Here is a 43,159-nt window from a genome sequence, read left to right as displayed (position 1 = left end):
GTAAGTAAATGATAGACTTAGCAGGTGTGGTTTGTTTAATTAAAATAAAAACTCTTTTTTAATATTTTGAATACAATTTGCCAAAAAAACACTTGGGAGTAAAAAACAAATGGTGCCCGAGGTCGGACTCGAACCGACACAAGGTTGCCCTTACCAGATTTTGAGCCTAATGCGTTTTGTTATCATTTTTTATCAAAGTATTGAAAAATAGGCGTTTTATTGTTTAAGTTTATCTTAAAAATAGTATTATTTTATACCATTTTGAGAAAAAAACCGCTACCAAAACCGCTACCACTAAAATCCATTTGAGATACCATTTTTAGTATATTTTTAATTTTATATTATGTAAAAAATAATAAAATTTTCTGCGTAAATTAAAAGCAAAAAAGGAATATCTTGAAAAATCTAGTAAAAATAAGAGAATATAAGGGTATATATTTTATAGACAAAGATAAGAAATTAGAGGATATAAAAGAAATTAGCTTAGTAGAATTACAAAGAAGATTAACTATCCCATACGAATTAGCTATAAGATATTATGAAGGAAAAAAATCAAGTTATGAGATATTTCCTATTTTAAATAATACCCAGACTCTTAAAAAGAATTGTGAGTTAATTGCCTTACAAAGAATTAATGGAAAATTTGCAAAGAAATTTAAAATTAAAGAACCTAAACTAAATGAAGTGTTTGAAGAATGGATTAGTATGCGAAAAAATACTATTTCTAAAAAACATTATGAGGTAACCATATTTTCATATAATGCACATATAAAAGATATTATAGGAAACATCAAAATAAAACAAGTCAAATTAAAAGATATGCAAAATATTGTCAATAAAATGATTGATCAAGGCAAATCTCCAAGAACAACAAAAACAATAAAAGATATACTTTCTCCAGTATTTGAATTTGCTATTAAAAATGATTATATAGAAAAAAATATAGCAAGAGAAATAGTGATACAAAAATTTGATAACAAAAGATATTTTACTATTGATGATGAGGATAGAAATGCTCTTTATAAAGCTATTATAAATTATGAAAATTTAATGATAAGAGCTATGTTTATATTTCTTTTACATGGAAGAAGAAAAAGTGAAGTTCTTACATTAAAATGGGACAATATTGACTTTGCTAATAAAATTTATTTTTTACCTTCAAGCCAAAACAAATCAAGGAAAAACTTACAATTTCCGTTAAGTTCTTTACAAATAGAAGTTTTAAAAAGCATTGGAGTAAAAAATAAAGGATATATTTTTATTAAAGAAGATGGAAACCCTTATAAAGATATAAGATGGCATTGGGATAAAATAAATCAAAAATTAAAAACTCCTATTAGATTGCATGACTTAAGACATTTAATAGGATATATAGGTATTAATATGGGTATATCTTTAGAAGCTATTGGAGAAACATTAGGACATTCAAGCATAGGAGTTACAAAAAGATATGCAAATATTAAAAATGAAACTATTAATAATACTCTAAATGCTATTTTTAGTAATTTTAAAACTGAAAAACACTAATTTACAATGGTTTTTTAGGTTTTTCGGTTTTTTGGTTAAGTGTGATTAAAATTTTAAACTATTTTTAGAGCTATTAAGTTTTAAATATTCATCAAGATCATCTTTTTTAAAAACAAGTTTTTTACCAATTTTACAAAAAGGAACTTTTCCTAAATTACAATCCTTGTAAAGTTTTGAAGTGCTTATTTTTAAATAATTTGAAGCCTGTTGTACATTTAAATTTTCATCAGTTTTATTCTTGATTAATTCATTTTCTTTTAAAATCTTTTTAAAAATATCTTCAAGATCACTAGCTTTGCAAATTACTATATTATCCATATCCATTATTTTTCCTCATTTTTTAAGTAATAATAAATCGAATTGTTATCAAAACGATCTTTGAGCATGCACTATTTTCCTTTTTTTGCATATTCTTGCAAAAGTTTTCTTGCCTTTTCACGACCGACATATCTTTTGCAATTTCTTAAGACTAGGTTGATTAATTCATTTTGCTTAAAACGACCCATCTTTAAAATCTCTAAAACAGTTTTTATAAACTCTATCTCATAAGAACTCATCTCAACACTATCAAATTCCATTCTTTCTAAATTGCTAAAATTTAAAACTTTGAATGCTATTTTTTCAAATATAAATCTTCCAAGTTTTTCTGGTCTTAACAAAATAGAATTCATCTCTTCAGTGTATTCGCATCTATAGCTAAAATCAGCATAATCAACAATTTGATGACTATCAGAAAAAACTCCGCTTTTATTTAAATGGTGAATAAAAAGCACAGTCCCACCTTTTTTTCGAATTATTTTCTCTTTTGAAAATAAATAATTTGGATCAATAAATCTTCCTATTTTTCTAGTGACACAATTTAAAGAATCAACAATTATAAATACATTGAATTTCTCTTGAATTTTTATTATTTCATCGCATATGTTTTCAAAATATATGAATTTTTTATCAGAGCATGTTAAATCTATTACAAAAAAACGGTTGGTAAAATTTTCAAGAAGATTTGCGAAGCCATATTTTTTTAAACTCGAAAGTCCCATATCTGCATTTATATAAAACACTCTAATTTCATTATCTTTCTTTAAAATTTCCTTGCAAAAATACAAACAAACACTTGTCTTTCCACTACCACTACTACCATAAAGCAAACCCAAAGATTCTTTCGGTATCAAATCTTTTAAGAGCCATGATTCTTGACAAGATTGAAAATTTTCCAATTTCAATGAAAATTTTTTTATGTTTTCCATCTTATAATCCTTTTTTAGAATTATAAATTCTTTAATTTAAAATAATATAAATTTTTATTTTATTTTTAACAAAAATATTTTAATATTTTAATAATTTTATATAGGATAATTCTATTATGATAAAAGAAAATATTAAGTTTTTAAGAAAACAACGCAAATTAACACAACAAGAGTTGGGCGAAATTTTAAATGTAGGACAAAAAACAGTAAGTATGTGGGAAAAAGGAAATAACAATATTACACTTCCTACAATACTAAAAATATGTGAGCATTTTCAAATTAGTCCAAATGAGCTACTAGCAAATAATTTAGCGGATATGGAACTACATAGAAATCTTAGAAATTACAATAGACTTACACATGAATTACAGCTAAAAAATGGCTTAAATGATTTTTTAAAATCAAACATTGTAAATATGCAACTTCAAAAAATATCTAGACATATTCGTTCTCTCAAAGGTGTAGGATTTATAGAGAAATTAAGTGAAAGCTGGAGTGGAAATGGAGAGAAAATGCTTTTAATTCTTCTCTTATTTATTAAACACTTAAACAAGATAGAATTAAGCCACACAACAATGAGTAAAAAAGATTTTATAAACATGTTAAAGAAGTTTAAAATTTCTTTAAAAAATATCAAATTATACTCTTTAATTTTAAGTGAAAAAGACAAAATAAATACCATAGAGTGGGTAGAAAACAACTTAGATGAGATCGATGTAAATGCTTTATTTATTGATTTAAGAAAAGATATTGAAAAAATAATTATAAATGAGCTTAATTCGTTTAATTATTTAATTTTTAAGGATTAAAACAGATAATATTTGCTGGTTGTTATTTACCAGCTAAAATTTTGCAACAGAATATGAAATCATTCTGTACAAAGATTTGTTAGTTTTTAAAATAACCGTTTTTACTATTCTTTAATTCTTTATATTGTATTTTGATTGTTTTATTTATGTAATTTTACATAAATATAAAGTTTTTCAAATTTACAACAAAATCCTTTATGCTATAATAAAAAATAAAATTATATAAGAAAGGATGTAGATGTCTATAAAAATTGAAATTAGTGGATTTGATAAGGATTTTTTGCCTGTTTTTGAGAGTTTGGCTAAAAGCCTAAGAGCTAGTTATTGTTTGTTAGAATATGATATCCCAGATGAGAATAAACAAAGTTCTATGAAAAAAGCTTTAGAAGAAATGAAAAATGGAGAATATGAAACTTTTAAAAACTTTGATGAGTATAAAAGGGCTATGCGTGAAATATGAAATTAGAGTTTTAAAAGAATACAAGAAAAATTACAAGAAGCTAACACTAAAAGAAAAAGATTTAGTAGATGAAATAGTTTATCGCTTATCTAACAATGAAACTCTTGAAAGAAAATACAAAGATCATAAACTAAAAGGTGAATTTAAAGAGCTTAGAGAGTGTCATGTAAAACCTGATTTGCTCTTAATTTATCAAAAACAAGATGATAAGCTTATTTTAACCTGTATTAATATAGGTTCCCATAGTGAGTTGTTTTAAATAATTGAAGTTAAATTAATCAAGTTAATAAAAATCCATGTCTACACATTAAGTCACTTATGTCACTATAAAAAGAAAAAAAAGGAAAACACTATGGAAAAATTATCCCAAGAAGAAATACAAAAAGCTATGAGAGAATGTGTAGTAAGTTCTTATACTTATGATCCAGCTAATCCTAATGGTTATTCTCAAGATTTATTTGATGTAGAAAATGAAGTTTTTGCTAAAGATTATGAGTTTATAGAAAAGTGTGGTTTAGATGATATGGTAAAACACAAAGAAAGCGGTTGTGTTTTTAAAGTTTTTTACAAACAAGATCACAAAGTTAGACTTCTTAGAGTTAGCAATATGCAAGCAATGAATAGTTTTGAAAGCTATAGGGGTATAATGGCAAAAATAATAGGTTTTAAGCCAGAAGATCAAGAGTGATAAAAGCAAACAGTTTTTGAGAAGTTTAGTGAATTTTTAGAAGAACATCATATTTTTCCTATAAATTCTAATATAGGAAAAGAGATATCTAAAAAATTTATCTCATCTAATGATAATATAATTAATAATATAGCAAATATAGCACTAATAAAATCAATAATAAAAATCCAAGCACATATATAAAAGAGTTGCTAAATAAAAAAATACAAGATAATCAACAAGAACAATTTTTTAAAGATTTAGAAACACATTTTATAACAAAATATATGGTTGAATATTTATGTAATGATGATTTTGAGAATTTTATTATTAGTCGAACAGCTTTAATTTATGATTATATGAAAAACATTACTTAAATTCATAGGATAACTATGTTATCCTAACTATAAAATTGTATATCAACATGATATAGTAAAAACTTTAAATAATTTTTATTTTAAGCTTTCTAGCATAAAATTCATCATATCTTAAATACTTAAAATAAAGAAACAAAATACTTGACGCAAGAAAGAATCTAGACTATATTTAGTTGCAACACCAAGATAATATTTTATTTCTGTTTTATTACTCCCAACTTATAGAGCGTGTTAAGCTAAAACCTAAAGATTAGCTTTTACTTTCGTTAGTGTATTTATCGTTAAAATAATGAGCTACTAAAACCAATGTGCCAAAAATAAGAGTGATAGCACCGATGAAAATAGCTATATTATAACCACCCATTCTCTCTTATTTTCTTTTAAAAAAAGATCAATCTTTAAGAAAGATCGATGATAGTGCAATTATCGCCCATTTGCAAACCATAAAGACTATTTACAAATAATCCTACGCCAATAGATTCTATGAATCTTAAGATTACTTTTGCAGGTATTTTTATAAATAATGCTTTTTAAATTTTTATTTATATTGTTATTTTGCAATAAAAAACAAAAGCTAAAAGATATAAACATGCTTCTAATAATAAAATATCAAAATCAATTATTTTTTATTATTATCGGTTTTTTTATCCTTATCAAAGTCATAAAATGTCACAAATATGGCAACTGCTATTGCAAAGGCTAATACAATATATTGTCCCATTTTGTTTTCCCTTTTTTTGTTATATAAATTATTAAATTAATATATTATCTAATCAACTTTAAAAATACAATATTATTTTTTAATTATAATATTTCAAAGATCTAGCTTTTATCAACTTTGTATTATATCCATAGTTGTTTTGTTGATATTTTTGATATTTATGAAATCTACAAATTTCTACTAAGAATAGTTTAAATAATATATTTGCAGAAAAAATTGTTTATAAGTTATAAAGTCTATTTTTGATATATTCTTTATATTATTAGCTTAGGATTTTTAATGGGTGTAAGCGAAAATACTTTTGAAATTATCTTAGAAAAATTAAAATAAGCAAAATTAAATAATAAAACAAAAGGATAGATATGTTTAAAAACGAAGAATATATAAAGCAGAGAAAAGCATTATGGATAAAAAGTTTTGAGGCTTTTAAAGATGATGAAGAATTTCACAAAGAACAGTTAGAGTTTGCCGAAGCAGGAATAAATGATGGATTTGAGGAAGATCAATTATATAAATTAAACCAAAATTGCAAAAATAAGACAAAACAAACTTACTCATAAATATTTAAATTGTTTTAGCTAAAAAAACCAATTTTAGATATTATTGATTAATCTGTATATAATCACAATATAAAAAAAGAAGCAGAGTTTTTATAATATTATTTTAAATACCATTATATTGTTCTAGTAATTTTCTAAAATAATATAGATTACTTTGAGTTAGATTATTTAGTGAATTTTTATCAATCTCACACTGATCATTGCAAAAAACAGCGATATTGCAAAAATACTTTTCAGCATTTTCTATACATCCACCTTTATTTAATATTTGAGAATATAAATCGTTAGTAGATGATTTAAAATTCTTACTATCGCTATATCCTAATTTTTTATAAAAATTTGTTTTATTATTTTTACTATTATCTACAAAATGAAATCTAAGCCAATCTTCAAAATCATCAAGAGTAAGAAATAAATGTATATCTTTTGACTTTTTTATATGTTTTATAAGTTTTTCTAAAATTTTTAACTCACTAATATCGCTTTTTGCTCTATCTAGATCCATTACAATAATAAGCTTATCAATATAAGGTGCTTTTTCTATTTTATAAAGAATGTTTTTATATGAATTATTATTTTTTAAATTTTTTTACATCTATTTTAACATTATCATAATTTAGATATTTAAAAAGGGAATTAAAATAATCTTCTTCTGTTTTACCTTCGCACCAAATCTGTATACTGGGCTTTGTTTTTTATTCATCATAAAGCCCTTTTAAATAATCAATATATGCTTTTTTCTTTTCGCTTCTAATGTCATAATCGTAGTAAGTTCTTATCTTACTCTCTAGGTGTTGATCTTTTTGAATTAAAAATATTTGTTGTGAATTTAAAAAACTAACATCAAATAATAAAACATTATGAGATGAAATAATTAATTGTCCATTATGGTTTTCATCTGTATTAATAAGATTGTTAAATATAAGTATTAGCGCCAAAGTGCTTATTGAAGAATCTAATTCATCAATGAAAACAATTTTTCCTTCCTTGATAATTTGGGTTATTTTATCTGCAAAATATACTATTTTTTTAATACCTTCTGATTCTATTTGATAATTAAATTTCTTTCCATTGCGAACAAAAAAGATTTCGTATATATTCTTTCCATCTTTTTCATACTTTTTAAACTCAAAATCTTTTATAGTTTTATCTAGCAATTGAAAAATTTCCAAAATACTTTCTTTGTGTTCTAAAAAATATTTCTTTTTATTTTCTTCAAATTCAAAATTATATTTTTTTAAATAATTACTATTCATATAAACTTCGATATTGTTTATAAGATTCATAAATATTTCTTTTTGTTTTATGTTAAAATCTTTTAAGAAATAAAATATATTTTCACTAAGATTTCTTGAAAAGAATAACTCTAGCTGTTTATTTTTTTCTTTACTATCAATATTAAAAATAGCCTTATCATTCTCAAATTCATATATAATTTTATTATTTTTCAAAAAAGATTCTTTTAGGATATATTTTTTATCAAACTCTATCGAATATGTAAAAATATCTTTATTGTTATTAGATAACTCAATACTTAATTTTATAGAATTTGAATTTTCATTAAAGGCATTGTCTGTTAAATACTCTCTTAGGGTATGAGAAAAGCCATATTTAATTATATTTAGTAAAATTTTTACGCCTATAAAAAAGTTAGTTTTTCCGCTAGTATTCTTTCCAAAAAAAACTGCTGATTTCATAGGTTTCCCAGCTTGTGATAAATTAAAATTATACTCATATTTTGTATTTTTTAACTTACTTTTTGGCTTTGCTGTAAAATCAACAATTTGTGTTTCTATTCCAAAAGAATATAGGCCAGATATTTCTATTTTTCTTAACATAATGTTTTCCTTTTGTATTATTATAAAGCATTGATAGTTAATATAAACATAAAATATGTTTATATTTAAAAATATATAGTTTTAAAGTCTGTTTTGATATTTTTTATAATATTCACTAAAGAATTAAAGCTATAAAGATGAATTAATAAAAATACATTCTTAATCAAGGTAAAAAATAAACAACTTAGCAAATTTCAATATTACACTCCATAGGCATATAAAATTTCGTATAAAACTAAATCCACAAAAATATATTTGCTCTTAATGATTTAAATGAAATATTCAATAAATATATTTTGAAATATTGTTAAGAATAAAATAAGTTATTATGAAGCCCTTTGAAATTAATATAATAATTATGGCTTCAAGGAAAACTAAAGCATAAAAACTGTATAAGAAGATATCTCTATAAAGAAAACACTACTGATCTAATAAGTTTTCTAGTAGGTATAATATCCATTTATAATTACACAAAATAAAAATACAAAACTTTTATATTTATAAGTTACAAAGTTAATTTTTGATATATTCTTTATATTATTAGCTTAGGAGTTTTAATGAGTGCAAACGAAACTACTTTTGAAATCATCTTAGAAAAATTAAAAAAAGCAAATTTAAACACTAGATCGAAGGGATCTATGTTTGAAAAACTTTCAAAACATCTTTTAAAAGAAAAAGATACAGCAAATATTTATAAAAATATTTATCTTTGGGATGAATGGGATAAAAAAGATGGGCAAGATTGTGGTATTGATCTAATCATTCAAACAAAAGATGATGATTATATTGCAGTTCAATGTAAGTTTTATGAAAATTCAAAAGTAGGTTTTGGTAAATTAGGAACTTATTTTAGTATGTTGTCAAACGGAGTAAAAGAAGTTAAATTTAGTAAAGGTATTATTATAAGTGCTAGCGATCTCACTCAAAAAGCTAAAGAGCAATTGGGGCGAATTTCAGAAAATAATATACCTATAGAATTGATCACTTTAGAAGATTTTTTAAATTCAAACATAAGTTGGGATAAATTTGATCCAAATAATTCTTTAGAGCTGCCAATTACTGCAAAGAAAAAACCAAGAGAACATCAAATACAAGCCATAAATAACACAAAAGAATATTTTGCAAACAAAAATAATACAAGAGGCAAGCTTATCATGGCTTGTGGTACTGGGAAAACTTTTACTTCTTTAAAAATTATAGAAGAAATTACTCCTAAAAATTCCATTGTTTTATTTTTAGCTCCTAGTATAGCTTTAGTAGGGCAAACATTTAGAGAATATTGCAAAGAGAAAACTGATGATTTTGTTGCTTCTATTGTATGCTCAGATAGTAAATCAGGTAAAAGCATTGAAGATGATATAGATATTTTAGAATTGCCCATTCCTGCTTCTACTGATACACAAAGCATTAAAAAAGTTTACGATATAGCTAAAAAAGACAACAAAAGATTTATCATCTTTTCTACTTATCAAAGTGTTGAAAAAATCATGCAAGCTCAAAAACAAAACGATCTAGATGAGATTGATCTAATCATTTGCGATGAAGCTCACAGAAGTGTAGGAAATTTATATTCAGGTAAGGAAAAAGATAAACTAAATACTTTTACTCTATGCCATAGTGATGAAAACATCAAAGCCAAAAAAAGAATTTACATGAGTGCTACTCCAAAGATTTATTCTAGTTCTCAAAAAAGCAAAGCTTTGGAAAGTGATAATGAAGTATTTTCTATGGATGATGAAGAAATTTTTGGAGATGAAATTTATAGTATTAATTTTAGAGAAGCAGTTGAAAAAGGCTTACTTACCGATTATAAAGTTATTATTTTAGCTATCAAACAAGAAGGTATTGCAAACATAGCAAATACAGCCATAGCAAAATTAAAAGATGAGAAAAATGTAGATGAAAAATATGTAGACATAGACTTTGTATCTAAAATCATAGGTACGCATAAAGGTTTAGCAAGAAATGATTTAGTTGCTCTTGATGAAAACAACCAAATAGATAATGACTTTTTAGAAGAAATGGATAGTAATATTTCAAGAAGAGTTATAAATTTTTGCAAAAGCATAAGAGATTCTAAAAATATAACCAATTCTTTTAAAATTATTATGCAATGCTATGATGAAGCATTAAAAAAAGATTCTTTTAAAAATCTTGATATAAACATAGATCATGTTGATGGAACTATGAACTCCAATATAAGATTAAATAAACTAAATAATCTCAACTCCCCAAAAGAAAATACTTGTAATATACTAAGCAATGCAAGATGTTTAAGTGAAGGTGTGGATGTACCTGCTTTAGATAGTGTAGTATTTTTTGATGGAAGAAATTCTATGGTAGATATAATCCAATCAGTAGGTAGAGTAATGAGAAAAGCTCCAAATAAAAAAACAGGTTATATCATACTGCCTTTAGCATTAAGTGAGAATGAGCTTTCAAATTTAGATGAGGCTATAAAAAATACCAATTTTTTAAATATATGGAATATCTTAAAAGCTCTAAGAAGTCACGATGATACCTTAGTAGATGAGGCTGTATTTAAAGAAAAGATCAAAATAGCTGTGGCTGATTATGTGGCAGATGAAAGCTCAAATAATACAGATAAAAACTATGAGCCAAGCTTGTTTGATAGCTTCACCTTAAGCGAACTTGCAAACACGATGTATAATGCCATACCAACTAAACTTGGTGATAAAGGTTATTGGCAAAGCTTTAGTGCAAAAACAGCTAAAATAGTAGAAAAATTAAACATTAGATTAAATGCTATTTTTAAAGATCATCCTGAAATTTTAGAAGAATTTTTAACTTCCTTAAAAGAAAACATTCACCCAAATATCAAAGAAGATGAAGCCATAGATATGATATGCTCTCACATTATAACTAAACCTATATTTGATGTTTTATTTGATAAGAATATGGATGATAATCCTATAGGAAAAGCTCTTGATGAAGTAAATAAAAAGTTAAATACCTTTGGTTTAGATGATGAAGAAACAAGATCTTTAAAAGCCTTTTATAAAAACGTAGAAGAAAATGTAAAATTAGCAAAAAGTCAAAAAAGCAAACAAGAACTTATTAAAAATTTATACGATACTTTCTTTAGATCAGCTTTTAAAAAACAAGCTGAAAAATTAGGCATAGTTTATACTCCTATACAAGTGGTTGATTTTATACTTCATTCTGTTAATGAGCTTTTAAAAAGACATTTTAATACAGATTTTAACGATGAAAATGTAAAAATCTTTGATCCATTCACTGGAACTGGAAGTTTTATCACAAGATTATTAAGTAAAGAAAATGACTTAATTAGTGATGAAAATTTCAAAAACAAATACGAAAAAGCAATTTTTGCTCAAGATATAATTTTACTTGCTTATTATATAGCGCTTATTAATATCACTCAAACTGGTAATGAAAGGATAAATACTTTAGATAAATTTAAAAATATAGCCTTAGCTGATAGTCTTGATTATCTAGATAAAAAAACACAAGATAATGGCTTATTTGCTTTGGAATTTAAAGATTTAGAAGAAAATAAAAAGATCAAAGACTTAATAGCCAATGAAAAAATCAAAGTCATCATAGGCAATCCTCCTTATTCAGCTGGAGCAAGTAGTGCAAATGATAATAATGCAAATATTTCTCATCCAATTTTAGAAAAACGCGTCAAAGACACTTATGGTAAAGAAGCAAGTGCTAAATTTGGCAATTCAACAAGAGATACACTAATCCAAGCCTTGCGTATGGCAAGTGATAAAATAAAAGATAATGGCATCATAGGTTTTGTGGTAAATGGAGGCTTTATAGATGCAACAAGTGCAGATGGCTTTAGAAAATGCGTTGCTAAAGAATTTAGTGATATTTATATTTTAAATTTAAGAGGAAATGCAAGAACTTCTGGTGAGCAAAGAAAAAAAGAAGGCGATGGTATATTTGATAGTGGCTCAAGAGCAAGTGTAGCCATAGTATTTTTTATAAAAGATACAAATGTTAAAACAAATAAAATTCACTATTATGATATAGGAGATTATCTAGATAGACAAACTAAGCTTGATAAATTAGAAAATTTTAAAAGTGTATCAAATGTGCCTTTTGTAAATATAATCCCAAATGAAAAAGGCGATTGGATCAATCAAAGAGGAGAGGACTTTGATAATTTAATGCCTTTAAAAAGCGATAAAAACGAATATGGAATTTTTACTATAAATGCTACAGGTATAGTAACTGGGCGTGATAGCTGGGTTTATAATTTTTCTAAAGAAAAGCTTGCAAATTCTATGCAAAAATGCATAGCTACTTATAATGAAGACTTAGCTAAATTTGATCACAAAGTATTTTTAGAAAAATATAAAAATACTAAAAAATCAGAACTTTATAAAGAGTTAAGCGATAAAGACATAAGCATAGATAATACTAAAATAGCTTGGACTAGAGCTTTAAAAAAAGATTTTATAAATAATGAAAAAATTAAAGAATTTAATCAAGAAAATATAAGAAAAATTTCTCATCGTCCCTTTACTAAAGAATATCTTTACTGGGATAAAACTTGGAATGAAGAACAATCTCAATTACCAAAATTATTCCCTAAAAATACAGATGAGAATTTGTTGATACTAACAAGCTTAATGGTGACTAAAGAATTTTCATCTTTTATAGTAAATTCTATAGCCGACTATCAAACTTTGGCCAACACTCAAATTTTTTCGCTTTATTTTTATCAAGAAGATGGAAGCAAAGAATACGCTATAAGTGATTTTGCTTTGAAAAAATTCAAACAAAAATTGCAAGATGAAACTATAAATAAGGAAGATATATTTTATTATATTTATGCTATTTTAAATCACAAAAGCTATTTAGAAAAATACAAATTTGAACTTTCAAAAGAAGCCCCAAGAGTACCTATAAGTAAAGATTTTAAAAACTTAAGCATTTTGGGTAAAAAGCTAGCCGCTTTACATTTAAACTATGAAAATAATGAAATGTTTAAAGAAGTAGAATTTAAAGATGGAGTTTTGGCTGATACAGACAATGATGAGTTTTATAAAGTCACTAAGATGAAAAAACTAGGAAATGATATTTTTTATAATCACAATATCACTATAAAAAATATACCAAATATTGCTTATGAGTATAAAATCAATGGCAAAAGTGCGATTGATTGGATTATCGATCGCTATCAAATAAGCATAGATAAAAAAAGTTTGATAGAAAATAATCCAAATGATTATCAAGGTAGTAAATATATCTATGAACTTCTTTTAAAAATCATTAATTTATCTATAAAAAGCGTTGATTTAATAAATGAGATTAGTAAAATGGAGTGTGAGTGAAAATACAAATTAAATATCAAGGTTATTTATTATGATTTTAGAAAATGAAATTTTTTCACACATGAAGATTTTCTTTAAAATATATTTTGAAGAAAATAAAAAAGGAAATTATCTTCCTGATAAGTTTAAATGCTTTGGCGAAGTTGAAAATATCGATAAAAAAATTTCAAATCTAAAAAAAGAATTGAAAAAGAATGAAGACAAAAAAGTCAAAGAAGAAATAGGTAATTGTTATAGAAAAAAAATAGAAATTTTAAATAAATTATTTTGTAAAATACAAAATAAAATAGACAGTGAAAAACTAAATATCCACATAGATATTAAGAGTATAAAAGATAAAGATACTTATATTGTAGATACTAAAAATGAAGCTTTGTTTTTTGCGTTGAAATTTGCACAAAAGGATATACAAAGATCTTTTAAGGTTAAACAATCTGTTAGAAATGTAATAATTGAACAAATAAAATGTTTAATAGATGATGAAATTCCTAAATTTATTATAAGACTTGATATAAAAAATTTTTATGAAACTATACCTCATGATAAGTTAAAAAAAATAATTAAAGAAAATTATATTTTAGAGCCAACATCAAAAAAAATCATTTTTGCTATATTAAAAGAATATAGCAAATTATCCAACAATCAAAATATAGGAATCCCTAGAGGAATAGGGATTAGTGCTTATTTATCTGAACTTTATATGAGAGATTTTGATAAAAAAGTTGATAGTTTAGAAGAAGTTGTATATTATGCAAGATATGTAGATGATATTATAATAATTAGTACTTCGAACATAGAAAACAAAATTGAAAATTTATTAGAAAAAGAAACACAATTATCTTTTCATAATAGCAGAAGCCAAAAAAGAAAAATCATTGATACTTCAAAAAATGGACAGTTACATTTTGATTTTCTCGGATATGCTTTTAAAAAAGAAAAACAAGAATTATCAATTGGTTTAAGTAGAAATAAAATAAAAAAATATAAAAACAAAATAACCAAGACTGTAGAATGTTATAACAAACAAAGCAAGCACAATGAGAAAAATGCTAGAAAAATGCTAGAAAAAAGACTAAAATACTTGACCGGAAACACAGCCTTAAAAGGTGTTAAAAAACATATATATACGGGTGTATTTTACTCAAATAGGTATGTTAACAATATTAGTTGTTTTCAAGAATTAGATGCTTTTTTAAAATGCAAAATAAATAAAATAAATCCATATGAAAAATTAAATATTGATTTAGAAAAGTTAAAAAGCAAAATAATACAAAAATATTCTTTTGTAAAAAATTTCGAAAATAAAAAAATTTTTCATTTTAAAAATAATGATGACTTAAAAAATATATCTTTGGCATGGAAAAATTAATATGAAATACAAAAAATACAAAATAAGATACAGAAAAGAAAGAGTTGTTTTATCAGAAATTTTACCTTATGAGGTTCCTTTAATATTTTCAAATAAAAATTTTTATAATTTTTTATTAAAATATAAAATAGAAATAAATAATTATTTTGATAATTCTACAAATATTGAAAAGAATTTTAAAAAAATGTTAAACATGCTTTTTGTAGACGAGAAATGTTATAAAAAAGGTTTTACTATACCTTTTCACTTTAAAATTCCACACAAAACAAATGAATATAGAAAATTATCAATCATACATCCAGTACATCAAATCAAAGTTATGAATTTTTATGATACTTATAAACAAGCTATTTTGTATTTTTCAAGTAAAAGTGAATTTTCCATCAGAAGACCTTATAAAGTTGCTAATTTATTTTATAATAAAAATGATTTTACGAATACAAAAAACATAGATGACGAATTAAATAACAGTATAGAAATAAAACATCATAAAGAAAAATATTTTAAAAGTTTTTTTGCTTATAAAAAATATAGTCATATATATATGTTTTATGAATCATATGAGTATCAAAAAAATGAGAAATTATTTAAAAAATTATATAAATTTGACATTAGCAAGTGTTTTGATAGTATATATACACACTCTATCGCTTGGGCTATTTATGACAAAAAAACAATAAAGGATAATTTAAATAAAATTAATAATACATTTGCTGATGAATTTGATAAATTAATGCAAAATATGAATTATAAAGAAACAAATGGTGTCTTAATAGGGCCTGAATTTTCTCGTATCTTTGCAGAATTAATATTACAAAAAATAGATAAATTAGTTCTAAATAAATTAACTAAAAATGAAAATAATATATTACATAAAAAAGACTATGTAATTTTCAGATATGTAGATGATTATTTTCTTTTTTATAATGAAGATGATGTAAAAAATTTGATCATCCAAACTTTTAATAATGAGTTGCAAAAATATAAGTTTTATCTAAATGAAACTAAAATGGAAGAATTTGCTAAGCCTTTTGTCACTAATATAACAATAGCTAAGAAAAAAATCAAAGATTTATTAAAAGAATTTGATTTCGATAACAACAATAAACACACAATAAGCTCGAAAGATATGATTGTCAATTTTAAAGCAATTTTAAAAGAAAATGAAATTAAATACAACGATATTTTAAATTACACTTTAGCAATCATTGATAAAAAAATAGATTTTATTAAGAAAGATATAAATAAAAATAAATATATAATTCTTGAAAATATTATGGATAATCCTAGCAAAATTAACACTGAATTAATTTTAGTAAAAATGAAAACAATTTTAAATAACATTAAGAAAAATAAAACAAAAGACATACAAAAAGATATTGAAAATATAATACAAACTATTGATATTCGTATAAAAAATTTAAAAATGAAAAAAGATCTTGAGTATGATACACTTGAAAAAGACTTTATTGAAAGTATTAATAATTGTGAAAAAACTATCGAAGATTTAAAAGCTAGTGCTCATAAATACAAAGAAATCACTGAATATATCAATAGTAGCTTAGATGAACTTAGTATGTTAAAAGATTTTTATGAAACATATATAAATACAAAAGATAGTTTTAAAGAATCGATTAATGAATCTGATGAACTTTTTTCTTTTAATGGAGATGATGAATTTAATAATATAAAATCTTCAATTAAAAATGACTGCTTAAAAATAAAAGATAAACTTTTTACTCATTTGAAAGAAATGTTAAAATTTGTTTTTTTTATTTATTCAGAATCAGACAAAACCTCTGCTACGGTTAAATTATCTTTAATTCTTGCTAAATTAATTAGCTTTATGAATCATAATTATTTTGATAAATATTTAAAAAACAAACTTTATAAACTTGTTTTTGATGAAATTCATCATTTATTAAAAAGAAATAAAAGCAGAAAATATTCACACAATCAAAATTTATATTTATTAATTAACTTAAAAGAGATAAAAAATTACAAAAAACTTGATTTTAATATTCTAAAAACAATTTTCTTAAGTGAAGAAATGAATTACTTTGATATTGTAATACTATTGTATTATATAGAGAATGATCCTGAATTTAAAGAGATAAAAGAACAAATCAAAGAAAAAATTATTAATAAATATAAAGATTTTAATAACAAAAATACAGAATTAACATTATTGAGTATGGATATTCTTGCTTGTCCTTTTCTTGATAAAGATTTTAAAGTAAAAATTTTAGAAAATTACAAAATTGATGAAAGGGGTTTACAAAACTATATTATAAAATTTTCCATGAAACAAAAATTTTGGTTTATAAAATGGAAAAACGTTGATATATTAAAGGAGCTTGAAGAAAAGAAATCTTACGAAGTTTACTAATCTTATAGTATAATTCAACATACGCATTCACAGATAAATTTTCAAACACACACATATGCGAAATAAACTAGTCTGTGGTTTATTTTATAAACCTAAGAGATTTACTTTTCTTAGGTTTATTTTGTGATCGATTTGATAAATTATTATTTTTTATAAATTATTGCTATAATGTACTATCGTCACGGCAAGTAATATCCGTTCAAGCTTGCCAAAATTACACAAATAATAACTAAACACCATTTCCTTAACATAACCCAACAAAACAAGCTCATAAATCGATTTTAATTATTTAATGCTAGGTTGATATTGCTTTATAGTAGATTTTTGATTTTAAGCTTATTTTTGTTTATATTTGGCGGTATTTAATTGCAATAAAATCTTTATAATATTTTCAAAGTCTTTAACATCTTCATTTAATAAAGCACATTTATTGCTTAATATGGCATATTTATAAGCATTAATAATATCTAAATCAGGATATTTTTCTTGTAAGCTTTTTATTTTACTTGATTGCTTTACTCTAGCAAGTTTTGATTTATAGAGATTTTTATATTTATCATAAAGTGAAGAGCTAATGCCAATTAAAGCACCTTTATTTTTAGTTTCTTTAAAGACTCTTAAGACGAATTTGATACAGCCATTTTTTCTGTTAATGCGTCTTGTATCATAAGGATTTTTTAAAGAATATTTAGTGCAATTTACTACCCAAGTGTGAATTATTTTTTCTAATCTATCACTTTTGTTTTGCGTAGGAGTTTCATCTAGTTTTATCTCATCTTTAGGATTATCAGCAGATACAGTTTTTTTGAAAAATATATTTTTAAACACAGAATAACTTGCCTTTTTTAACAAAAATTTATAATATTTTATCATACAAAAATTACAAAATCATAACATTTTCATTTTTTAAAAAAACACAGCAAATCTCAAAAAAATCTCAAAAAAACACTAAAGGTAACGAAAACATATAATATATACTTACGAAGTAATGTATAGGTGTATGAATATTTTTAACAAAAATAACAAATTTTATTAAAATCCATAAAAAATACACCAAAAATTTATCAAAATATACGAAATATATACTTTTTAAGCTAAAGGTAACGAAAACGGCATATCTGCTTAGCACGGTGTAGTGATTATTTTAAAAATTAGAGTATTTTATACGAAATATATACTTTTTTATATTAAAGGTAACGAAAACGGAATATCTACATAAGTATGGAGTAGTGATTATCTTAAAATGGGCTATTTTTTATAAATTTTAACCTATAAAACTCAAAAAAGAAAGCTTTAAAATACAGCTTAAAATTTCCATTTTACTAAACTTTTTATCAAAACAAAAAAAGGTAAGATTTTTTGAAAAAATTAACTTGTATTTTTTTGGATATTTTTTTATAACTTTAATAAAATGAAGATATATTTTAAGAAAAAATGAGAGTATTTTTAAGCTAGCGATCCAACTAAAATAAATTTCATTTGTATAAAAAATAAAAAAGATAAAATCAGATTAATTTTTATTTTAATATCAATCATGATCACCTCCTTATAATTTAATAAAATATAAAAAGGATCGCAGCTCCAGCTAATCGCTAGCTTAAAAATACTAAGTAATATAATTTTATAATAATTTTAAATTAAAATAATTTTTTTATATTTTTGATAAAAAGATTAAGATGTATATAAAATAATATTTGCTTAATCCTAAAAGCAAAAAACCGAAAAAGCCGAGAAACCATTATTTTACCAATACTAATAATTATAAAATTTCATATGTTTTAATGGTTTAACTAATTTTTAAGTCTTATGAATAAAATAAATAAATTATAATGTATTTAGTTTATACTGTCTTCTTTTAATAAAAAAAGAAATAGAGAATGAATTAGCAATTGAATATAAAAAAGTAAAATGTATTTTTTATTTTATTCTTTTTTTAAATATTTTTATAAAAGTCAATTTCTTTTTTAGATTATAATGATAAATTATATTATTTTAATATGGAGTATTAAAAATTAATTTTTGAGAAAAAAACCGCTACCAAAACCGCTCCCTGAGTTTTTTAAAAATTTTAAAAAACACTTTGAAAAGTAATGGTGCCCGAGGTCGGACTCGAACCGACACAAGGTTGCCCTTACCAGATTTTGAGTCTGGCGCGTCTACCAGTTTCACCACTCGGGCTTTTTTAAGATTTTAGATTAAAAATATAGAATGTAAAATTATACTAAAAAAAAATTAAAGCAATATAAAAATATTTATATAGTAAATTAAAATATCTTTAAAATTGGAACTTTTTTTGCTTGTAAATAATTAAAAAATTTATTTGCGGAGCAAGATAATGAGAATTAGTAACCAGTATACTTACTACACTTCTATACAAAATTACACGGATGGTCAGTCTTTACTTAATAAATATAATTTGCAATTACAAACAGGTCAACTTATACAGCACTCTTGGGAAAATGCCAATACTTATATTAATGGTTCAAGATTAGAATATGAACTAGCTAATATAGGTCAGGTAATTGAAGGAACTCAATCAGCTATGGAATTAGCAAAAAACACAGATACGGCTTTAAAAAATATCACTGAACTTTTGGAAAAATTTAAAACACTCTTAACAAAAGCTGCAAGCGATGGTAACTCTCAAGAATCAAGAGAAGCTATAGCGAAAGAACTTAAGCTTGTGAGAGATTCTATTGTAAATATTGCCAATACTAGCATTAATGGGCAGTATTTGTTTGCAGGATCAAATAGTGCTAATATGCCTTTTGATAAATATGGAAACTATACTGGCAATAAAGATAATATTTTTGTAGTTAGTGGTGCTGGCACGCAAATTCCTTATAATATACCTGGTTGGGATTTATTTTTTAAACCTGATTCAAATATAAATAAAATCATTTCAACAAATGTTTCTTTCACTGATGCTCGCTATCCAGATAAAAAAGAATATTTAACAGGAGAGTCCAAATTTTCGCATTTAATAGGACAAAATTATGTGCAAAATGGAGAACTTAAGCCGGACGAGCATTTTGGCGATAGTTATGATGATAAACTTCCTTTTCCACACTCATCAATGTATATTCAAGGCGTTAGACCCGATGGAACAAGTTTTAAAGCCACTTTGGATATAGATCCTGACGCTAAAATTGAAGATGTTTTAGAAAATATTGGAAAGCTATATGGTAATACAGAGGGAAATGAAGTTGTTAAGGTCGCATTGAATGATAGTGGCCAAATAGAAATAAAGAGTTTAAAAGAAGGAAATAGTTCTTTAGATTTTCATGCAGTTGCCATGACACCACAACTTCAAGACGCAGAGCAAATTAAAGCCTTAAGTGAGGCTGCTCAAAGAGAAGGTATCGGCATGGACGAAGTTACCAATCGCATTATGCAAGCAGCGCATAATGGAGATTTAAATAATACTAAAAGTCCAGTAACTGTGGAAGTTGGTGGTGAGCAATTTACTGTTGATATTTACAAAACAGACTTTATAAAAAGCAATATCAATGGTAATAAAACCAATGGAGCTGATTTTGATGTGCCTTTTGAAAAAGATGGCAATACTGTTTTTGGAAATGTTTCTCAAGTGATTAAAGGCACTAGTGAGTATGCTACTGATAGTACAAAATTAAGTGAAGTCGTTGCAAATGCTAATGGTAGTATGGATGGCCAACAACTTCAAATGGAAATCACTTCTAGAAGCGGTCAAAAATATAATGTAACTATTGATTTAGAAAATTCTACTGTAAGTTATCCTGATCCAAATAATCCGGGTCAAACCATAAGTTTTCCTATTACACATTCTCAGTATAATGAAGCAACGGGAACTTCAGTGGGTATGCAAACAAGACCTGAAGATATTACTTATGGTCAGTTAAATGATATTATAGGTATGTTTGCAAGCGATAATGTTCCTACAGCAACTATTACTCCAAATGCAAACGGAACTATTAATAATAATGATTTTCAAACTATCCAACAAGACATAGCTGATTCCAAGGGTTTTGTTGAAGTTAGTATGGACTATAAAGGTCGTATAAGTATTACTGATAAATTTTCAACTAATACAAATATAGGCCTTACCATTAAAGATTCAAATTCAAATAGCGGCTTTCCCCCAGCAGGAGAAGTAAGCAATGGTTCAGGTTTTGTATTTAGTGCAAATAATTCTTTAACTATCGATGATCCAAATATTGATTTGATTAAAGATTTGGACGAGATGATAGATGCAGTTTTAAATGGTAGCATGAGGGCTGATTCAGAAGGAAGTGATCCTAGAAATACAGGTTTACAAGGCGCATTAGAAAGGATTGATCATTTACAAGATCATGTTAGAAAAATGCAAACAACCATAGGAGCTTATACTAACAATATAGAAGAAACAAACAAAAGAATGACTTTTTTAAATGTTAATGTTGCTTCTATAAAAAGCGGAGTGACTGATGCTGATTATGGGCAAACATATATGATGTTTATGCAAACTATGGTTTCTTATCAAGCTATGCTTTCAGCTACTTCTAAAATTTCTCAAATGAGTTTATTAAACTACTTATAATTTTTGATATAATAGCTTTTTTCTTTATAAAAGGATGTGTTATAAAAAAAGAAGCTATTTTTATCATTTCTAATGTTTTTATTTTTTATTTTTGTCTAAGTGCTTTGATACCTGATCAAGCTTTAGTAAGTATTATAGGATACTCTTTAGCAAAACTTAGCTATTTTTTATTTGGCTCATTGACTAAATTTTATCCTTTTGTCTTTTTTTGGTTTAATTATCTTTTATATAAAAATGATTATAACTTTGAACTTATTGAGCGTAGATTTAGTGTAGCTATCTTTACTTGCATTTTTGCTTCGCTTATTTTTGCTTCAGCATTTTTGCAAGATAAAGGTTATATAGCTTCTGCTATGTTTGTGATTTTAGATGGACTTTTTGGAAAAATAGGAAGTTTAATCTTAGTGATTTTGCTTTTAGCTTTTGCTTTTAGTATTTCTTTTCCGCAAATTATCAAAGAAGTGTTTAAAATAGATCTTGATTTTGATTTTTATTTAAAACTCGAAACTTTAATTAAAAATAAAATTTTTGGCTTTTTTGGTGGCGATAAGTATGAAAATGAAACCAAAGAAGAGCAAGAAAAGCTTAAGCAAGAGCTTTTAATCAAAGAGAAAAAAGAAGAGTCCATTAAAAAGGAAGATCTATCAAAACAAGAGACTCAAGAAAATAAAAAATTCAATCTTGAAGATTTGAAAAATCAAGAATTAGAAGAAGTGATAATTAGTGAAGAGGATAAAAAATTAAGCTCAAGTTATATTCATGAGCTTTCAGAGCCTATTGCAAGTTTTGCTCAAAAAGCTAGTCAAATAAATATAAAGGAAGATGAAATGACCCCTGAAGAGTATTTATCAAAATATAAAAATAATAGTGAAGATATTTATACTCAAACTTTAAAAAGTAAAAATTTAGATGAGCCAAGTTATAAAAGACGTAATATGGACTTAAATGAAAACAAAGAAGAAGTGATAGAAGAAAATTCTTTATTTGCCAAAGAGCTTAAAGAGCGTGAGCAAATGCTGCAAAAAGCTAAATTGCTAGAAGAGTATAAAGCTTTACAAAAAGAAAAAATTTTAGAAGAACTTAATGAGGATTTTAAAAAAATTGAAGAATTAAATGCTATAGAAGCACAAAAAGAAGCTGAGTTTAAAAAAATTCAAAACAAAACTAGCTTTTTAGGGGTGAAAGATTTTAAAGATGAAGATTTTATTCCGCAAAATGAAGTAAAAGAACTTGATTTTAGTGAAGATGATTTTGCTAAGCCTGTTAGTATAGAAGAGCTAAGAAGTAAAAGAAACTATGAAAGTCCTTTTGTAGTAGAAGAAGTACAAATTGAAGTTAAAGAAGAAAAAGTTCCATTTGAGATTACCCAAGAGCCTATAGTGGAAGTAGTAGAAAACAAAACACACCATTCTATCACTAATGAAGTGAGTGAAAATAAAGCTTTATTGAAAGATCTTGATTTTGGAAATTTTGAAAAACCAAAAGATTTTTCTTTACCACCTTTAGATTTTTTAACCATGCCAAAAGAAGGTAAAAGCGAGATAAATGAAGAAGAAATAGATAGAAAAATTTATGATTTATTGGAAAAATTAAGACGCTTTAAAATAGGTGGCGATGTAGTTAGAACTTACACAGGTCCTGTTGTAACTACTTTTGAATTTCGTCCAGCAGCAGATGTTAAAGTGAGTAAAATTTTATCTTTACAAGATGATTTGGCTATGGCTTTAAAAGCTCAAACTATAAGAATTCAAGCTCCGATTCCAGGTAAAGATGTAGTAGGAATTGAAGTCCCAAATGAAAAAATCGATACGATTTACTTAAGAGAAATTTTAGAAAGTGAGGTATTTAAAAATTCTAGCTCACCTTTAACTATAGCTTTAGGTAAGGATATAGTAGGTGATCCTTTCATCACAGATCTTAAAAAGCTTCCTCATCTTTTAATAGCAGGAACTACAGGAAGTGGTAAAAGTGTGGGAATTAACTCTATGCTTTTATCTTTGCTTTATAGAAATTCGCCAAAAACCTTAAGGCTTATGATGATAGATCCAAAAATGCTTGAATTTAGTATTTATAATGATATTCCACATTTACTTACACCGGTAATTACTGATCCTAAAAAGGCGGTAAATGCTTTATCAAATATGGTAGCTGAAATGGAACGCAGGTATCGTTTGATGGCTGAAGCAAAAACTAAAAATATAGAAAATTACAATGAAAAAATCAAAGAACAAGGTGGGGAAATCTTACCATTTATTGTAGTGATTATCGATGAGTTGGCTGATTTAATGATGACAGCAGGTAAGGATGTAGAGTTTTATATAGGTCGTTTAGCGCAAATGGCAAGAGCAAGCGGAATCCACTTAATCGTAGCTACACAACGCCCTTCAGTAGATGTTGTTACTGGGGTTGTAAAAGCAAATTTACCAAGTAGAATTTCTTATAAAGTAGGGCAAAAGATAGACTCTAAGGTTATTTTAGATTCTATGGGTGCTGAAAGCTTACTAGGGCGTGGAGATTGTTTATTTACCCCTCCTGGTATGAGTGGTTTAGTGCGTTTGCATGCACCTTTTGCAAGCGAAAATGAAATAGAAAATATAGTAGAGTTTTTAAAAGCTCAACAAGTAGTAGAATATGATGAGAGTTTTTTAAAAGATGACAGTCAAGATGGAGCTTATAAAAGAAGTGAATTTGATGATGGAGATTTAGATGAGCTTTATGAAGAAGCAAAGGCTGTAATCTTAGAAGATAGAAAAACTAGTATTTCTTATTTGCAAAGACGTTTGAAAATAGGCTACAACCGCGCAGCAAATATCATAGAACAACTTTCACAAACAGGTGTTTTAAGCGAACCTGATGCAAAAGGGCAAAGAGAAATTTTATAATTAATTTCTTATTGCCTTATTATGATCTTTTAAAGTAGAGGTAAAAATATGCTTATTAGTTTTTTTATCCCTTACAAAGTATAAATATTCTGTTTTAGCAGGAAAAATAGCTGCCTTGATAGCTTCAAATGAAACATTACATACAGCTTCTTTTGGTATGCCATTAAATTTATAAGTGTTATAAGAACTATTATCTGATCTTATTCTTTGTGGAGTGATTTTTTCATGAGAGTATTTTCCATAATTTAATGTTCCATCCATTTGAAGCTTCATGCCTTTTCTTAAACGATTTCTAATCACAGATGAAACTATAGGCATTTCTTCATTACTCGCTGCTTCTTTTTGTATAATGGAAGCTATGATGATATACTCATGCCATTTTTTTTCATTATATTCTCTAAAAATTTTATAAGAAAGTTTTTTAAATTCACTTATAGAGTAAGCCAAAAGATATTTTACCAAAAGCTCTTCTGTGATACCTTTTGGAATTTTATAAGTTTCAGGAAAAAGCATACCTTCTTTAAAAGGACTTTGTTTGTAAAATTCCTGCATTAAGATTTTAACATTTAAATTTAACTTCGGTGCTAATTCTTCAAAGAAAATTTCAGTCGTTTCTCCAGGAATTAAAGTAATAGTTTCAAGCGCTGCCTTAGCGACGGTAAGCTTATGTAAAAATTCAGCTCTATTTAGTTCTTTTGTGCCTATATTTATCCAGCCAGATTGTGGATGGCCCAAAAAATATAAAGTATATTTATCAATACTGCTCATTTTATAGTTATTTTTATCTAATTGCGTTATAATCTTGCTAACAGAACCTTGTGGTATAAAAACCACAGAGTTTGTTTTTATAGGTAAAAGTAGATAATAAAAAATGGATAAAAGAAAAATTAAAATCAAGTCACAACATATTAAAAAAATTCTTAAATTTTTAGCATTACCTATGATACTTTTCATTGCTTTGTTTATTTACCTTAAAAATGGAATTTACATAGAAAAATTAGAATTTTCTTCTATTAATTTAGAGAAATTATATATTAAATTAGATAAAAAACTCATTTTAAATGCTAAAAAAGTCGTAGTAAATTCTCAAAGTCAAAGTGCTCAAAATGAAACTAGCGCAAGTGAAGCTGTGCAGCTTATCAAAGATGTAAAATATATTTATTGGTTTTTTCAAGAAATCAATATTGATGAAATGTTTGTCAATAACTATCCTGTGGAGTTAATTTATAAAAATAATTTATTTTTTGTAAACAGTAAAAATCTTTTAGTAAAAGTGAATTTAAAAATTAGTGATAAAAATATACAAGCTAATATTGATAATTTTCTTTTAAAAGATTACAATCTTAGTGTAATTGGTTCCTTGCTTATTAATCCTAAGACAAAATTTTATACTTTTAAAGGTAAAATCGATAGTGATTTTTTAAAAAGTGATGTTAAATTTTCACTCAAAAGAGAAGAGATTGCTTATGAATTAGAAAATATCAGTTCAAATAATATTTCGCAAATTTTTGATATTTTAGTAGAAAATGGAGTGCATTTGCCTTCTAATCTTGCTCTTTGGGTGGGTGGTAAGGTAAAGGCTGATTTTTATTTTATAGAAAAATTAAGCGGTTTTGCAGACTTTGGAAAGCATAGATATTATTTAAACGATATCAATGCCAAAGGTTATGTAAATAATTTAAAAGTAGTTTTAGATAAAGGCATAGATCCTATCGTAAGTCCTTTTGTAAGACTTGAATTTGCTAAACAAAGACTTGATTTTATTTATGATGATTTGCGTTTTAATAATTATGATTTAACTCAAAGTCAAATTTATATAGATAATATGTTAAATGAAAAAGCAGGAATTTATATACGTATTAAAAGTGATAATGCTAGAGCTGATTATAGGGTTAATAAAATTTTGCTTTTATATGATATAAAATTACCATTTTTGCAAAATAATGGTGTCACAAAGACTGATTTAACACTGAAAATTCCTTTTGATCATCCTGAGAAAATTACTTATAATGGTAGTTTTAATATTATTAATTCAAATATAAATATAAGTGATTTTAAGATAACTCAAGCAAATCTTACTTTAAAAAAAGATAAGCTAGATATACAAAATGCAAGCGTGCAAAGTAGTATGATTAATGGTGATTTTAATGCAAGTGTTGATTTGAAGCAAAAAAAAGGTGATTTTAAAACCATTATAACAAACTTAGAACTACCACAAGATAGCTTAAAAATGGAAAATAAATTTCTTGATTTAAGCCTTGATTTTGATAAAAATATTAGTTTATATAATAAAGAATTTACCACAACTTTAAATTTTGATCAAGGTATGTTTGTTTATGTTGAAAAACTTGCAAAATATAAAAATTATTCTAAATTAATGCAAAAAAATAAAGTGCATGATGGGGAATTATCTTTAAATACTTTAAATTTCCAAGATTTTAATATAGATATTAATAATACTACTTTTGAATCATTTTTGCTTTATAAAGATAATAATCCTTATGAATATGATAGTTTTAATATAAAAATAAAAGGTAATGATTTTAATTTAACTAGTGCAAGTGGTAGTATTTTTGCACAAAAAGACAATGATGATGTAAATATTACTTTAAATAATATTAATTTATTGATTTCTCAACAAGATACGGAAAATACTTTAGATACTCTTGAAAATTCAACTTATAATATTAGTGGTAAAAATATAGATTTGATTTTAAAAGATTTTAATAAAACCTTAGATTTTGATCAATTTGACGCTAAAATTAAAAAAGATTCCGTAAAAGCTTGGGCAAATAGAAATGAATCTAGATTTGATTTTTTGTTTAAAGAAAATCAAATGCAAATTAGAGCTTTAAAAATGGATGATGATTTTCTAAACACCTTTATGCGCCAAAATGTTTTTGAAAAAGGTGAGTTTAATCTTTATGTAGATGGCAATAGTACTGATTTTTTCAAAGGTAAGTTCTTATTTAAAGATACTTATTTAAAAGATTTGAAATTTCATCAACAGCTTTTAAGTTTTATTGATACCATACCTAGTTTAATTTTATTTAAGGCGCCTACCTTTAATGAAAAAGGCTTTAGTGTTGAAAATGCTGGTATAAGTTTTAATCGTAAAAAAGATCTTTTTGAAATAGACGCACTTAATTTTAATGGTGATAGTGCAGATGTGTTAGGTCAAGTTAAAATCAATTTAAGAAGCAATCAAGTGGATGGTTTATTAGAACTTAGAACGCTAAAATCAGCCAGTTCGGTTATTTCCAAAGTTCCAATTATCAATCAAATTATATTAGGTAAAGATAGGCAAATTAGTACACAAATTAAATTAAGTGGAACAGTGGATGAACCTGAATTTAAGACCCAGCTTATTGCACAAAGCTTGCAACTTCCTTATCATTTAATTAAAAATATTTTTGAATTACCAGCTAATTTAGTGAAATAAACGCAAAAAGGAGAAAAAATGAAAATCACTATCATAGGCGCAGGAAATGTTGGTGTAAGTACTGCTTATGCTTTGATTTTAAGAGAGTTGGTTGATGAGCTTGTTTTGATTGATATTAATAAAGATTTGCTTTTTGCTAGAGAATTGGAATTAAGTCAGAGCATAGCTGCTTTTAATTTTGATATTAAAATAACTTGCACGGATGATTATGCGCACTCAAAAGATTCTCAAGTGGTTGTTTTTAGTGCGGGAGTAGCTAGAAAAGAAGGTCAAAGTAGGGATGAGCTTTTTGCTATTAATGCTAAAATTATGCTTGAGTGTGCCAATAATATTAAAAAATTTAACAACGATCCTTTGTTTATTATAGTAAGCAATCCTGTAGATTTTTTACTTAATGCTCTTTATGAAAGTAAATTATTTTCATCAAAAAAAATCATTGCTATGGCAGGTGTTTTGGATAATGCTAGATTTAAATATGAAGTTGGTAAAAAATTAAATATAAAAACTTCTTGTATAGATACTAAGCTTATAGGTTTTCACAATGATAGCATGGTTTTAGTAAAATCTCAAAGTAAAGTTCAAAACAAAGCATTAAATGAGGTTTTAAATGAATATGATCTTGCTCAAATAGAACAAGAAGTTAAAACCGGTGGTGCTAAAATTATTAAACACTTAAAAACTTCAGCATATTTAGCCCCTGCAAGTGCTTGTGTGAGGATGATAGAGGCTTTAAAAAGTGGAGAATTTTTACCAATATGTGTAATTTTAGATGGAGAATACGGCATAAAAGAAAAAGCTTTTGGTGCTATGGCAAGGATAAGTCTTGATGGGGTGCTTGAAATTTTGGAGTTAAAATTAGACAATCAAGAACAAATTGCATTAGAAAATTCTCTCATTCAGTATAATTATAAATAATTTTTAGGAGTTTTTTACTCCTAATGTTACTTTGCGTTATAAATACCTATTTGTTTTACTTTATATTTTAAATAATATTTACTCATGCTATAAATTCGCTATAATAAAAAGTTTGTTTTAAAAATAACTTTTGATAAAAAATCATTAAAAATAACAAAAAATTAGAAAGGAATTTTAATGGTAGCCCCAGAAAATACACCGGTTTGGGTTGATGAAGCAAGATGTAAAGCTTGTAATATCTGTGTTAGCTATTGTCCAGCTGGAGTTTTAGCAATGAGAGATGAAATCAGTGCAGTATTAGGACAGATGATAGAAGTGGTTCATCCTGATTCTTGTATAGGCTGTAGTGAATGTGAAAGTCACTGCCCTGATTTTGCAATTTTTGTTGCAAAAAGAGATGAGTTTAAATTTGCAAAGCTTACGCCAGAAGCCAAAGAAAGAGCACAAGCTGTTAAAGAAAATAAATATAAAAAATTAAACGCATAGGAAAAACAATGAGAGAAGTGATATCAACAGGTAATGTTTTAGTAGCAAAAGCTGCGATTGATTGTGGCTGTAAATTTTTTGGTGGTTATCCAATTACCCCAAGTTCTGAAATAGCACATGAATTAAGCCATATGCTACCAAAAAATGATGGTACTTTTATACAAATGGAAGATGAAATTTCAGGTATTAGTGTGGCTTTGGGTGCTTCTATGAGTGGTGTTAAGTCTATGACAGCAAGTAGTGGACCTGGAATTTCTTTAAAAGCTGAGCAAATTGGTTTGGGTTTTATAGCTGAAATTCCACTAGTAATTGTAAATGTTATGAGAGGTGGTCCATCCACTGGTCTTCCAACAAGAGTTGCACAAGGAGATTTGTTTCAAGCAAAAGCTCCAACACATGGAGATTATGCAAGTATAGCTTTAGCTCCTGCTTCATTAGAGGAAGCTTACATTGAAACTATTAGAGCTTTTAATTTAGCTGAAAAATACATGACTCCGGTATTTTTGCTTTTAGATGAAACCATAGGACATATGAATGGTAAGGCTAAATTACCTGATTTAGAAGAATTAGAAATTATTAACCGTAAAAAATTTACAGGAGATAAAAAAGATTATAAACCATATGCGGCAGGGGAAAATGAAGCTGCTACACTAAATCCTTTCTTTGAAGGTTATCGTTATCATATCACAGGACTTCATCATGGAGATATAGGTTTTCCAACCGAAGATGGAGCGATAGTAGATAAAAATATGAAAAGATTGTTTGGTAAGATTAAAAATAATACCGATGAAATTTGTACTTATGAAGAGTTTATGTGTGATGATGCGCAGTTTTTAATCATTGCTTATGGAAGCGTTGCAAGATCTGCTAAAGAAGCTATCTTAAGACTTAGAGAAGAGGGTGTAAAAGTAGGGCTTTTTAGACCTATCACGCTTTATCCAGTAGCTGAGAAAAAAATAGCTCAAGTGGTATCTAAATTTGAAAAAGTTATGGTTAGCGAGCTTAATATGGGGCAATATTTAGAAGAAATTCAAAGAGTAAGCAAAAGAGATGATTTTATTAGCTTACACCGTGCAAATGGTCGCCCTATAACCCCAAGTGAAATTATTGCTAAAGTAAAGGAGAATATGTAAAATGGCTTTTAATTACGATGAATATTTAAGAGTGGATAAACTTCCAACACAATGGTGCTGGGGTTGTGGGGATGGAGTTGTTTTAAAAGCTATTATTAGGGCCATTCAAAAACTTGGCTGGAATATGGATGATGTTTGCTTAGTTTCTGGTATAGGTTGTAGTGGTAGAATGAGTTCTTATGTAAATTGTAATACAGTGCATACCACCCATGGTAGAGCTATTGCTTATGCAACAGGGATTAAACTGGCAAATCCTAAAAAACATGTAATCGTAGTAAGTGGGGATGGTGATACTTTAGCAATTGGTGGAAATCACACTATCCATGGATGTAGAAGAAATATAGATTTAACTCATATTTTAATTAATAATTTTATTTATGGTCTTACAAATTCACAAACTTCACCAACTACCCCACAAGGCTTTTACACTGTTACAGCTCAAGCAGGTAATATTGATCCAAATTTTGACGCTTGTGAACTTACTAAAGCTGCTGGGGCTTCTTTTGTAGCAAGAACAAATGTTATTGAGGCAAATAAACTTGAAAATATCATTTTTAAAGCTTTATCACACAAAGGTTATAGTTTTGTAGATGTATTTTCAAACTGCCATATTAATCTTGGTAGAAAAAATAAAATGGGTGAAGCTGTAAGCATGCTTGATTGGATTAAAAATCGTTGTGTGGATAAGTCTAAATTTGAACAATTAGACTATGAGCAAAGAGCAGATAAATTCCCTACGGGAATTTTGCATCAAGATGAAAGCAAGGCAGAATATTGTGAGGCTTATGAAGAAGTTAGAAGAGCCTTGAAAGAAAAAAGAATGGTTGATTTAGGAGCATTAAAATGAAATATCAATTAAGATTTTGCGGTGAAGGTGGACAAGGGGTTATCACTGCAGGTGAAATTTTAGCTAAAGCTGCCATTAAAGAAGGACGCAATGCTTTTAAAGCTTCTACTTATACTTCTCAAGTTAGAGGTGGACCAACTAAGGTTGATATTATCATTGATGAAAGTGAAATCTTTTTTCCTTATGCAGTAGAAGGTGAAGTTAGTTTTATGCTTTCAACTGCTGATAAGGGTTATCATAGTTTCAAAGATGGTGTTTGTGATGGCGGTGTTATAGTTGTAGAGCCAAATTTAGTTCATCCAAGCAAAGAAGATTATGCTAGATGGAAAATTTTTGAAATTCCTATTATTACTATAGCTAAAGAAGAAGTAGGGAATGTAGCCACTCAATCAGTTGTTGCTTTGGCTATAGCTGCTTATATGAGCAAATGTATTGATATTGATGCATTAAAACAAACTATGCTTGATATGGTGCCTGCAAAAACTAAAGAAGCAAATGCAAAAGCTTTTGATTTAGGTATAGAATACGCTAAAAAAGCACAAGCAGTTTCTTGATTTTTCAAGAAACTCTCCTTATAAAATAATATTTATTAAATTATCGTTATAATATTTTCCATTTTAAGCAAAAAGGTAAAATAATGAAAGAGCTAAATGGCTCGCAAATGATTTGTGAAGCATTAAAAGAAGAAAATGTTAAAGTAGTTTTTGGTTATCCTGGTGGTGCGGCTTTAAATATTTATGATGAAATTTATAAGCAAACTCATTTTAAACACATTTTAGTTAGACACGAGCAAGCGGCCTTACATAGTGCTGATGCTTATGCTAGAATGAGTGGTGAGGTTGGTGTGGCAGTAGTTACAAGTGGACCTGGTTTTACTAATACAGTTACAGGTTTAGCTACTGCTTATAGTGATTCTATACCTTTGGTTTTAATTTCAGCTCAAGTTGCAAATTCTTTAATAGGAACAGATGCCTTTCAAGAAATCGATGCTATAGGTATTTCAAGACCTTGTGTAAAGCATAATTATTTAGTAAAAAATATTGAAGAATTACCTAAAATTTTAAAAGAAGCTTTTTATATTGCAACAACAGGTAGAAAAGGGCCTGTGCATATTGATATACCTAAAGATGTTACTGCTGCTATAGGTAAATGGCATTACCCTAAAGAAATTTCTATGAAAACTTACAAGCCAACTTATAAAGGAAATATTAAGCAAATTAAAAAATTGGTAAGTTTGATTAAAAATGCTCAAAAACCTTTATTTTACCTAGGCGGTGGTTGTATAGCTTCTAATGCTAGTGATGAGTTGAGGGAATTAATTCATTTTTGTCAAATTCCTGCAGTTGAAACTTTAATGGCTTTAGGGACTTTAAGAAGTGATGATAAGCTTAATTTAAAAATGGCAGGTATGCATGGGAGTTATTGTGCAAATATTGCTTTAAGTGAGTGTGATTTGCTCATTGCTGTGGGTGCTAGGTTTGATGATAGGATTACTGGTAAAACAAGTGAGTTTGCTAAGGGTGCAAAAATCGTTCATATTGATATAGATCCAAGCTCTATTTCTAAAATCATCGAAGCACATTTTCCTATAGTTGGGGATATTAAAAGTGTTATTTTAGATACCTTAGAAGAATTAAAAAAAGAAAGTTTTGATAATACAAAATACCAAGAATGGTTTAAAACTTTACAAAGATATCAGCAGTTATATCCTTTAATCTATGAAGATAGTGATGAAGTTTTAAAACCTCAATGGGTTATAGAAGAATGTGCTAGATTAGCTCCTGATGCAAGGATAATTACTGATGTAGGGCAACATCAAATGTGGGTAGCACAATTTTATCCTTTTAATTATGCAAGACAACTTGCAACAAGCGGTGGGCAAGGAACTATGGGTTATTCTTTACCAGCTGCACTTGGAGCTAAATTAGCTGTGGGTGAAGAAGTGGTGGTAAATTTCGTAGGCGATGGTTCTTTTTTAATGAATATCCAAGAACTAATGACAGCAAGTGCTTATGGAATTAAAGTGATTAATATCATTTTAAATAATTCTTTTTTAGGCATGGTAAGACAATGGCAAAGTATGTTTTATAAAGAAAGATTTTCTAATACAGATTTAACAAGTCAACCTGATTTTATTACTATTGCTAAAGGTTTTCATTGTGAGGGTTATAATGTCTTTAATAAAGAAGAATTTCAAAAAGCTTTCAAAACAGCCTTAGAATCTAAAAAAACTTGTGTTTTAAATGTGGCTATAGATCGTTATGAAGATGTATTACCTATGGTGCCTGCAGGTGGAGCTATTTATAATATGATTTTACCTAGCTATAAAAACAAGGATAAAAAATGAAAAGAAGAGTAATTTCTGTCATTGTATTAAATGAGCATGGGGTATTATCACGCGTTGTTGGGCTTTTTTCAGGACGTGGTTATAATATAGAATCTCTTACTGTTGCTCCACTTGATGATAAAGAATTCTCAAGGATAAATATCGTTACTTTAGGCGATGAAAAAGTTTTTGAACAAATCATAAAACAACTTCATAAACTCATACCTACTTATAAGGTAATTGATTCTAGTGATTTTATAGAAAAAGAAACAGCCTTGGTAAAGATTGCTTTAAGTGAAAATTTTGCAGGCTTAGATGCTATATTAAAAGCTTATAATGGCAGTGTAACTTATAGTGATGATGAGTTTATTATAGTAATGGCAAGTGATAATGCAAAAAATATCGATAACTTTTTAAAAACCATGAAAAAGTATAATCCTATTAGTGTAGTTAGAAGTGGTTCTATTTTAATGGAGGTAAAATGAAAATTAGTGAAATTGCTAAATTTTTAGGCATAGAATATTGCGGAGAAGATATAGAAATTACAGCTTTGAATTCTTTGAATAATGCAAGTTTTACTGAACTTAGTTATTGTGATGGAGAAAAAAACTCTAAAAAAATTGCAAGTAGTGGAGCTGGGGCTATATTAGTCTCCAAAGAATTTGAAAATTTAGTTTCAAAAGATTGTATTAAGCTAGTTGTTGATAATCCACATTTATCTTTTGCGCTTTTAAGTAAGCTTTTTGCTAAACCTTTAATCTCTAGTGAAAAAAAACAATCTAATATTGCCAAAAGTGCTAAGATTATGCCAAATGTTTATATAGGCGAAAATGTCCAAATAGCTGATCATGTAGTGATAATGGCAGGTGCTTATATAGGCGATAATGTAAGTATAGGTGAATATACTATAATCCATCCAAATGCTGTGATTTATAATGACACTAAAATAGGTAAAAAATGCCATTTGCTGGCAAATTGTGTTATAGGTAGTGATGGCTTTGGTTATGCGCATACAAAAAATGGCGAGCATTATAAGATTTATCATAATGGAAATGTTATTTTAGAAGATTTTGTAGAAGTTGGAGCTTGTACGACTATTGATAGAGCAGTTTTTGAAAGTACTATCATAAAGCAAGGTACAAAGATTGACAATCTCGTTCAAGTAGGACATAATTGTGAAATAGGGGAGAATTGTCTTATAGTAGCTCAAAGTGGAATTTCGGGTTCAAGTATTTTAGGTAAAAATGTCACTATGGGTGGACAAAGTGCTACAAGTGGGCATTTAGAAATAGGAGATTTTGCCACCATAGCCGCAAGAGGCGGGGTCACTAAAAATTTAGAAGGTGCTAGGGTTTATGGTGGTTTTCCTATTATGCTTCAAAAAGATTGGTTGAAATTTCAAGCAAAAATTATCACAGCTTTTAGGGATAAACATGAGTAAAAAAATATTTAAAACTATAGAATTACATGGTAGTAAAAGTGGAGAAATAAGTCTTTGTAATCTTTCTAATCCTTATGGTGTAGGAAGTAATGATGTCTTAAGCATAGGTGTGGCTTTAAAAAAGGAAAATGGGATAGATTGGAAAGTTCATATTCCTTATGAAAATTTAAAAGATCTTATCCTAGCACTTCAAGAAATAGAAAAAAACAAAGCCTAGTTTAAAAACTAGGCGTATTTAAATCCCGTTTTCTTCCTGCGCTAATAATTAAAACAAAATTAAGCACAATCAAAACATATATAAAAGTTGGTATAGGGAAGGCGTCGCCATTTGCATAAGAATGAAGCCCAGAGAGATAAAAATTTACTCCAAAACAAGTCATTAATATACTATAAAAGGCTAAAACACTAGCACTTGCAAAAACAAAAATAAAATAAGTTTTGAAAATAAATCTTAAATGTAATACCATGGTATAAACTACAATAGAAATCAAAGCCCAAGTTTCTTTTGGATCCCAACCCCAATATCTTCCCCAGCTTTCATTAGCCCAAACTCCGCCTAAAAAATTTCCTATTGTAAGCATTGCAAGTCCTATTATCATAGACATTTCATTAACGCAGTGTAATTTAATGATGTTTAAATCTATATTTTTATTTTTACCCCTTAAAGCAAAAAGAATTAAACTCAAAATCCCTATAATAAAACAAAGTGCTAAAAATCCATAACTTGCTGTTATAATAGAAACATGAATATTAAGCCAATATGATTTTAAAACAGGTACTAAATTCCCAATTTGAGGATCCATAAAGCCAAGATGAGCTACAAAAAGTGAAATGCCTGCTAAAAAACTCGCACCACATAAAGCCAAGAGTGATTTTCTAAAAAATATCACAGCACTCATCGCACAAGCAAAAGCTATATAAATCATGCTTTCATAAGCATTACTCCAAGGAGCATGCCCACCTACATACCAACGAATGATTAAAGCTAGTGCATGTATGATTACACATATACTTAAAATGATGTAAAAAAATCTATATACAAAGGCAGATAAAGAAATATTTTTTAATATAGTATAAAAACTTAAGAAGAAAAATACTAACGCAAAGCTAATATAAACAAAAGTTAGATTATCAAAGATATTATAATGATTAAGCAGTATTTCAAGATTTAATCTTTCTTTTGGCGGTAAAACACTACTTCCATAGTGATTTTGAAAATATTTTAAAGATTGTAAAATTTCATTCGCATCTTGCCATTGATTATTTTCAACACCATTGCGAACTTGTAAAAAATAGCTAACTAAAAGCATTTGTAAACGCTCTACATCTTCTTTTGCAAAAGGTAAAATTTGCACCGGAGAATACCACTTTAAACTTTGCTCATTAATATCAGGAAAAATAGTTAAAGCTTGACCGCTATAAATATAATATGCATGATTTATTTTTTCATCTAAGGCTAGCAAATCTTTATCAAAGCTAGTTCTTAATGAAGGCTTTTTGCGGTTAGCTTCCTCAACATAATTACTAAGTTTATATACCCCATTATCAAACACATCATCAAATGCTATGTATTTTTCATTTATATCTGTGCCTATTAATTCTCTTAGCTTGCTTGTTTTTGTAGCTATCATTTTGATTTTTCTAAATTCTTTAGGATAAATCATCATTGCTAGAAAAATTTGATCATAGTGAAGATTTAAAAATTTTTCTTTTTGAGTGATTTTATAAACAAACTCCATTGCCAAAGTATCTAAAGGCTTGATTCTACCATTATGATCTTGCACAAGTAATCTTGCAAAATTTAAAGAATGTTCATAGGAATTCTTTTGCAAATTCGAGATTAAATTTAAAATTTCATTTTTATCTTCTTGTGCAAAAAGTGGAGTTTGTAAATTTGCAAAAAGCAAAATAAACAATACAAAACTTTGACCTTTTTTTAAATAAATACTTAAACGATGAAATCTTGAGTTTTTATCAAATAAAACCCATAAAAATCCCAAAATCAATAAAGTATAACCTATATAAGTAGGGATTTTACCAGGATCTTTATTAACTGAAAGTATAGTGCCTTGCTCATCTTGATCATAAGAGCTTTGAAAAAATCTATATCCACCATAATCAAGAACATTATTCATAAAAATATCATAATCTAAGTTAATATTATTTTGCTCATCCATGATTTGAATTTTTGAAGTGTAAGAAGATGGACTCATAGAGCCTAAATAACGCTCTAGTATAAAATCTTTTAAGTGTAATGCAAAAGGAAGCTTAATTTCTCTTGGTCCCCAATTGATAGTAAAATTTTTTCCCTGTAAGTTAAAATGCACTGCTTGTTTGTTTGTAAAATTTGGATTTAAGATTATTTGTGTATTTGCTTTTTGATAATTAATATTTAATTTTAAGCTAGCAGGTGTGATAGAGTCTTTTTGTGGAGTGTATTTGATAGAGCTTATGATTAATTTTTCGCCATTTAAGTCAATAGTTTTTTCAAAATGCTTTTGAGTTAGCGGGGTAAAGCTAATAGGAAATTCAAAACTGGCATTAGTATCAAAATCAGTAATTTTTATAAATTCTTCTCTAGTAACTATGGTACTCGAGCTTTGATTTTCTCTTATATGCATTCCACCTTCTAAGCCAAAATATCTAGTAAGTCCAGCACCGATTAAAATCACTATAAAAGATAAATGTAAAAGCAAGATAGAATATTTTTTCTTTTGAAAAAGCTTGTTACAAAATATCACTCCGATTAAATTTAAACCTAGTAATAAATGCAACATATCAAACCAAGCATTATTATAAATTAAAGCTTTAGCTGCACTAATACCAAAATCATTTTCTATAAAGGTTGCCACAGCACAAGCTATGGCATATATACTCATTAGTAAAAAACTCATTGCAAAAGAAAAAAAATACTGCATTTTTAACCTTTAAATATTATTTTCTTTATAAAAATGTATGAGTTTTTGTGCTATGGTTGCTTCGTCTAAATTTTGATTTTCTTTTTGATTTAAAAACTCCATTGTAGCACTTAGTCTTTTTGCGCTAATAAAACCAGGATAATTTAGCAAAGTTTGGCTGTTTTTGTTTAAAATTACAATAGTAGGGGTGGCTACTATATCATAAATACTAGAAAGTTCAGCTGTACTTAAGTCACTTTTATGGTTTTTATAAAATGTATGAATTTTTTTATAGCTTATATTTATATAATATGAGCTGTATTTGTCTTTTATAAGTTCTTGTATTTTTTTATCATTTTTAATTTCTTCTTTTAATTTATCACAATAAAGGCAGTGATTTGCGCTGAAAATGATTAAAATGTTTTTATCATCACTTTTTATATTTGTATTATCTTTAAATAAATAGGCTATTTCTTCATAAGATTTTTTATCTAAATCATTTGCTTTTTGTAAATTTTCTTTAGAAAATTGTGTACCGCTTGAGATTAAATTAGAATCAAGTTTTTCTTCATTAGAACAAGCTATAAAAAAAATACTTAAAAAACTAAGTGAGAGTATTGTTTTAAACATTTAAAATCCTTGAAAAAATTAGAAAAAGTCCTTATTCGCTATTATAGCGAATAAGGTTATAAGATAGTGTTAAAGAAAGTATAAAGCATTAAAAATAAAAATACTAAGCCAGTGATTAGCATTGCAAATCCTGCAAGTTTAGCTAGCCATTGATATGCTTTGAAGTTACTTTTATTTTCATATAAAGTGCTTAATTTTCCACTTTCTTTTAAGCGTTTATACCATACATTTCTTTCTTGTTTAATCTCTTCTTCACTAATACTTCCTGAAAAAATCACCATATCCATAGGGAAGCGATCTGCTCTAAAATGCGTATTAAAGAAGTGAATTGCAAAAATAAATCCTGTAGCAAGTAAAGCTTCATCAGAGTGAAGTAGGGTTGCTAAGTTGATTGCTTCACCTGGTAAAAATTTACCAAAGAAAGCAGGAAACCATAAAATAAGCCCTGAAATACCAATGATAAACATACCCCAAAATACTGCTAGATAATCAAATTTTTCCCAATAAGTCCAGCGGTCAAATTGCGGTCTTGGACCAAAGCCAAAGAACCATTTAAAATGATCTTTCATATCTTTAAAATCTTGCCAATTTGGCATTAAAGAATCAGGCCCAAAAGTAGCTTTTAAAACTTTCATAAAGCTTATTTTACCAGTGATTGGATCCCTTGCTACATCACGGCGTTTCCAATTTACAATGATGATTTCTCCAATGTGAGAGAAAAATACTGCAAACATTACTATGGCTGAAATATGATGTATGGTTGCTGCATTAATGATATCTCCACCCATTAAATCAATCATAGGCTTAGCCCACGCTGAATCATAGAATTTTTGCGGTAAGCCTGAGAATGCAAGACCCAAAAAGCTAGCTGCCATAAAGAAATGCTGAATTCTATGGAAAGTACTAAATCTTCTTACTCTTACTTTATCTTCATGTGCTGCTTTTCTTGCTTCTTTCCATTCTTTAGGATATTTTATACGCATAGCAATTAAACGCAAGCACCAAAGTATAGTATGGGCTCCAAAGAAAACGAATACAGAAATTACCAAAATAGTCATGAATATATAAGCACCATGCAATCCAGGATATTTTTCGCCATCGCTATGATCAGCATGTGCCATCCAATTTACGAAATTTTCATTTGCATTTGGGTGACATGTTTTACAAGTTTGAACACGGTTAATTGGCGAGAGGGTTGAGCTTCTTTCACTTGATTTTAAAATATTGTGTTTGCCATGACAATCAGAACAAGTAGCAATACTTGGAGTTTCACCTGGAGTGCTTAAAAACATACCTTTACCATGGAAAGTCATATGAAAAGTCGTGCTTTTTTGTTTATGGCATTGTGCGCATTTTTGATCGACTAATTGTTTTTGTGAATAAATTCCTGAATGTTTTGGGGTAATATGAATAGAGTGACAAGTCGCACAAGATGGTTTTTCTTTTTTCTTTTGCATATCTTGAGCGGGTAAGAACTTTTCTACTCCATGAGCGCTTTTTGCTAAAGCATTGCTTGCTTTTTCATGGCAAGTTGCACATTTTTGATTGATTAAGTTTTTACTTGCTGCAATATCAGCTCTAATGCCTTTACCTTTTTGAGCATGACAATCACGACAAGATGGGGTATTGCTAAATTTAAATCTTGAGTGAATAGTATCTTTAAACTCGATAATTTCTTTAGCTTTTTCCCATTTAACTGTGTCTATTTTTTCAATTTTTCTACCTGAAGTTATCCATGATTCAATGCCATCAAGCATTACAACAGAGTTCTTATAGCCTAGTTCTATAGCAACTGCAGCAGCTTGAGAAGCTTCAAATCTAAAACGATTTAAACCATAAAATACTAAATTTGCATTTTTATCATTAGGTAATAAATTTTGCCAATTTTCCACATAGGTTGATATGGAATTAGGTATATAGCCATTAGCTTGTCTATCTTGCTCTGAGTTGACATCAAAAAAATAAGTATTATTTTGATCTAGCATTTCTTGAGCTTGCGCTAAGCTAATGCTTTTTACACCTTCTATTGAGCCTATTTCTCCATTAGCCTCAGCAAAAATAAATCCTGATGGCATAAAAAGAGTAAAAAGGACAATAAAAAGTCGAGTGATTAAATTTTTCAAGACTAGCTCCTTATTTGAAGGAAGAATTTTTCATTCTTCCTTTGTTTTTATTTACCATTTAGGATATTTTGTGCTTCTTGGATATAAATTAAAGCTTCTTCTATGATTTTCTTAGAATAAGCAGGTCCATGAACACCCCAAGAACCATCTTTTTCTAGTCTATCAGCTATGGCTTGAGCTTGATTAGTTAAGCTTAGCACTTTTGATTTTTGCTCTACTGAAAGTTTGGTTTTTTCAGCAAAAGTTTTATCAATATTTGCTATGCCTTTTCTAATTTTCTCATAGCCTTCTTTAACAGGGTTTTGCCACTGCATTACTTTATCATAAATCATTTCTTGATTGCTAAAGTGAAGTTTTTCAGGCAAGGTTGATTGCACAGGGCTATGACAACCACTTGCACCAGGACCCATTAGATTAATATCACTAAAACTAGTTCTACCACAACTCCACATTAAATCAAGGAAAAATCTACCTTCATCATCTCTAGCTATAGTCCAACCACCAACTTTAGGTGATCTTTCTTTGCCTTCTGGTGGGTTAAGTGTTTTTGCGGTTTTGTCTACTTTGATATTCCAAATATGTGAAGCTCTAACATTATCAAAACCACCTTTGTCAGGGTTTTGAACTGCTCCAAAATTTTCACAACTCATCATATTTGGCATGTGACAAGCTGTACAGCTATCTTTTGCGTGAATTCCACCTTTTTTAAAAAAGCTAGCTTGGGTTTCATGGCAATCTTTGCAAGTTTTTTTAAGTTTTGTTTTAGTATAACCGCTTTTCCAATCATTAAAAGTTACTTCGTGTGGATCATGACAAGTATTACATCTCATACCCTTATCATAGTGTGCTGAAGAATACATTTGAGCACCTTCTGTACCACATGCAGGACAACTTGATTTAAAATACGCATTGAAAGGTTTTCTAGGATTGATTTTAGCATCGGTTTCATTATATGAAAATCTTTGATGACATCTTTCGCAATTTGATGGCATCCCCGCACCTCTTGCTCCATAAAGATGTGCTCCAGCTCCGTGGCATTCTTCGCAAGTAATACCTTTTGAGATGGTATGTTTTTGAAGTTCTTTTGGATTACCTAGTGCTTTGTAAAATTCTTCCTTGCTTTTAAAGTCAAATTTAAAAGTATGACATGTTTCACAATATGCAGTAGCAGGCTGGAAAACTGCTTTTTCTTTATAAGTTGCAGCATAAGAGTTTGTCCCCCATACTTGAGAACCATTTCCTCCAAAATCTTCCATTTTGGTAGGAAAACCAGGTGCAAATGCAGCTATTTTTTGTGCCATTTCAGGGGTTAAAAACTCACTCCAAAGTCTTGAAAATTGATTGCCTCCAGCGGTTAATTTACCACTTAAATCACTCAAATTTCCATCTTCAACATGGTAGGTTCCACGCACAAGCCATCTATCTATAAAACCATATTTTGTTCTTGGTGTTCCAATGAGAGCATAAACATCATTTGGATAAATTCCATCAGGTAAAATAGTAGCTTGAGAGTTATACATAGGTTTTTTTAAACCTTCAGCTCCACCAACTTCTTCCATTTCATGCGGAAAACGCACGGTTTTTGCATGGCGAGAACGCTCCCAAGAGGCATATTGAGCAGGGTGACACTCACCACATTTTTTTGGGCCTACAAATTTGTTTGGAAAATCCAAAAAAGATTCATAAGGCAAGCGATAAGTAATAGAAGCTTGTTTTAAATCATGCTCAGTAGCAAATTTAGCCCCATTTTGATTTAAAACCCAGTTTTCTGTTCTATCACTATGAGTAAATTTACCTACCAAACGCCCTTCTTTTTCATATTTAAAAATAGGGTGATGTTTGTAAAGATAGTCAAAAAATGCATCCTCTTGAGCTACATAACCATCAAGAGTTCTAGGCTCTGAAGAAGCAAAAGCTTGCGAACTTAAACTTATACCTAAGGCTAAACAGGCATAGGTAGCAACCTTAGCTAATTTGTGTTTCATAACTTCCCTTTCGCGTGTTTTGTTAAAAGATAAAAATACTCTTATTTATTATCTATTAACTATTAAAGTATAATTGTGACTATTTTTTAATAAAAATTAACTTAAAATATATTTATATTTATTTTTTATTAATTTAAATAATAAAAATTATCATATAGAAAAAGAAGATATTTGCTACATACTAAATTCTACTTATA

General features: G+C 27.4%; 32 protein-coding genes, 1 tRNA gene and 1 pseudogene (1 of these 34 running past the window's edge). 22 read left to right on the top strand and 12 right to left on the bottom strand.

Going from position 1 to position 43,159, the window contains the following annotated elements:
- Positions 1-396 precede the first annotated feature (396 nt).
- Complete coding sequence (locus CAMP5121_RS02835) at positions 397-1,527, top strand: tyrosine-type recombinase/integrase (RefSeq protein ID WP_337214737.1); 1,131 nt, start codon at positions 397-399, stop codon at positions 1,525-1,527.
- Between the two features lie 45 nt (positions 1,528-1,572).
- Here the strand turns inward: CAMP5121_RS02835 and CAMP5121_RS02830 are convergent, their stop codons facing one another.
- Positions 1,573-1,851 carry a helix-turn-helix domain-containing protein gene (locus tag CAMP5121_RS02830; RefSeq protein WP_167333027.1) on the bottom strand — a complete coding sequence of 93 codons (279 nt, stop codon included), beginning with the start codon at positions 1,849-1,851 and terminating at the stop codon, positions 1,573-1,575.
- Between the two features lie 65 nt (positions 1,852-1,916).
- Positions 1,917-2,774: an AAA family ATPase gene (locus CAMP5121_RS02825; RefSeq protein WP_337214736.1), complete on the bottom strand. Its 858-nt coding sequence runs from the start codon at positions 2,772-2,774 to the stop codon at positions 1,917-1,919.
- A 116-nt stretch (positions 2,775-2,890) separates the two neighbouring features.
- Here CAMP5121_RS02825 and CAMP5121_RS02820 point away from each other — a divergent pair, with 116 nt between their 5' ends.
- The 6 genes from CAMP5121_RS02820 (at position 2,891) to CAMP5121_RS02795 (ending at position 6,368) form a co-directional block, all read left to right on the top strand.
- Complete coding sequence (locus CAMP5121_RS02820; protein ID WP_337214735.1) at positions 2,891-3,583, top strand: helix-turn-helix domain-containing protein; 693 nt, start codon at positions 2,891-2,893, stop codon at positions 3,581-3,583.
- 238 nt (positions 3,584-3,821) lie between these two features.
- A complete protein-coding gene (locus CAMP5121_RS02815) occupies positions 3,822-4,043 on the top strand; it encodes a hypothetical protein (protein ID WP_039628371.1) in 222 nt (73 codons plus the stop codon).
- Complete coding sequence (locus tag CAMP5121_RS02810; RefSeq protein ID WP_002789000.1) at positions 4,033-4,302, top strand: type II toxin-antitoxin system RelE/ParE family toxin; 270 nt, start codon at positions 4,033-4,035, stop codon at positions 4,300-4,302. Before CAMP5121_RS02815 ends, CAMP5121_RS02810 begins: the two co-directional genes overlap by 11 nt.
- Positions 4,303-4,395: 93 nt before the next feature.
- Entirely contained in the window at positions 4,396-4,731 is a 336-nt protein-coding gene (locus CAMP5121_RS02805; RefSeq protein WP_039628369.1) for a hypothetical protein, read from the top strand.
- A gap of 188 nt (positions 4,732-4,919) precedes the next feature.
- Complete coding sequence (locus CAMP5121_RS02800; RefSeq protein ID WP_337214734.1) at positions 4,920-5,087, top strand: hypothetical protein; 168 nt, start codon at positions 4,920-4,922, stop codon at positions 5,085-5,087.
- Positions 5,088-6,170: 1,083 nt separating this feature from the next.
- Positions 6,171-6,368 (top strand): hypothetical protein, encoded by a 198-nt coding sequence (locus CAMP5121_RS02795; protein ID WP_134238564.1) that lies wholly within the window; start codon positions 6,171-6,173, stop codon positions 6,366-6,368.
- Between the two features lie 103 nt (positions 6,369-6,471).
- Here CAMP5121_RS02795 and CAMP5121_RS02790 read toward each other — a convergent pair whose 3' ends face one another.
- Both CAMP5121_RS02790 and CAMP5121_RS02785 read right to left on the bottom strand, forming a co-directional pair.
- Entirely contained in the window at positions 6,472-6,912 is a 441-nt protein-coding gene (locus CAMP5121_RS02790) for an RloB domain-containing protein (RefSeq protein WP_279586262.1), read from the bottom strand.
- Between the two features lie 151 nt (positions 6,913-7,063).
- Complete coding sequence (locus CAMP5121_RS02785; protein ID WP_337214733.1) at positions 7,064-8,206, bottom strand: AAA family ATPase; 1,143 nt, start codon at positions 8,204-8,206, stop codon at positions 7,064-7,066.
- Positions 8,207-8,763: 557 nt separating this feature from the next.
- Between CAMP5121_RS02785 and CAMP5121_RS02780 the strand changes: the two genes are divergently transcribed.
- From CAMP5121_RS02780 to drt3b, 3 genes are read left to right on the top strand one after another with little or no spacing between them, the layout of a single operon-like run.
- Entirely contained in the window at positions 8,764-13,539 is a 4,776-nt protein-coding gene (locus CAMP5121_RS02780) for a type ISP restriction/modification enzyme (protein WP_337214732.1), read from the top strand.
- 31 nt (positions 13,540-13,570) lie between these two features.
- A complete protein-coding gene (gene drt3a, locus CAMP5121_RS02775; RefSeq protein ID WP_337214731.1) occupies positions 13,571-14,908 on the top strand; it encodes an antiviral reverse transcriptase Drt3a in 1,338 nt (445 codons plus the stop codon).
- A 1-nt stretch (position 14,909) separates the two neighbouring features.
- Positions 14,910-17,297 carry an antiviral reverse transcriptase Drt3b gene (gene drt3b, locus CAMP5121_RS02770; protein WP_220567905.1) on the top strand — a complete coding sequence of 796 codons (2,388 nt, stop codon included), beginning with the start codon at positions 14,910-14,912 and terminating at the stop codon, positions 17,295-17,297.
- Between the two features lie 336 nt (positions 17,298-17,633).
- Here the strand turns inward: drt3b and CAMP5121_RS02765 are convergent, their stop codons facing one another.
- Together CAMP5121_RS02765 and CAMP5121_RS02760 are read right to left on the bottom strand one after the other, a co-directional pair.
- Positions 17,634-18,125, bottom strand: a complete 492-nt coding sequence (locus CAMP5121_RS02765) for a hypothetical protein (protein WP_337214730.1) — start codon at positions 18,123-18,125, stop codon at positions 17,634-17,636.
- Positions 18,126-19,388: 1,263 nt separating this feature from the next.
- Positions 19,389-19,475, bottom strand: a tRNA-Leu gene (locus CAMP5121_RS02760).
- A 157-nt stretch (positions 19,476-19,632) separates the two neighbouring features.
- Between CAMP5121_RS02760 and flgL the strand changes: the two genes are divergently transcribed.
- Positions 19,633-21,855 carry a flagellar hook-associated protein FlgL gene (gene flgL, locus CAMP5121_RS02755; RefSeq protein WP_337214729.1) on the top strand — a complete coding sequence of 741 codons (2,223 nt, stop codon included), beginning with the start codon at positions 19,633-19,635 and terminating at the stop codon, positions 21,853-21,855.
- Between the two features lie 953 nt (positions 21,856-22,808).
- A pseudogene (locus CAMP5121_RS02750) lies at positions 22,809-24,737 on the top strand (DNA translocase FtsK); the annotation flags it as partial.
- Here CAMP5121_RS02750 and mltG read toward each other — a convergent pair.
- Positions 24,738-25,691, bottom strand: a complete 954-nt coding sequence (gene mltG, locus CAMP5121_RS02745) for an endolytic transglycosylase MltG (protein ID WP_263679452.1) — start codon at positions 25,689-25,691, stop codon at positions 24,738-24,740.
- Between mltG and CAMP5121_RS02740 the strand changes: the two genes are divergently transcribed.
- The 10 genes from CAMP5121_RS02740 to CAMP5121_RS02695 all read left to right on the top strand — a co-directional run bounded on the left by CAMP5121_RS02740 (position 25,678) and on the right by CAMP5121_RS02695 (position 35,544).
- Entirely contained in the window at positions 25,678-28,179 is a 2,502-nt protein-coding gene (locus CAMP5121_RS02740; RefSeq protein WP_337214728.1) for a YhdP family protein, read from the top strand. The two genes, mltG and CAMP5121_RS02740, sit on opposite strands and share 14 nt — an antisense overlap.
- An 18-nt stretch (positions 28,180-28,197) precedes the next feature.
- On the top strand, positions 28,198-29,094 hold the full coding sequence (locus tag CAMP5121_RS02735) for a malate dehydrogenase (protein ID WP_337214727.1): 897 nt from the start codon (positions 28,198-28,200) through the stop codon (positions 29,092-29,094).
- Positions 29,095-29,265: 171 nt separating this feature from the next.
- The gene (locus CAMP5121_RS02730; protein WP_039668439.1) at positions 29,266-29,580 is read left to right on the top strand and encodes a 2-oxoglutarate:acceptor oxidoreductase, delta subunit; all 315 of its coding nucleotides are present in this window, start codon (positions 29,266-29,268) and stop codon (positions 29,578-29,580) included.
- 8 nt (positions 29,581-29,588) lie between these two features.
- Entirely contained in the window at positions 29,589-30,713 is a 1,125-nt protein-coding gene (locus CAMP5121_RS02725; RefSeq protein WP_337214726.1) for a 2-oxoglutarate synthase subunit alpha, read from the top strand.
- A 1-nt stretch (position 30,714) separates the two neighbouring features.
- Complete coding sequence (locus tag CAMP5121_RS02720) at positions 30,715-31,560, top strand: 2-oxoglutarate ferredoxin oxidoreductase subunit beta (protein ID WP_257406452.1); 846 nt, start codon at positions 30,715-30,717, stop codon at positions 31,558-31,560.
- Complete coding sequence (locus CAMP5121_RS02715; RefSeq protein WP_337214725.1) at positions 31,557-32,114, top strand: 2-oxoacid:acceptor oxidoreductase family protein; 558 nt, start codon at positions 31,557-31,559, stop codon at positions 32,112-32,114. The genes CAMP5121_RS02720 and CAMP5121_RS02715 overlap by 4 nt, the downstream gene beginning before the upstream one ends.
- 83 nt (positions 32,115-32,197) lie before the next feature.
- Complete coding sequence (locus tag CAMP5121_RS02710; RefSeq protein ID WP_337214724.1) at positions 32,198-33,907, top strand: acetolactate synthase large subunit; 1,710 nt, start codon at positions 32,198-32,200, stop codon at positions 33,905-33,907.
- Entirely contained in the window at positions 33,904-34,371 is a 468-nt protein-coding gene (ilvN, locus tag CAMP5121_RS02705; RefSeq protein ID WP_263662467.1) for an acetolactate synthase small subunit, read from the top strand. Before CAMP5121_RS02710 ends, ilvN begins: the two co-directional genes overlap by 4 nt.
- The gene (lpxD, locus tag CAMP5121_RS02700) at positions 34,368-35,327 is read left to right on the top strand and encodes a UDP-3-O-(3-hydroxymyristoyl)glucosamine N-acyltransferase (RefSeq protein WP_263725093.1); all 960 of its coding nucleotides are present in this window, start codon (positions 34,368-34,370) and stop codon (positions 35,325-35,327) included. The genes ilvN and lpxD overlap by 4 nt, the downstream gene beginning before the upstream one ends.
- Positions 35,320-35,544: a hypothetical protein gene (locus CAMP5121_RS02695; protein ID WP_263723722.1), complete on the top strand. Its 225-nt coding sequence runs from the start codon at positions 35,320-35,322 to the stop codon at positions 35,542-35,544. The genes lpxD and CAMP5121_RS02695 overlap by 8 nt, the downstream gene beginning before the upstream one ends.
- Position 35,545: 1 nt before the next feature.
- Here the strand turns inward: CAMP5121_RS02695 and ccsA are convergent, their stop codons facing one another.
- The 5 genes from ccsA to CAMP5121_RS02670 all read right to left on the bottom strand — a co-directional run.
- Positions 35,546-38,245 carry a cytochrome c biogenesis protein gene (gene ccsA / locus CAMP5121_RS02690; RefSeq protein WP_337214723.1) on the bottom strand — a complete coding sequence of 900 codons (2,700 nt, stop codon included), beginning with the start codon at positions 38,243-38,245 and terminating at the stop codon, positions 35,546-35,548.
- A gap of 9 nt (positions 38,246-38,254) precedes the next feature.
- On the bottom strand, positions 38,255-38,854 hold the full coding sequence (locus CAMP5121_RS02685) for a SoxW family protein (protein ID WP_133318861.1): 600 nt from the start codon (positions 38,852-38,854) through the stop codon (positions 38,255-38,257).
- Between the two features lie 56 nt (positions 38,855-38,910).
- A complete protein-coding gene (locus CAMP5121_RS02680) occupies positions 38,911-40,929 on the bottom strand; it encodes a rhodanese-like domain-containing protein (RefSeq protein WP_442863281.1) in 2,019 nt (672 codons plus the stop codon).
- Between the two features lie 95 nt (positions 40,930-41,024).
- On the bottom strand, positions 41,025-42,962 hold the full coding sequence (locus CAMP5121_RS02675; protein ID WP_337214721.1) for a cytochrome C: 1,938 nt from the start codon (positions 42,960-42,962) through the stop codon (positions 41,025-41,027).
- A 181-nt stretch (positions 42,963-43,143) separates the two neighbouring features.
- Positions 43,144-43,159 carry the 3' end of a S24 family peptidase gene (locus CAMP5121_RS02670; RefSeq protein WP_337214720.1) on the bottom strand. 620 nt of this gene lie beyond the right edge of the window, so the window shows 16 of its 636 coding nt (coding positions 621-636); its start codon lies beyond the right edge, outside the window; its stop codon occupies positions 43,144-43,146.

It is taken from the genome of Campylobacter sp. 2352 PW (genome assembly GCF_024723575.1).
GTDB lineage: Bacteria > Campylobacterota > Campylobacteria > Campylobacterales > Campylobacteraceae > Campylobacter_D.
The sequence above is the reverse complement of the archived record's forward strand: the minus strand, read 5'-3'. Positions and strand labels throughout refer to the sequence as shown.

Excerpts from the sequence above, each read along its gene's own strand:
- flgL (WP_337214729.1), top strand. The coding sequence starts at position 19,633 with ATGAGAATTAGTAACCAGTATACTTACTACACTTCTATACAAAATTAC.
- CAMP5121_RS02680 (WP_442863281.1), bottom strand. The coding sequence starts at position 40,929 with ATGCCATCAGGATTTATTTTTGCTGAGGCTAATGGAGAAATAGGCTCA.
- CAMP5121_RS02695 (WP_263723722.1), top strand. The coding sequence starts at position 35,320 with ATGAGTAAAAAAATATTTAAAACTATAGAATTACATGGTAGTAAAAGT.
- CAMP5121_RS02785 (WP_337214733.1), bottom strand. The coding sequence starts at position 8,206 with ATGTTAAGAAAAATAGAAATATCTGGCCTATATTCTTTTGGAATAGAA.
- CAMP5121_RS02815 (WP_039628371.1), top strand. The coding sequence starts at position 3,822 with ATGTCTATAAAAATTGAAATTAGTGGATTTGATAAGGATTTTTTGCCT.
- lpxD (WP_263725093.1), top strand. The coding sequence starts at position 34,368 with ATGAAAATTAGTGAAATTGCTAAATTTTTAGGCATAGAATATTGCGGA.
- CAMP5121_RS02820 (WP_337214735.1), top strand. The coding sequence starts at position 2,891 with ATGATAAAAGAAAATATTAAGTTTTTAAGAAAACAACGCAAATTAACA.
- CAMP5121_RS02710 (WP_337214724.1), top strand. The coding sequence starts at position 32,198 with ATGAAAGAGCTAAATGGCTCGCAAATGATTTGTGAAGCATTAAAAGAA.
- CAMP5121_RS02825 (WP_337214736.1), bottom strand. The coding sequence starts at position 2,774 with ATGGAAAACATAAAAAAATTTTCATTGAAATTGGAAAATTTTCAATCT.
- CAMP5121_RS02740 (WP_337214728.1), top strand. The coding sequence starts at position 25,678 with ATGATACTTTTCATTGCTTTGTTTATTTACCTTAAAAATGGAATTTAC.
- CAMP5121_RS02735 (WP_337214727.1), top strand. The coding sequence starts at position 28,198 with ATGAAAATCACTATCATAGGCGCAGGAAATGTTGGTGTAAGTACTGCT.
- drt3b (WP_220567905.1), top strand. The coding sequence starts at position 14,910 with ATGAAATACAAAAAATACAAAATAAGATACAGAAAAGAAAGAGTTGTT.
- CAMP5121_RS02675 (WP_337214721.1), bottom strand. The coding sequence starts at position 42,962 with ATGAAACACAAATTAGCTAAGGTTGCTACCTATGCCTGTTTAGCCTTA.
- ccsA (WP_337214723.1), bottom strand. The coding sequence starts at position 38,245 with ATGCAGTATTTTTTTTCTTTTGCAATGAGTTTTTTACTAATGAGTATA.
- CAMP5121_RS02715 (WP_337214725.1), top strand. The coding sequence starts at position 31,557 with ATGAAATATCAATTAAGATTTTGCGGTGAAGGTGGACAAGGGGTTATC.
- mltG (WP_263679452.1), bottom strand. The coding sequence starts at position 25,691 with ATGAAAAGTATCATAGGTAATGCTAAAAATTTAAGAATTTTTTTAATA.
- CAMP5121_RS02830 (WP_167333027.1), bottom strand. The coding sequence starts at position 1,851 with ATGGATATGGATAATATAGTAATTTGCAAAGCTAGTGATCTTGAAGAT.
- CAMP5121_RS02795 (WP_134238564.1), top strand. The coding sequence starts at position 6,171 with ATGTTTAAAAACGAAGAATATATAAAGCAGAGAAAAGCATTATGGATA.
- CAMP5121_RS02780 (WP_337214732.1), top strand. The coding sequence starts at position 8,764 with ATGAGTGCAAACGAAACTACTTTTGAAATCATCTTAGAAAAATTAAAA.
- CAMP5121_RS02805 (WP_039628369.1), top strand. The coding sequence starts at position 4,396 with ATGGAAAAATTATCCCAAGAAGAAATACAAAAAGCTATGAGAGAATGT.
- drt3a (WP_337214731.1), top strand. The coding sequence starts at position 13,571 with ATGATTTTAGAAAATGAAATTTTTTCACACATGAAGATTTTCTTTAAA.
- CAMP5121_RS02725 (WP_337214726.1), top strand. The coding sequence starts at position 29,589 with ATGAGAGAAGTGATATCAACAGGTAATGTTTTAGTAGCAAAAGCTGCG.
- CAMP5121_RS02685 (WP_133318861.1), bottom strand. The coding sequence starts at position 38,854 with ATGTTTAAAACAATACTCTCACTTAGTTTTTTAAGTATTTTTTTTATA.
- ilvN (WP_263662467.1), top strand. The coding sequence starts at position 33,904 with ATGAAAAGAAGAGTAATTTCTGTCATTGTATTAAATGAGCATGGGGTA.
- CAMP5121_RS02720 (WP_257406452.1), top strand. The coding sequence starts at position 30,715 with ATGGCTTTTAATTACGATGAATATTTAAGAGTGGATAAACTTCCAACA.